General features: G+C 48.6%; 62 protein-coding genes (1 of these 62 only partly in view). 52 read left to right on the top strand and 10 right to left on the bottom strand.

From position 1 onward, the window contains the following. Positions 1-27 precede the first annotated feature (27 nt). The 3 genes from BJP58_RS09610 to BJP58_RS09600 all read left to right on the top strand — a co-directional run bounded on the left by BJP58_RS09610 (position 28) and on the right by BJP58_RS09600 (position 6,632). A complete protein-coding gene (locus BJP58_RS09610; RefSeq protein WP_194543728.1) occupies positions 28-2,343 on the top strand; it encodes a glycoside hydrolase family 95 protein in 2,316 nt (771 codons plus the stop codon). 248 nt (positions 2,344-2,591) lie between these two features. Then, positions 2,592-4,637, top strand: coding sequence for an ATP-dependent nuclease (locus tag BJP58_RS09605; protein ID WP_233355020.1), 2,046 nt, complete (start codon positions 2,592-2,594; stop codon positions 4,635-4,637). Continuing rightward, positions 4,638-6,632 carry an ATP-dependent helicase gene (locus tag BJP58_RS09600; RefSeq protein ID WP_194543727.1) on the top strand — a complete coding sequence of 665 codons (1,995 nt, stop codon included), beginning with the start codon at positions 4,638-4,640 and terminating at the stop codon, positions 6,630-6,632. Positions 6,633-6,787: 155 nt separating this feature from the next. Here the strand turns inward: BJP58_RS09600 and BJP58_RS09595 are convergent, their stop codons facing one another. Together BJP58_RS09595 and BJP58_RS09590 are read right to left on the bottom strand one after the other, a co-directional pair. Beyond that, entirely contained in the window at positions 6,788-7,681 is an 894-nt protein-coding gene (locus BJP58_RS09595; RefSeq protein WP_194543726.1) for a carbohydrate ABC transporter permease, read from the bottom strand. Between the two features lie 19 nt (positions 7,682-7,700). Beyond that, a complete protein-coding gene (locus tag BJP58_RS09590) occupies positions 7,701-8,678 on the bottom strand; it encodes an ABC transporter permease (protein ID WP_194543725.1) in 978 nt (325 codons plus the stop codon). Between the two features lie 174 nt (positions 8,679-8,852). On the opposite strand from BJP58_RS09590, the gene BJP58_RS09585 reads away from it, so the two are divergent. The 4 genes from BJP58_RS09585 (at position 8,853) to BJP58_RS09570 (ending at position 16,152) form a co-directional block, all read left to right on the top strand. Further along, positions 8,853-10,394, top strand: coding sequence for a response regulator (locus BJP58_RS09585; RefSeq protein WP_194543724.1), 1,542 nt, complete (start codon positions 8,853-8,855; stop codon positions 10,392-10,394). Then, positions 10,372-12,207, top strand: a complete 1,836-nt coding sequence (locus BJP58_RS09580; RefSeq protein ID WP_194543723.1) for a cache domain-containing sensor histidine kinase — start codon at positions 10,372-10,374, stop codon at positions 12,205-12,207. Before BJP58_RS09585 ends, BJP58_RS09580 begins: the two co-directional genes overlap by 23 nt. Before the next feature lie 122 nt (positions 12,208-12,329). Next, positions 12,330-13,943: an ABC transporter substrate-binding protein gene (locus tag BJP58_RS09575; RefSeq protein WP_194543722.1), complete on the top strand. Its 1,614-nt coding sequence runs from the start codon at positions 12,330-12,332 to the stop codon at positions 13,941-13,943. Between the two features lie 97 nt (positions 13,944-14,040). Continuing rightward, positions 14,041-16,152, top strand: coding sequence for an alpha-galactosidase (locus BJP58_RS09570; RefSeq protein ID WP_194543721.1), 2,112 nt, complete (start codon positions 14,041-14,043; stop codon positions 16,150-16,152). A 133-nt stretch (positions 16,153-16,285) separates the two neighbouring features. Here BJP58_RS09570 and BJP58_RS09565 read toward each other — a convergent pair whose 3' ends face one another. Further along, the gene (locus tag BJP58_RS09565; protein ID WP_194543720.1) at positions 16,286-16,744 is read right to left on the bottom strand and encodes a DUF3221 domain-containing protein; all 459 of its coding nucleotides are present in this window, start codon (positions 16,742-16,744) and stop codon (positions 16,286-16,288) included. Positions 16,745-16,854: 110 nt separating this feature from the next. Next, positions 16,855-17,748: an AraC family transcriptional regulator gene (locus tag BJP58_RS09560; protein WP_194543719.1), complete on the bottom strand. Its 894-nt coding sequence runs from the start codon at positions 17,746-17,748 to the stop codon at positions 16,855-16,857. Positions 17,749-17,916: 168 nt separating this feature from the next. Between BJP58_RS09560 and BJP58_RS09555 the strand changes: the two genes are divergently transcribed. Then, complete coding sequence (locus BJP58_RS09555; protein ID WP_194543718.1) at positions 17,917-21,255, top strand: tetratricopeptide repeat protein; 3,339 nt, start codon at positions 17,917-17,919, stop codon at positions 21,253-21,255. Between the two features lie 97 nt (positions 21,256-21,352). Continuing rightward, positions 21,353-22,303 (top strand): aldose epimerase family protein, encoded by a 951-nt coding sequence (locus BJP58_RS09550; protein WP_194544888.1) that lies wholly within the window; start codon positions 21,353-21,355, stop codon positions 22,301-22,303. 40 nt (positions 22,304-22,343) lie between these two features. Here the strand turns inward: BJP58_RS09550 and BJP58_RS09545 are convergent, their stop codons facing one another. Further along, on the bottom strand, positions 22,344-23,093 hold the full coding sequence (locus tag BJP58_RS09545) for an MBL fold metallo-hydrolase (RefSeq protein WP_194543717.1): 750 nt from the start codon (positions 23,091-23,093) through the stop codon (positions 22,344-22,346). Between the two features lie 321 nt (positions 23,094-23,414). Here BJP58_RS09545 and BJP58_RS09540 point away from each other — a divergent pair, with 321 nt between their 5' ends. From BJP58_RS09540 to BJP58_RS09480, 14 genes are all read left to right on the top strand, one after another. After that, positions 23,415-24,200 (top strand): ABC transporter ATP-binding protein, encoded by a 786-nt coding sequence (locus tag BJP58_RS09540; RefSeq protein ID WP_194543716.1) that lies wholly within the window; start codon positions 23,415-23,417, stop codon positions 24,198-24,200. 49 nt (positions 24,201-24,249) lie between these two features. Then, positions 24,250-25,332 (top strand): winged helix DNA-binding domain-containing protein, encoded by a 1,083-nt coding sequence (locus tag BJP58_RS09535; protein WP_233355019.1) that lies wholly within the window; start codon positions 24,250-24,252, stop codon positions 25,330-25,332. 20 nt (positions 25,333-25,352) lie between these two features. Then, complete coding sequence (locus BJP58_RS09530) at positions 25,353-25,796, top strand: DinB family protein (protein WP_194543715.1); 444 nt, start codon at positions 25,353-25,355, stop codon at positions 25,794-25,796. Between the two features lie 49 nt (positions 25,797-25,845). Continuing rightward, positions 25,846-26,184, top strand: coding sequence for a YrdB family protein (locus tag BJP58_RS09525; RefSeq protein ID WP_194543714.1), 339 nt, complete (start codon positions 25,846-25,848; stop codon positions 26,182-26,184). Continuing rightward, the gene (locus tag BJP58_RS09520; RefSeq protein ID WP_336245448.1) at positions 26,085-26,804 is read left to right on the top strand and encodes a histidine phosphatase family protein; all 720 of its coding nucleotides are present in this window, start codon (positions 26,085-26,087) and stop codon (positions 26,802-26,804) included. Before BJP58_RS09525 ends, BJP58_RS09520 begins: the two co-directional genes overlap by 100 nt. Before the next feature lie 230 nt (positions 26,805-27,034). Beyond that, positions 27,035-27,952, top strand: coding sequence for a Gfo/Idh/MocA family protein (locus BJP58_RS09515; protein ID WP_194543712.1), 918 nt, complete (start codon positions 27,035-27,037; stop codon positions 27,950-27,952). A 191-nt stretch (positions 27,953-28,143) separates the two neighbouring features. Next, positions 28,144-28,620 carry an NUDIX domain-containing protein gene (locus BJP58_RS09510; protein ID WP_194544886.1) on the top strand — a complete coding sequence of 159 codons (477 nt, stop codon included), beginning with the start codon at positions 28,144-28,146 and terminating at the stop codon, positions 28,618-28,620. 23 nt (positions 28,621-28,643) lie between these two features. Beyond that, a complete protein-coding gene (locus BJP58_RS33575) occupies positions 28,644-28,898 on the top strand; it encodes a VanZ family protein (RefSeq protein WP_233355017.1) in 255 nt (84 codons plus the stop codon). Between the two features lies 1 nt (position 28,899). Then, positions 28,900-29,064: a VanZ family protein gene (locus BJP58_RS33570; protein ID WP_233355016.1), complete on the top strand. Its 165-nt coding sequence runs from the start codon at positions 28,900-28,902 to the stop codon at positions 29,062-29,064. A 318-nt stretch (positions 29,065-29,382) separates the two neighbouring features. After that, on the top strand, positions 29,383-29,670 hold the full coding sequence (locus BJP58_RS09500) for a hypothetical protein (protein ID WP_194543711.1): 288 nt from the start codon (positions 29,383-29,385) through the stop codon (positions 29,668-29,670). A gap of 35 nt (positions 29,671-29,705) precedes the next feature. After that, on the top strand, positions 29,706-30,110 hold the full coding sequence (locus tag BJP58_RS09495; RefSeq protein ID WP_071219906.1) for an RDD family protein: 405 nt from the start codon (positions 29,706-29,708) through the stop codon (positions 30,108-30,110). A gap of 91 nt (positions 30,111-30,201) precedes the next feature. Continuing rightward, positions 30,202-30,855 carry an HAD family hydrolase gene (locus BJP58_RS09490; RefSeq protein WP_267907911.1) on the top strand — a complete coding sequence of 218 codons (654 nt, stop codon included), beginning with the start codon at positions 30,202-30,204 and terminating at the stop codon, positions 30,853-30,855. A 20-nt stretch (positions 30,856-30,875) separates the two neighbouring features. Continuing rightward, positions 30,876-31,325 (top strand): NUDIX hydrolase, encoded by a 450-nt coding sequence (locus tag BJP58_RS09485; RefSeq protein ID WP_194543709.1) that lies wholly within the window; start codon positions 30,876-30,878, stop codon positions 31,323-31,325. After that, entirely contained in the window at positions 31,322-31,603 is a 282-nt protein-coding gene (locus BJP58_RS09480; protein WP_194543708.1) for a hypothetical protein, read from the top strand. The genes BJP58_RS09485 and BJP58_RS09480 overlap by 4 nt, the downstream gene beginning before the upstream one ends. 33 nt (positions 31,604-31,636) lie before the next feature. On the opposite strand, the gene BJP58_RS09475 is transcribed toward BJP58_RS09480, so the two are convergent. Then, positions 31,637-32,236, bottom strand: coding sequence for a TetR/AcrR family transcriptional regulator (locus BJP58_RS09475; protein WP_233355015.1), 600 nt, complete (start codon positions 32,234-32,236; stop codon positions 31,637-31,639). Between the two features lie 148 nt (positions 32,237-32,384). Here BJP58_RS09475 and BJP58_RS09470 point away from each other — a divergent pair, with 148 nt between their 5' ends. The 4 genes from BJP58_RS09470 to BJP58_RS09455 all read left to right on the top strand — a co-directional run bounded on the left by BJP58_RS09470 (position 32,385) and on the right by BJP58_RS09455 (position 34,768). Then, positions 32,385-32,819, top strand: coding sequence for a DUF6526 family protein (locus BJP58_RS09470; RefSeq protein WP_194543707.1), 435 nt, complete (start codon positions 32,385-32,387; stop codon positions 32,817-32,819). Between the two features lie 33 nt (positions 32,820-32,852). Next, complete coding sequence (locus BJP58_RS09465; RefSeq protein WP_336245467.1) at positions 32,853-33,350, top strand: DUF6022 family protein; 498 nt, start codon at positions 32,853-32,855, stop codon at positions 33,348-33,350. Next, positions 33,343-33,735: a DUF6220 domain-containing protein gene (locus tag BJP58_RS09460; RefSeq protein WP_194543705.1), complete on the top strand. Its 393-nt coding sequence runs from the start codon at positions 33,343-33,345 to the stop codon at positions 33,733-33,735. The genes BJP58_RS09465 and BJP58_RS09460 overlap by 8 nt, the downstream gene beginning before the upstream one ends. Before the next feature lie 154 nt (positions 33,736-33,889). After that, positions 33,890-34,768, top strand: coding sequence for an HAD-IIB family hydrolase (locus BJP58_RS09455; RefSeq protein WP_194544884.1), 879 nt, complete (start codon positions 33,890-33,892; stop codon positions 34,766-34,768). 24 nt (positions 34,769-34,792) lie between these two features. Here BJP58_RS09455 and BJP58_RS09450 read toward each other — a convergent pair whose 3' ends face one another. Next, on the bottom strand, positions 34,793-35,662 hold the full coding sequence (locus tag BJP58_RS09450) for a LysR family transcriptional regulator (RefSeq protein WP_194543704.1): 870 nt from the start codon (positions 35,660-35,662) through the stop codon (positions 34,793-34,795). Between the two features lie 146 nt (positions 35,663-35,808). Here BJP58_RS09450 and BJP58_RS09445 point away from each other — a divergent pair, with 146 nt between their 5' ends. The 11 genes from BJP58_RS09445 to BJP58_RS09395 all read left to right on the top strand — a co-directional run bounded on the left by BJP58_RS09445 (position 35,809) and on the right by BJP58_RS09395 (position 43,696). Then, positions 35,809-36,156 (top strand): DMT family transporter, encoded by a 348-nt coding sequence (locus tag BJP58_RS09445; RefSeq protein WP_194543703.1) that lies wholly within the window; start codon positions 35,809-35,811, stop codon positions 36,154-36,156. Continuing rightward, a complete protein-coding gene (locus tag BJP58_RS09440; RefSeq protein WP_194543702.1) occupies positions 36,156-36,470 on the top strand; it encodes a DMT family transporter in 315 nt (104 codons plus the stop codon). Before BJP58_RS09445 ends, BJP58_RS09440 begins: the two co-directional genes overlap by 1 nt. Before the next feature lie 142 nt (positions 36,471-36,612). Further along, entirely contained in the window at positions 36,613-38,307 is a 1,695-nt protein-coding gene (locus tag BJP58_RS09435; protein ID WP_194543701.1) for a M3 family oligoendopeptidase, read from the top strand. A 136-nt stretch (positions 38,308-38,443) separates the two neighbouring features. After that, on the top strand, positions 38,444-39,325 hold the full coding sequence (locus BJP58_RS09430) for a GNAT family N-acetyltransferase (RefSeq protein ID WP_194543700.1): 882 nt from the start codon (positions 38,444-38,446) through the stop codon (positions 39,323-39,325). 38 nt (positions 39,326-39,363) lie between these two features. After that, the gene (locus tag BJP58_RS09425) at positions 39,364-39,930 is read left to right on the top strand and encodes an NUDIX hydrolase (protein WP_194543699.1); all 567 of its coding nucleotides are present in this window, start codon (positions 39,364-39,366) and stop codon (positions 39,928-39,930) included. Between the two features lie 42 nt (positions 39,931-39,972). Next, positions 39,973-40,983 (top strand): phosphotransferase enzyme family protein, encoded by a 1,011-nt coding sequence (locus tag BJP58_RS09420; protein ID WP_194543698.1) that lies wholly within the window; start codon positions 39,973-39,975, stop codon positions 40,981-40,983. Between the two features lie 39 nt (positions 40,984-41,022). Continuing rightward, positions 41,023-41,235, top strand: coding sequence for a hypothetical protein (locus BJP58_RS09415; protein WP_194545159.1), 213 nt, complete (start codon positions 41,023-41,025; stop codon positions 41,233-41,235). Positions 41,236-41,247: 12 nt separating this feature from the next. Next, entirely contained in the window at positions 41,248-41,940 is a 693-nt protein-coding gene (locus BJP58_RS09410; protein ID WP_194543697.1) for a cyanophycinase, read from the top strand. A gap of 130 nt (positions 41,941-42,070) precedes the next feature. Beyond that, positions 42,071-42,424, top strand: a complete 354-nt coding sequence (locus BJP58_RS09405) for a DUF952 domain-containing protein (RefSeq protein ID WP_194543696.1) — start codon at positions 42,071-42,073, stop codon at positions 42,422-42,424. A gap of 42 nt (positions 42,425-42,466) precedes the next feature. Then, positions 42,467-42,763: an antibiotic biosynthesis monooxygenase family protein gene (locus tag BJP58_RS09400; RefSeq protein WP_194543695.1), complete on the top strand. Its 297-nt coding sequence runs from the start codon at positions 42,467-42,469 to the stop codon at positions 42,761-42,763. Positions 42,764-42,784: 21 nt separating this feature from the next. Beyond that, a complete protein-coding gene (locus tag BJP58_RS09395) occupies positions 42,785-43,696 on the top strand; it encodes a phosphotransferase family protein (RefSeq protein WP_194544883.1) in 912 nt (303 codons plus the stop codon). A gap of 30 nt (positions 43,697-43,726) precedes the next feature. Here the strand turns inward: BJP58_RS09395 and BJP58_RS09390 are convergent, their stop codons facing one another. Next, complete coding sequence (locus BJP58_RS09390; protein ID WP_071219928.1) at positions 43,727-43,942, bottom strand: hypothetical protein; 216 nt, start codon at positions 43,940-43,942, stop codon at positions 43,727-43,729. Between the two features lie 71 nt (positions 43,943-44,013). Beyond that, positions 44,014-44,610, bottom strand: coding sequence for an ATP-dependent Clp endopeptidase proteolytic subunit ClpP (gene clpP, locus BJP58_RS09385; RefSeq protein ID WP_074961827.1), 597 nt, complete (start codon positions 44,608-44,610; stop codon positions 44,014-44,016). Positions 44,611-44,774: 164 nt separating this feature from the next. Between clpP and BJP58_RS09380 the strand changes: the two genes are divergently transcribed. The 6 genes from BJP58_RS09380 (at position 44,775) to BJP58_RS09355 (ending at position 50,317) form a co-directional block, all read left to right on the top strand. Next, positions 44,775-45,509 (top strand): sigma-70 family RNA polymerase sigma factor, encoded by a 735-nt coding sequence (locus tag BJP58_RS09380; protein WP_194543694.1) that lies wholly within the window; start codon positions 44,775-44,777, stop codon positions 45,507-45,509. Positions 45,510-45,724: 215 nt separating this feature from the next. Further along, positions 45,725-46,204 carry an 8-oxo-dGTP diphosphatase gene (locus BJP58_RS09375; RefSeq protein WP_194544882.1) on the top strand — a complete coding sequence of 160 codons (480 nt, stop codon included), beginning with the start codon at positions 45,725-45,727 and terminating at the stop codon, positions 46,202-46,204. Between the two features lie 17 nt (positions 46,205-46,221). Next, positions 46,222-46,935: an HAD family hydrolase gene (locus BJP58_RS09370; RefSeq protein ID WP_194543693.1), complete on the top strand. Its 714-nt coding sequence runs from the start codon at positions 46,222-46,224 to the stop codon at positions 46,933-46,935. After that, positions 46,916-47,341 (top strand): metallothiol transferase FosB, encoded by a 426-nt coding sequence (fosB, locus tag BJP58_RS09365; RefSeq protein ID WP_194543692.1) that lies wholly within the window; start codon positions 46,916-46,918, stop codon positions 47,339-47,341. The genes BJP58_RS09370 and fosB overlap by 20 nt, the downstream gene beginning before the upstream one ends. A gap of 45 nt (positions 47,342-47,386) precedes the next feature. Further along, positions 47,387-47,971 carry a CDP-diacylglycerol--glycerol-3-phosphate 3-phosphatidyltransferase gene (gene pgsA, locus BJP58_RS09360; RefSeq protein WP_194543691.1) on the top strand — a complete coding sequence of 195 codons (585 nt, stop codon included), beginning with the start codon at positions 47,387-47,389 and terminating at the stop codon, positions 47,969-47,971. A gap of 210 nt (positions 47,972-48,181) precedes the next feature. Then, positions 48,182-50,317, top strand: coding sequence for an Ig-like domain-containing protein (locus BJP58_RS09355; RefSeq protein WP_194543690.1), 2,136 nt, complete (start codon positions 48,182-48,184; stop codon positions 50,315-50,317). A 52-nt stretch (positions 50,318-50,369) separates the two neighbouring features. On the opposite strand, the gene BJP58_RS09350 is transcribed toward BJP58_RS09355, so the two are convergent. Further along, positions 50,370-51,479 (bottom strand): glycosyltransferase, encoded by a 1,110-nt coding sequence (locus BJP58_RS09350; RefSeq protein ID WP_194543689.1) that lies wholly within the window; start codon positions 51,477-51,479, stop codon positions 50,370-50,372. 192 nt (positions 51,480-51,671) lie between these two features. Between BJP58_RS09350 and BJP58_RS09345 the strand changes: the two genes are divergently transcribed. The 8 genes from BJP58_RS09345 to BJP58_RS09310 form a co-directional block, all read left to right on the top strand. Further along, entirely contained in the window at positions 51,672-52,559 is an 888-nt protein-coding gene (locus BJP58_RS09345; RefSeq protein WP_194543688.1) for a PhzF family phenazine biosynthesis protein, read from the top strand. A gap of 61 nt (positions 52,560-52,620) precedes the next feature. After that, positions 52,621-53,166, top strand: coding sequence for an STM3941 family protein (locus tag BJP58_RS09340; protein ID WP_194543687.1), 546 nt, complete (start codon positions 52,621-52,623; stop codon positions 53,164-53,166). Further along, complete coding sequence (locus BJP58_RS09335; RefSeq protein ID WP_194543686.1) at positions 53,163-54,092, top strand: phosphotransferase family protein; 930 nt, start codon at positions 53,163-53,165, stop codon at positions 54,090-54,092. Before BJP58_RS09340 ends, BJP58_RS09335 begins: the two co-directional genes overlap by 4 nt. Before the next feature lie 118 nt (positions 54,093-54,210). After that, entirely contained in the window at positions 54,211-54,822 is a 612-nt protein-coding gene (locus BJP58_RS09330) for a hypothetical protein (RefSeq protein WP_194543685.1), read from the top strand. A 59-nt stretch (positions 54,823-54,881) separates the two neighbouring features. Continuing rightward, entirely contained in the window at positions 54,882-56,096 is a 1,215-nt protein-coding gene (locus BJP58_RS09325; protein ID WP_194543684.1) for a glycosyltransferase family 4 protein, read from the top strand. 22 nt (positions 56,097-56,118) lie between these two features. Next, on the top strand, positions 56,119-56,292 hold the full coding sequence (locus BJP58_RS09320) for a hypothetical protein (protein ID WP_194543683.1): 174 nt from the start codon (positions 56,119-56,121) through the stop codon (positions 56,290-56,292). A 25-nt stretch (positions 56,293-56,317) separates the two neighbouring features. Beyond that, positions 56,318-56,887 carry a methyltransferase domain-containing protein gene (locus BJP58_RS09315; protein WP_194543682.1) on the top strand — a complete coding sequence of 190 codons (570 nt, stop codon included), beginning with the start codon at positions 56,318-56,320 and terminating at the stop codon, positions 56,885-56,887. Between the two features lie 21 nt (positions 56,888-56,908). Continuing rightward, on the top strand, positions 56,909-57,671 hold the 5' portion of the coding sequence (locus tag BJP58_RS09310) for a class I SAM-dependent methyltransferase (RefSeq protein WP_233355014.1). 371 nt of this gene lie beyond the right edge of the window; only the first 763 of its 1,134 coding nucleotides appear in the window; it begins with the start codon at positions 56,909-56,911; the stop codon falls past the right edge of the window.

Here is a 57,671-nt window from a genome sequence, read left to right as displayed (position 1 = left end):
AAAATCAAATGAAGAGGAGAAAACAACATGTCAGATATGAAGCTTTGGTATACGAAACCGGCTCAGGGCTGGTCGCAAGGACTGCCGATCGGCAATGGCCGAATGGGGAATGTGGTGGTATCCACTCCTGACAGAGAAATATGGAATATCACCGAAACCACCTATTGGTCCGGCCAGCCGGAGCCGGCTCAAGGGCGAAGCAACAGCAAAGCGGATTTGGAGCAGATGCGGAAACACTTCTTCCAGGGCGATTATCGCGAAGGCGATCGACTGGCTAAGAAGCACCTGGAGCCGGAAAAATTGAATTTTGGCACCAATCTGGGACTATGCCAAGTCGTTCTGGAGTTTGATCATAACGTGAAGCTATCCGAAGGCGGGAGACAAGATGCAGCAGCTGAGCCGCTGTTCCATCGGGAACTGGATCTGGAGGAGGCGGTGGTACGTTCTTTTTGCGTGATTGATGGAGCGGAGATGACGCGAGAGGTCTTAGCTTCCCATGACGATCAGGTCATTGTTGCGCGAATTCGCAGCAGCCATGGCTCATTAGGCGTGTCATTCTGCATTTCGATTCGAGGGGAGAATGGTCCTTTTCATGCTGTCGTTACTGGGAAGGATACGATCGAATTCAAGGGACAGGCGCTGGAAAGCGTACATAGCAATGGGGAGTGCGGGGTGTCCTGCCAAGGCCAGCTGCGCGTCGTAACGGAAGGCGGGCAGGTGAGCTGCACGGATGACACCATAAACGTATCTGGAGCGGATGAGGCTGCGATTTATTTTGCGGTGAATACGGATTACCGTCAAGAAGATGAGGGCTGGCGTGAGAAAAGCGCGTTGCAGCTGGAGCAGGCTGTGCTGCTGGGATATGATGCGCTGAGAGCCAAGCATCTGGCGGATTATCAGCCGCTGTATGCCCGTGTAAGCTTAGATCTGGGAAGCTCCGAGCATTCCAGTTTGCCTACGGACGAGCGGATCGGCAGGTTCAAGCAGGGCAACTGGGACGATCCGGCGTTGTTTGCGTTGTTTTATCAATACGGCCGGTACTTGACCATTAGCGGGTCACGACAAGACTCCATCCTGCCCATGCATTTGCAAGGCATATGGAATGACGGCGAAGCCAACAAAATGGAATGGAGCTGTGACTATCACCTGGATGTGAACACCCAGATGAACTATTTTCCGACGGAGGCCGCGAACCTGAGCGAGAGCCATGAGCCGCTCATGCGGTATATCCAGCAGCTGTCGGTGGCCGGACGCTCGGCGGCGCGCCATTATTATGATGCCGAAGGCTGGGTGGCCCATGTATTCTCCAATGCCTGGGGATTTGCGTCGCCGGGATGGGGGACCTCCTGGGGGCTGAACGTGACGGGCGGATTGTGGATTGCGACGCATATGATGGAGCACTACGCGTACAACCGCGATCAGGCTTTTCTGGAGGAGTTGGCTTATCCCGTCCTGAAGGAAACTGCGGCCTTTTTCATGGATTATATGACCGTGCATCCGAAGTATGGCTGGCTGGTGACAGGTCCGTCGAATTCGCCGGAGAACAGCTTTTTTACCGGCCATCCGGAGGATGGGCATCAGCAGCTGTCCATGGGCCCGACCATGGATCAGGTCCTGGTCCGGGATCTGCTGGCATTCTGCGTGAAGGCAGCACAGACGCTGGGCGTGGATGAGGCGCTTCAGCAGAAGTGGCAGACAGCGCTGGATCAATTGCCTCCGCTGATGATCGGCAAGAAGGGGCAGCTGCAGGAATGGCTGGAGGACTATGAGGAGGCGCAGCCGGAGCATCGCCATCTGTCGCATCTATATGCCCTGTATCCCGGCAGCCAAATCACGCCGCATTATACGCCGGAACTAGCTGCGGCAGCCCGAGTAACATTGGAGAACCGGAACAGCCGGGCCGACCTGGAGGACATCGAATTTACCGCAGCGCTGTTCGGACTCTTCTACGCCCGATTGCATGACGGGGAGCAGGCCGTGCAGCATATCGCCCACCTGATCGGGGAGCTGTCCTTCGACAATATGCTCACCTACTCCAAACCCGGCGTAGCCGGAGCCGAGGCCAACATTTTTGTCATCGACGGCAACTTCGGCGGCACCGCTGCCATTGCGGAAATGCTGCTGCAGAGCCACGAAGGCGAGATTCATCTTCTGCCCGCACTGCCGGCGATATGGCCGACAGGCAGCGTGACAGGGCTGAAGGCGAAAGGGAATATTGAGGTGGATATGAGCTGGGAAGATGGGAAGTTGGTTGAAGCGAGGGTGAAGGGGAATGAGAGTGGAAGTGTGAAGGTGTTTTATGGGGGGAGGTCTCGGGAAGGAAGAAGCGCGGAAGTTGGATGAGATAGATTAGAAGAAGACGTGAGGTTAAATAAAGAGAGTACTACAATTTGTGTATATATTGAGTTTGCTTAAAAAGACCAAGCCTCTAGTATTCCAGAGGCTTTTTTATAATAATGGAGAAATTTAGTTCTTTTGGAGGATGAATAACGAACTGTGTCGAATGAATTTAAAGATAGGATTAGACGCCTTGATAGAATTCTCAACCAAGTAGGTTACCATTCCTCTTAGTAAATATATTACATAATTTCGTGAAATTAGATTTATTAAATAATTTCTACATATTATTTATCTTTATAGGTGGTGTTTTAGTGTATATATCAAATTTGAATATTGCCGGATATAAGAACTCTAAAGAAAAATCTATAATAAAGTTAAATCAAGGGCTCAATGTATTGGTTGGAGAAAATGGATCAGGAAAAACGACAATAATTAATGCCCTAAGGCTTATTCTACGAGAGAATGAGTTTTCAAATATGAATATTGATGAAGACGATTTTTATATTTCGTTGGACAAACAGTACTCTGCTCCTGACATAAGAATAGATATTACACTTGAATCCCTGAGTTCAGATGAACAAGTAACATTTTTAACTTGGTGCGATGCAGATTATAAAGCCCAATTGCACTTAGAGGTTAGTTCAAATCCCAATAGGAAGGGGTATTATAAGAAAGAAATATGGGGTGGGGCATCGAAATCAAGCATCTTTGAAGAGGAAACTTTTGAGTGTATCGATTGTATATACCTGCCACCTCTCCGCGATGCAGAGGAAAAGTTAGTTAATGGGAAGCGGTCCAGACTGGCGCAGTTATTAAAGAAACAATATGGCGACAACAAGGATTCACTTGTACAGAATGTAAGTAAGTTTAACGAACAAATCACAAGTAATGCTGAAAAAAAATATGACGAAATTGAAACTGCGAAACTCAACATTAATACAAAGCTTGAGGAGAGCTTGGGGCAACGTCTTGGTCAGAGTATAAATCTGCAATTCGCAGAGACAACATTTAACAAAATTGTAGAAAGCATAAGAATGGTTTTCTTTCCAGGCATTAAGCAGAGCGATCCAGATAAATTCAGAGACATCGCAACTAATAGCCTGGGATACAATAACTTGTTATACATAGCCACTGTATTTGCTGAGCTTGAACTACTAAAAAATAATAACATGATAACTGTTTTACTGATAGAGGAGCCGGAAGCGCATTTACATCCTCAACTTCAGGTGAAATTTATAAAGTATCTAGAAGAGATAACCCGTAAACTTGGAAATATACAGGTTATTATTACCACACATTCTCCAGTCCTTGCTTCTTCTATACATACTGATAACTTAATTCATGTTACTCAAAATGAAGACAAAATTGTTGCAACCTCATTAAAGGATATCGATTTAGGTGAAAGCAAAAATTATATCAATCGATGGCTAGATGTTACAAAGTCTACACTGCTTTTTTCAAAAGGTGTCATTCTTGTAGAAGGCATAAGTGAGGCTATGCTGATACCTACATTTGCAAAGATAGTATTGGCGCAACATAATAAGAAAGCTTTGGATAATTCTGAAGCATTATTGCCAACCTCATTAGAAGAGGCTGGTGTATCTACAATTAACATTAACGGAATAAATTTCAAACATTTTATGAAGCTGTTTGCAAAATGTGATGGTTCCTCTAGTGAAGTGCAACTACCTATTTTTTGTTCTGGAATTACTGATAATGATCCCCCAAAGCTCAAAGTTTTTGTCTATGATGAAAATGGAAAATTAAAAAAAGATAAGGAAGGTGAACCCATAACTATATTACAAGATACATTTCCTTTACCAAGCGAATCACCAATTGGAGCTAATAGCGCAATCCAGCTAATGGATGATATTAATAAGAGCAAATGGGGGCGTTTGTATCGTTCACCTTTAAAAACGTTTGAATATGATTTAGCAATAAATGGAAACAATAACCAAATGGCAAAAGTCCTTCATGATTTATGGCCTGTTTCTGGAAAAGTAAAAAAACAATGTAGTGCAATATCTTCTAGAAGCAATCAGTACTCAGAGGATGAAGATATGTTAAAAGAGGACGCTGAATATATCTTTAAGCATATTGATGCGAACGAAGTTGGAAAAGGTATCTATTCACAGGAACTCACAGATTATTTAGAGTTACAGATAAGCATGCAATTGGAAAAAATCGATGAATCACAATCAAATATCTCAGATGTTTTTTCTAAGATAAGCGAAATAATAAACATCCCTAACTACATTAAACAAGCTATTATTTGGGCATGTGGAGGTGGTGAATAGATGAATAAGCAAGAAATGGAACAAGAGATAATAAACACTCTGTGTGGAAATAAAGAAATTAGCTCATATATTTCTTTAATTGAAAGTAAGGTAAAGGAAAAGACTGAACAACAATTGAAATATGTTCTCTCTCCGATTAATGATAACATTTTCTTAGAGGCCTGTGCTGGGAGTGGAAAAACTGAAGTTGTTGGAATGAAAACAGCTTATGAGATTAGTAAGTGGAGTTCTAAAAATAGTGGAATAGCCGTGCTTACGTTTACTAACGAAGCAACGGATACAATTAAAGAAAGAGTGGATATATTTTCTGGTTTAACCTCTTTGTATCCGCACTATATAGGAACTTTATCTGGGTTCATACATGGTTTTATTGCTCAAAGCTTTGGATATAAATATTCTAAACACAAAAATAACAAGGGGGACACCTCCTATAGGTTAATAGATAAAAATTTAACTGTATTTGAGAACCACTGGTTAAAAAAGTACAAACTCCCTTACATGAATATGAACTCAAAACGTCAAGACTTCTATGCTAACCAAGTTTATTATGATTATAAAATTAAAGATATTATTATTTATCATTCAGAAAATTATAAAATTCCGTTAAAAGAGTATTATCAATCTGCTGAAGTACAAAAATTCATTCAGGATTATAGAAAGAAGAAAAGCAATAATCAATTATTAGGATTTAACTATATAAAAGAAGAGATAGTCAAAGTTAAGCAAACTTTTTTGAAAGATGGATTCGCTAACTTCGAAGATATAAATAATATGGCATTTAGAGTTTTAAAGCAAGATAACCATATTTCTTCGCTCATATCTTCACGTTTCCCTGTTATTCTAATAGATGAATGCCAGGATTTATCTTGGATTGAGATTAATATTCTTGATCAATTAAGAGCTTGCGGCTCTACTCTCCATTTCATTGGAGATCTAAATCAATCCATTTATGAGTTCAAAAACGCCAATCCTGAAAACACAAAAGAATATTTATCTGGATTCAAAAAGTTTTTTTTAACAGATAATTTTAGAAGTTGTCATTCAATAGTGAATACATCGAATAAATTAATAGGTATCAAGTCACCAATACATGGTCGAGCGACTGAAATTTTAGGTGATAGAAGTGTTTGTTATTTAGAATATAGTGATTTGTCTTTAGTGATTCAACAATATTTGGATTTTCTAAAGGGAATTGCAATTCCTTTCAATAGGTCAGCTATATTGGTAAGACAACAAGCATTAAAACAAGATTTAGATACAAGCTCCACTGTAAGTAAACACCCGATTTTAGATGCTTTACAACTTTGGAATGAAAACACACCAAATTCAAGACTGTTAGCATTAGAACTTGCCAGTAATCATATGCAAAGATGGTTTGGAGGGGCTAAAACTAAAAAAAACTATCATTGCCCTAGTTCAATTGACTCTGTTTATAGATGGAGAATTTTTATTAAAGATTTCTTGGACGGATGTTCAGTATATCCTGATTTAATGATGTTTGAAAATAATAGTTATACTTCATGGTATAAAAATTTTAATAAACACTTTTTAAATATAATATTGAATGCTTATCAAGATTTAAAGAAGTTTGATAACGAAGTGAGAGACTTTAATGACTTACCTAAATTTATAGCCCCCCGTGGCACTGCTAAAAGTAATATCATTACCTACAACGCAAGAGATAGTTTAAATTTGTTATCAATAAACACCATACATTCGGTTAAAGGCAAGGATTTTGATAGTGTGATGGTGGTTTCAAGCCGGCGTAACTCGGGAAGCGCCCATTGGAAGAAGTGGATTGAAAAAGAACTTGAATCCGGCAGAATAGGTTATGTTGCAAACACAAGAGCAAAGTATTCTTTGGTCTGGGCGGTTCCAGAATTAAATGATGAAGATCGATTTAGGATTGAATCTTATGGTTTTAAACCTATGAGACTCGAAAACGGAGGGGAAATGGTAATCAGTAATAAGACAAGAATACCTGTTGAAGTATAAATTCAATATATGTAAAGGAAATTTCACTGACTGAATCTCAACGTAAATCTTCATTTGAGTTTATCATTGTGCTTATATAAGTCAAAAAGTATAGTAGTTGGACAATAAAAGAGCCCTTACCCTCCCGGGTAAGGGCTCTCTTCTTTTCCCACAATCTAACTCTTTATAGCTCCCATCATAATCCCCTTCACAAAATACCTTTGCACAAAAGGATACACCATAATGATCGGAAGCGTGACGACCATGGTCACCGCCATCCGGATGCTTTCGCTGGAGACCGGGATCCGCTTGGAGCCCTGCGCCAGCTGCTGGGCGTCGGACATCATGCCGGCGGTCTGGAACTGGTTGAGGATTTTGACCAGGACGGCCTGCAGGGTCTTGAGCTCCGGCTTGTAGGTATACACATAGGAGTCATACCAGGAGTTCCAGTGGCCGATGGCCAGGAACAGGCCGATCGTCGCGAGCACCGGTACGCACAGCGGCATGATGATGCGGAAGAACGTCTGCAGGTCGTTGGCGCCGTCGATTTTGGAGGATTCCTCAATCTCGCCGGGGATCTGCTCCATGAAGGTGCGCACCAGAATCATCAGGAACACGCCGATTAAGCCAGGGAAGATATAGACCCAGAAGGAGTCGATCAGCCCCAGGGATTTGATGATCATATACGTCGGGATCAGCCCGCCGCCGAAATACATCGTGAACACAAAGAAGAAGGAAAAGTATTTCCACCCGAGCAAATTGCGCTTGCTGAGCGGATAGGCGAGCAGCGTGATGAAGAAGATGGATGCCGCTGTCCCGACGACGGTTCGCAGCACGGTGATCTTGATGGCGCTCCAGATCTCCGGATTCCGGAAGATGGTCAGGTAGCTCTCGATGGTTGGCACGCGCGGCCAGAAGTACAGGTTGCCCCGCATCGTATCGGTTGCATCGTTCAAGGAGATGACCAGGATGTTCCAGAACGGATAGAAGGTCACGAGAAAGATGCCGGTCAGGAACAGGTATAAAGAGGCATCGAAGATACGCTCGGGCACGGTTTTTTTGCTTAACATGGATGTACCTCCTAATGGTTTAGAATAGGGACTGCCCGTTCAGCTTCTTCGCCGTATAGTTGACGATAACCACGATGATGAACGCCACCACGGAGCTGAACATGCCGACGGCTGCCGCATAGGAGAACATGCCGTTCTGAATACCGTAGCGGAACGAATAGGTGGACAGGACGTCGGAGTAATCCCGTGTCAGGTCATTGCCGAGCAGGAAGTGCTGGTCGAAGCCCGCGTTCAGGATGCCGCCAAGCGCCAGAATCAGCAAAATGACAATGGTTGGCTTCAGGTGGGGCAGGGTGATGTACCGGATCTGTTTAAAACGGTTGGCACCGTCCACCTTGGCCGCTTCATAAAGCTCCTGGTTGATGGACGAGATGGCCGCCAAATACATGATCGAACTGTAGCCCATATCCTTCCACGTATTGCCGAGCGCGACGATCCACCAGAAGTACTTGCCGTTCTGCAGGAATAAAACGCTTTCATCGGTAATATGGAGGAATTTCAATATGCCGTTCATCGCGCCGTCCGAGGAGAGCAGGGTCACGATGATGTTGGCCGCGATCACCCAGGATATGAAATAGGGAAGATAGGAGGCGGTTTGCACCGTCTTTTTGAACTTTACGCTCTTGATCTCATTAATCGCGATGGCGATCAGGATCGGCATCGGGAAGGAGAAGAGCAGCGTGATCAGCGTGGAGGCCAGCGTATTCCGCATGACGATCCAGAAATCGCCGTTGTTGAAGAAGTAACGGAACCACTCCAGGCCGACGAACTCGCTCGTGAACAGGGTCGACCAGAAGCCGCCGAGCGTCGGCTGGTAATTGACGAAGGACATGTATAGGCCAACCATGGGCGTATACGCAAACACAATGGCCCAGATCAGTCCGGGCAGCATCATTAGGAATAGATACTTCTGCTGCTTCAGCATGGCCCAGCGGCTTTTTCGATGAGGACTCAAGTTCAAGTCACTCCGCGTCTGTAAGGTTGTAGCAGGTTTCATATGGGGCACCTCGCATCTCAAGTTAACTCAAATTATAAGACTCGGAAAAAATGAGTGTCGATATGACAATGTAACGAAAGATGCTTGAAAATGACTTACATCGCGAATTCCCATAGTTAAAAAAACGAAATCGCTATAATATTAAGGGATAAAGCCGACACAGGGGGTATGAGCATGTATAGCATTTTTCTCGTAGATGACGAAGAGCTGGAGCTTGAGATGATCCGAGATTATATTCGTTGGGAAGAGATGGGGATATATGTAGCCGGAACAGCCCTGAACGGCAGGGATGCCCTGGAGAAGATCGAGGTGATTCAGCCCGATATCGTACTGACGGACGTCCAGATGCCCGTCATGAACGGGCTTGATATGGCGAAACGGGTGAGTGAGTTATTCGACTGGATTCAGTTCGTCTTCCTGACCGGACACGATGAATTCAATTATGTGAAGTCGGCCTTAAACGTGGGAGCCGTCGGCTATTTATTGAAGCCGCTGGATCTGAGCGAGATTGTAAGCGTTATCGATAAAGTCAAGCGGCGCTGCGAGGAAGTGCGGATGAAGAACCGCTCCATTCGCGTGACCAAATCCAATATTGTACGAGAGATGATATTCGAGCAGAACGAGGAGCGATTCCGAAACCTCACTGCCAGCTACCATAAGCTGTCCCGCCATACGGAGCCGAGAACGTATACCCTTACGCTGCTCGGCATCGATGCTCCGCACGCTGCACAGCCGGGGCTGTCCCTCGAGGATGGCATGGCGCGCCTGCAGACGTTTATGGAGGAGTGGCTTGCGGACAAGAAACTCGAGGCGGATCTGGTCATCTGCCGGGAAGGCGAGCTGGGCATCTTCATGGATGCCGCCGGCCATCTGAGCCGCTTTACGTGGGAGGATCTGCTGAAGCAGATGCAGCATACGCTGGGCTGTACGATGACCGCGGCCGTGAACGAGGAGCCGGAAGAGCTGTCCCGCATCCAGGATGTTTACAGGGAGACGCGGCAGATGCTGGAGGAGATGTTTTACGTCGGGAACGGGAGAGTCATCTATGCCAAGGACGTGCTGCGGCAGCTGGAGAGCCGGCAAATTCCTCCTTTCCAAGAAACGGCCTATTTCGAGGACATTCATCAGCTGGCGTCCGAGCAGGCCGCGCAGAAGCTGCGGGATTACTTCAACCGGCTGGTCATGCTGCGAATCCGAAAAACCGAAGTGTGCGACTTCGCCATCGGACTGGTGGAGTCTCTGCTGGAGGGGATCCACGAACCGATCACGGAGAGCCACAAGCGGGCGGAGCTTTATCATGCCATCTACCAGTGCCGAACCATTATTGAAATCGAAGCGATCATCATGGATTTTGCCGGACATGCGATTCGGACGTTGGAACACCGGTTCATGGACAAAAATGCAAGGCTGGTGCACCAGGTGCGCACGACGATCGACCAGACCTATCACCAGGCCATCACAATCAACAGCTTGTCCGATCAGGTATATCTGTCTCCCAACTACCTGCGTTCCATCTTTAAGGAGAAAACCGGCATGACGATCCATGATTACCTAACGAGAATCCGGCTGAACAAAGCCAAGGAGCTGCTGGCCGACGATTCGCTCAAGGTGCAGGACATCGCCCAAAGGGTCGGTTATGAGAGCACATCCTACTTCATTTCCTTATTCTTAAAAAGCCAAGGAGTTACGCCGAATGAATACCGCAAAAACATCTAGCCCGTCCGGCCCGTGGAGCCGGCTGGCAGGGGCTTTCCCGTTCGCGCACTTACGCGCATACACCAATTGGCGGCTCCGGCACAAGTTCTTTTTCATCTTTCTGATCGTGATCATCCTTCCGTTCTCGCTGCTGATCTATTATTCGTATTCTTCGACCCGCAGCACGATTACGGAGCATACCTATACGGCCTTGGGCGGATCGCTGGCACAGATTAACACCAACGTGGAGAAGCGGCTGGAGTATTACAATCAGCTGTCGAACATCCTCTACATGGATGCGCAGCTCCGCAATTATCTGTCTACCGATTATGAGCAAGCGTACTATTATCTGGATGCCTTCCAATATATCAACCGGACGCTGCCGTCCCTGATGACCCTGAATGCCAACATTCTGGGCATCACGATTTATACGGGGAACCATACCCTCTATTCCGACGGCCAATACGTCAAATATACGGAAGAGCTGCCCCGGGCGATGGAGGAGCTGGTGCTGGATGCCGCCGGCAATACGGTGTACTTCCATTCCGGGAATTTCAAGGCCGATGATGCACATATCACCATTGCCCGTTCGTTAAGTTATTTCAGCCTGCAGCATCCGTACGGGATATTGACCATGGATATTAACGCGAACGAATTCTACTCCCTGATCAAAATGGAGAACGACAACAAAAGCGTCTATATTGTCGACGAGTTTGGCGGCGTGATCAGCACGGGGGATCAGAACCTCCAATCGAACCAGCTGTTCGACGTGTTTCCGATTCAGGAGCGGATGACCCAGGATGCGGGCTCATTCGATATGAAGATTAACGGCCAGGAGCGTTTTTTCACGTATAAAAAGCTCAGCAACGGTTGGTCCACGGTCATCACCGTGCCCTACGACGAGCTGCTGGCCAATGCGAATCAGGCGACCAAGAATGTCATTTGGTTCTCCACGCTGGCGATTGGCATTGCCATCCTGCTGCTCTATTTTACGACCAAGGTCATGACCAAGCGCATCGAGGTGCTGCTGCAGCAGATCCGGAAGGTGGAGCGCGGGGATTTCCGGCTGTCGATTAAGCCGATGGGGCATGACGAGATCGGCCAGGTGTCCTTTGCGTTCAATAAGATGGCCGCGACCATACAATCCCTGATCCATGACGTGTACGTGAAGGAGATCGCAAGGAAGGAGTCGGAGCTGAATACGCTTCAGGCCCAGATCAACCCCCATTTTCTGTACAACACCTTGTCCTCGATCTCTTCGCTGGCGATCAAAGAAGGGGCTATGCAGGTGTACCAGATGGTCAATTATTTGGCCAAGTATTACAGGGTGTCGCTGAATAAAGGAAAGCGCATCATTCTGCTGGAGCAGGAAATCAATCTGGTGAAGAATTATGTCGCGATCCAGAAGATCCGGTTCCGGGACAAGCTTCATATGCATTACGACCTGGATGAGCAGCTGTTCGGGAACACAACGATCAAGCTGATTCTGCAGCCGTTCATCGAGAACTGCATCAATCATGCCATTGGGGACGAATCGGGAATCAACATTAACGTGAAGCTCAGGCAGGAGGGGGACGACATCTTGCTCCAGGTCATCGACGACGGCATCGGGATGAAGCCCGAACAGCTCGATCACGCGCTGAACAAATCGGATAATCTGTCGGGCTACGGCGTGAAAAACGTGGACGACCGGATCAAACTGACCTACGGGGAAGAATATGGCGTCAGCATCTTCAGCCGGCTCGGCATCGGAACCGCGGTGACCATTCGGATACCTGTAATCTCCGATAGGCATCCTGCAAATGAACGGAACCCGCAGCAGGCGTTACCCTGAATGAAAGACATTTTGCATCATGGATTGTAAGATTGCGTTATAGATCAATGAACTCCCGATTTTTACAATGATAGATATATTCGAGCTTTTGGATATGACGACCTTAGAAAGGGGTTCAGGGAATGAAGAAACTAAAATTGATGCTGGCAGCAGCCCTCGTTATGACAACGCTTTCGGCTTGCGGCGGCAACCAGAAGGCGGCATCGGGCGGAGACAGCGGTACGAATGCGGACAGCAGCGCGCCGATCACGTTAACCTGGTTTGACCAAAACACGGGGGATGCCTTTACCAATCCGGTCGCTAAAGTGATTACGGAAAAAACAGGCGTGACCGTCGAGATCCAGCAGCCTACGGGCAATCCGGTTGAGAAGCTGAATCTGATGCTGGCCAGCGGCGATCTTCCGGACGTTATTTTGATGAGTCGTGGAAGCGATATCATGAATAAGTATATTACCTCGGGCGCGGTGATCCCGCTGAATGACCTGATTGAAGAGCACGGACCGAATATCCAAAAAATGTACGGCGACACGCTTGCCAAAACGCGAAGCGAGGACGGCAACAATTATTATTTCTCCAACTGGTACGGCTTGGAGCAGTACCCGGTGTTCGGCTTCATGATGCGCATGGACATCATGAAGGAGCTGGGCGTCGGTGATAAGGTGAACAACGGCGAGCCGTTTACCACAGAGGAATTCGAGCAGCTGCTTGTCAAGTTCAAGGAGAAATATCCAACGATTGACGGCAAAGAAAGCATTCCGATGACGCTCAACGGCGAGAACGTCGGAGCCGTGACCGGCAGCTTCAAGGGCATGTACGGCATGATGCCGTATTACGAAACAAACGGGGAGCTGAAGAAGGACGTCCGCGATCCGCGCTATCTCGAAATGGTCAAATTTCTGAACTCCCTGTACCGCAAAGGCCTGCTCGATAAGGAATGGGCAACGATGAAGACCAAGCAGTTCGAGCAGAAGCTGGGCAACGGCAACGTATTCGCCACGGCGGAAGCGCTCTGGAATGTAGGAAATGCGAATGCGCTGCTCAAAACCGAGGCAGCCGATAAGGCTACCGAGGACGAGCGTCAGTTCTACCAATATAAAGTGCTGGCCCCGGGCGTGAAGCCGGAAGAGGCCACTTACGGACCGAAGAGCTCCCTGGGCTGGGACGGCGTGGCGATCAGCCGCTCCAACAAGGATCCAGTCCGGACGATGAAGCTGCTGGATTTCCTGGCCAGCGAGGAAGGCCAGTATCTGCTGATGTGGGGAGTAGAGGGCGAGCATTGGGACATGAAGGACGGCAAGCATGTGCCAAGACAAGAAGTGCTGGACGCCTTCAAGAAGAATTGGGACGAGGCTTCCCGTACGACGGGCATTCGCAAGTGGACCTGGATGATTAAGAACGGTCCCGGCGAGGACGGAACCCCGTATGACCTGATGGGCCGTTACCAGACCGATCCGGTCACGGATCTGGCGATCAAGAACCTGGCCGATACGTCGTTTGATACGGCACCGTATGACAACCTGGGTCCGGCTGGCGGAACGCCGGAAGCCATTATGGAAACGAAGGTGAACGATACCATCAATAAATATTTCCTGAAGATGGCCCTGTCGCCGTCCGAGGACCAAGTGGTGGAATCCTATAACCAGATGATGGCCGAGATCGAGGCGGCTGGCCTGGCCAAGCTGGAAAAGATTTATACGGACAACTTCAACAAACGTCAAGAGCTGTGGGGCAAATAATCTGGCCAAGGGGAGTCAAAAGATGCTTCGTCTTTTGGCTCTCCTTTTTTTCTTCAGGCAAAAACCATATCAACATGAATCGGAAGGATGATATTCTGTGACCATTCAATACCAAGAACCGTTTCGCGTGTTTGCGATACAAACCGATAACAGCTCCTATCTGTTCGGCATCAACGACAGCGGCAATCTGCAGCATCTATACTGGGGGGAGCCGGTCGGGATCGAAGATGCAGCGCCGCTGCTGCGCCCGAGATCGCACAGCTCGTTTGATGCGGAAGTCCATTCGGAGGTGGAGGAATACAGCTTCTGGGGCGGCGTCAAATACAGCGAGCCCAGCCTGAAGGTCCGCATGCCGGATGGCGTGCGCGACTTGGCGGTTCGTTATGCCGGGCATCGCACGCTGCAGACGGAAGGCAGAGAGACGCTGATCATTGTTATGAAGGACGAAGCGTACCCGCTTGAAGTGGAGCTGTCCTACCGGGCGATTCCCGAGTGCGACCTGATCGAACGTTCGGCCCGGATCGTCAACCGCGGCGAGGCGGATATCGTGCTGGAGAACGCGCAGTCCGCGGCCTGGGTCATCCCCTATCTGGCGGATTACCGCCTCACGCACGTGACGGGAAAATGGTCCGGCGAATTTCAACTGCGCAGCACTTTCCTCACCGAAGGTAAGAAGGTGCTGGAATCCCGTAGGGGTTTCACGGACAGCCATGCCAACCCGTGGTTTGCGATGGATGACGGACATGCCACGGAATCGGCGGGGCAGGTCTGGTTCGGGGCGCTGGCCTGGAGCGGGAACTGGAAGATTACGGCCGAGCGGACGGTGTTCGAACATGTTCGGGTGACCGGAGGCATCAATGATTTCGACAGCGAGTGGGTGCTGGGAGCGGGAGAAGCCTTCGATACGCCCGGATTCGTCGGGGGATACAGCAGCGGCGGCTTTGGCGGGATGAGTCGGCGGCTGCACCGCTATCAGTATTCGGATGTCCTGCCGGGCAGCCAGACGAGACCGGTCCTGTATAACTCCTGGGAGGCGACGTACTTCGATGTCAATGCCAAGGATCAAATGGCTTTGGCCGAAAGAGCCGCGCGTTTGGGCGTGGAATTGTTCGTCGTGGACGACGGGTGGTTCGGCGGTCGCAACCATGATCGGGCCGGGCTTGGCGATTGGTTCGTGAACCGGGAGAAGTTCCCGAACGGTCTCGGCGAGCTGATTGACAAGGTGCATGAGCTCGGCATGGATTTCGGCATCTGGGTAGAGCCGGAGGCCGTCAATCCGGACAGCGACCTGTACCGGGAGCACCCGGATTGGGTGTACCATTTCGAGACGCGGGAGCGCTCCGAGCTTCGCAATCAGCTGCTGCTGAACATTTCGAAGCCGGAGGTTAAGGCCTACATTCTGCAGTTTATGACGGACCTGCTGGAGAAGCATGACATCAAGTTCATTAAGTGGGACATGAACCGGACCGTAACCGAACCCGGCATGAAGGACCATCCGCTTCACCGCCAGAAGGAGATCTGGATTCGCCATGTTCAGAGCCTGTACGAGATTTGGGAGGAGCTGCGGCGCAAATTCCCGCATGTGGCGTTTGAAACCTGTGCCGGCGGCGGAGCGCGCATCGATCTTGGCATCTTCCGGTATGCCGACCAATCCTGGCCGAGCGATAACACCGATGCCTTTGACCGCCTCAGCATTCAGGAGGGCTTCTCGTACACGTATGCTCCGCGGATGATGACCTGCTGGGTAACGGAGTCGCCGACAGGGATGAATCGCAGGCAGGTATCCCTGAAATACCGCTTCCACAGCGCCATGATGGGAACGCTCGGCATCGGCTCCAACCTGAATGAGTGGAGCGATGAGCTGATTGCGGAATCGGCCGAATATGTGGCGCAGTATAAATCCATTCGCCATCTGGTTCAGTTCGGCAGCCAGTATCGCCTCGACTCGCTTCGGCATAAAGGCGTAACGGCCGTGCAGTACGGCAGCGAAGACGGCAGCGACAACGTGCTGTTTGCGTTCCTGCACAGCCAGAAGCTGGGCGAGCCGCTGCCGCGACTGCAGCTGACCGGACTGCAAGCCGATCAGTCGTATGCCATTGAGGGGGTGGCCGGCACATGGAGCGGCAGGGCACTCATGAACATCGGGATCGAGCTGCCGCTGCGTGGGGATTTTGACAGCTTGGCGTATCGGATTCAGAGACAGGAATGAGATTGAAATAGAAAAGCGTCGTATTGCCTTTCGCGATACGACGCTTTTTACGGTTGACTATTCAACGTATAAGTATGACCCATATTGGATTCTATAGTTTAGGAAGTGGGTCCATATTCTATTTGCTGTTATGCTAGCCCTCTATAGTAAATTCCATTTCCTTTTTGGAATCCGATATGCCGTCAAGAATGACGACAGTCCAAACGTTGTTTACATCGGAGTAGTGTATAGACTTAATGAAAGGTACTTCAATTTGATCAAAATGCTCCAATGTCATAACGATTACTTCTTGTTGACCGAATTTGGATAATTTAGGACGTTCGTTTGTCAGGATATCTATGTCTCTAGCTGAAGCTTGAGCTGGATAGGAGGTGTCAATACCTCCGTCAATTTCGATCGAAACTTGTTGTCCTAACTCTATCTTTCTTTTGGTTCTGATCCATATTGCGTCGTTTAAATCTGATTTTTCATCATAACGGGTTACCAAAATCCTGCCATCTTCTTTTTGAACGACGTACCCCACATATTTATTCACAGGCTCATCTTTTTCTTTGCTGTTATTGCTGCATCCACAAATAATAATGGCAAACATGACTAGACAGAGTATGAATTTGTTAATCATGATTTCCTCCCAGTCGAAAAAAAGTGTGTGGTCAATCGAACCAAAGCTTGGGTTCAGTATAAGGAAATAACCAGGAAATCCTACCCCTTCCGGGTATCTCGGTATTCGGAAGGGGATTTTCCCATGATTTTTTTGAACAGCCGCGAGAAATAGTAGGGATCCTGGAAGCCGAGACGGTGGCTGATCTCCTTGACGCTCTGGCCGGTCAGGTCCAGATGCTGGCAGGCCCGTTGGATTTTGAGCCGCAGATAGTAATCGATGGGGGAGTAGCCCGTCGCTTCCTTGAACCGGAAGGTGAAGTGCGGTATGGACAGGTTGGCGTAGGCCGCCAGCTCCTTCAGGCTCACATGCCCCTCCAGATGCTCGGTCATGAACCGAAGCGTCTGCTCCATGTCATGCTTGTTGTGCTGGTGTTGCCCCCGCTGCGGTTGGAGCCGGGCGAGGCGGATGATGGCTGCCAAGTGGCCGGCGAGCTGCGAGACATGGATGATATGGTTCAGCGTATACCCTTTTTGCAGCAGCTCGTAACTTTCCTGAAACAGCTCCACGATGCTCCTTGACTGTTCGACCGGAACGACGGCGGGTTCGGCTGCGTCGGTAAAACCCTCGAACAATAAACCTGCATGCGTCCCCTTCATATGCCACCAGTAAATGCTCCAGGGATGAAACTCCGAGGATCCATATTCATGCGCCGTTTCCGGCGGGATGACAACCGCCTGCCCCTTGAGCAGAGAATGGGTTTTGCCGCCGTTCAATCGATACCAGCCTTCCCCCTCCACGCAGTAGATCAAGATGTACGCGCCGCTGCCCTCCGGGCGTTCCCGGTAGTGATGCAGCGCACGCGGAAAGTACCCGATGTCGGTCACGTACAGCGGCTCCACAAGCGGATGGCGGGCAGCCTCTTTCATAATATGATCCGGGAGGACCATGATTTTCTGGGATTCGAATCCGTCTGGTTTTCGTATGGTATCCATAGCTTTACTATGAATCGGAACCGAATTGTTGTCAACCGGATGGAGCGCCAAATAATCAGAATATAATCCATCATCAACATGATATCGTCAATGGATCTTCGGCAGGCCGGCTTATAAGATAGAGACATAACGCAGCCTACGCGGATGCTAATGGAGGGGTGACGACTCATGACAAAACAACGGCAAGTGAGCGTACGGGAAGAGACCGTGGAGATTCCCACGTATGAAGTGGGGAAGCCGGACCTGAACCCGATGTTTTTGGAGAAACGGGTGTATCAGGGGAGCTCGGGGCGTGTCTATCCGCTGCCGGTCATCGATAAAATTTACGATGAGAAAGTATTAAAGCCCTACCGGATCATTTTCCTTGAAAATGAGTACGTGCAGATTCAGATCATGCCGCAGATTGGAGGCCGCATCTACCGGGCCATCGATAAAACCAACAACTATGATTTTGTATACCACAATCAAGTGATCAAGCCGGCTTTGGTTGGCCTTGCGGGTCCATGGATATCCGGGGGAATCGAGTTCAACTGGCCGCAGCATCACCGTCCGAACACCTATGGCGAGGTGGAGTGGAGCTTAACGGATCAGCCGGATGGCAGCAAGACGGTATGGGTCGGCGAGATCGACCGGATGTACGGCACGAAGGTGTCTACCGGCTTCACGCTGTATCCGGGCAAGGCGTATCTTGAAATTCACGCGCAAATGTACAATCGGACCTCGGAGCCGCAGACCTTTCTGTGGTGGGCGAATCCGGCCGTAGCGGTCAACGATCATACCCAGTCCGTATTTCCGCCGGATGTTCATGCGGTGTTCGACCATGGGAAGCGGGACGTGTCCAAATTCCCGATCGCAACCGGCACGTACTATAAACAGGACTATTCGGCGGGCGTCGATATTTCCATGTACCGCAACATTCCCGTTCCGACATCCTATATGGCTTATCATTCGGATTACGATTTCGTCGGCGGATATGACCATGGTTTGAAAGCGGGGATTCTGCATGTCGCCAATAAACATATATCTCCCGGCAAAAAACAGTGGACGTGGGGGCACGGCGAATTCGGCCAGGCCTGGGATCGCAACCTGACCGACGAAGACGGCCCGTACATCGAGCTCATGACCGGCGTGTATACCGATAACCAGCCCGATTTCACCTGGCTGGCGCCGTATGAGGAGAAAAGCTTCAAGCAGTACTTCATGCCCTATAAAGACATTGGGCTCGTGAAGAATGCGTCCATAGACGCCGCCGTAAATCTCGAAGTCCACGGACGCAAGGCCGTTGTACATGCTTATGCAACCTCGGTTATCGAAGAGGCGCGCATCCTGTTGACCGGAGCGGGACACACCTGCTTGGATCGAAAAGTCAAGCTGTCGCCGGCCGATACCTTCCAGGCCGAAATCGAACTCGCCCCAGGTATGAGGGAGGAAGATGTGCGGGTCACGGTATTCGCTGCGGACGGCAAAGAGCTGGTCGCTTACCAGCCCAAGCCGCGCACCTTGGAGCGAACGCCGGACCCGGCCACGGCGATCGGCAAGCCGGAGGAGCTGAAGAATACCGAAGCGCTGTTCTTGGCCGGGCAGCATCTGGAGCAGTACCGGCACGCAACCTATGAACCGGAAGCCTATTATGTGGAAGGTCTTCGGCGCGATGCGGGAGACGCAAGGCTGAACAATGCCTATGGTTTGCTCCTGCTGCGCAGAGGGTGCTTTACGCAGAGTGAGGTTTATTTTAAAAAAGCGATCGAAACCTTGACCCGCCATAACGCCCGGCCCTATGACAGCGAACCGTTCTATCATTTGGGCAAAGCCTTGAAGTGGCAGGGCCGTTTGGATGAAGCGTACGCTTATCTGTACAAATCGGTCTGGTCGGGGGCTTGGCAAGGGACGGGATATCTGGCTTTGGCCCAGATTGCCTGCGAGAAGCAGGAGTATGAGGAAGCGTTCGAGCTGATCGAACGATCCCTGGCTGCCCAGTACCGTAATTATAAAGCGCGGCATCTCAAGAGCATCATTTTAAGAAGGCAGGGGCGCTTGGCAGATGCGGCATCATGGCTTGAGGAAACGCTTAACCTGGATCCTATGGATGCGGGCGCGATGAACGAGCTGGCAGCCGTATATCAAGAACTGAAGCAAGGGGACAAGAGCCGGCATACTTACGAATCGCTTGTCCAGCTCCTGCGCGATCGTCCGCATAATTATATCGCCGTAGCTCAGGACTATGCGGATGCAGGCCAATATGGCGACGCTTTGGATGTGCTGCAGCGCATCGAACGCCTTACGGCATCTGCCGTCTATCCGATGGTTTATTACTACCAAGGCAGTGCACTCATGAAAATGAACCGGGTGGAAGAAGCATCCGCTTGCTACCGATTGGCCTCGGAGGCCGATCCGTCTTACTGTTTCCCGAATTCCCTGCATGACTATGTGACGCTAAAGCACGCGCTCAGCGTACAGCCACAGGATGCGAAAGCGTTGTACTACTTAGGGAATTTGCTGTATGACAAGAAGCGCTACGAGGAAGCCATAAGCAGCTGGGAAGCTTCGGTCGCTTTGGATGACAGCTTCGCAACGCCGCATCGGAATTTGGCCCTCGCTTACTATAACAAGAGACAGGACCACGACAAAGCAGTGGCATCCCTGCAAACCGCCTTCTCGCTGAACCCGGCGGACGCCAGGGTCTTCTACGAGCTGGACCAATTGTATAAAAAGCTCGGTCATGCTCCCGCTGATCGCCTGAAAGCGATGGAGGAGCACATGGAGCTGGTCGAGCAGCGCGACGATGTATATCTGGAATATTTGACGCTGCACAATACGCTGAATCGGTATGAGGAGGCGCTGGCATTGATTCTGAAACGCAACTTTCACCCTTGGGAAGGCGGCGAGGGCAAGGTGCCGGCCCAGTATGTGTTGGCTCGTGTAGAGCTAGCGAAGCAGCTGCTTCAGGATCTTCGCTATGAGGATGCCGTAGAGCAGCTCCTGGCTGCCAAGCAATATCCGCTCAACATCAATGAAGGGAAGCTCACGGGAGCGCAGGAGAATAACATCGATTATTACTTGGGCTGCGCATACGAGGGGCTGAGCTTGTCCGAAGAGGCGGAGGCGTGCTTCCTGAAAGCTTCGGAGGGGCTGGATGAGCCGACCAGCGCGATGTATTACAACGATCAGCCGCCGCACATGATTTTTTATCAAGGGGCCGCGCTGCGAAGGCTGGGCCGGGAGAATGAAGCCCGCAGCCGGTTTAACAAGCTGATCGATTACGGGGAGAAGCATATATTCGAGACTCAGAGCATTGATTACTTTGCCGTATCGCTGCCGGACTTCCTGGTGTTTGATGAAGATCTGAACCGAAGAAACGAAATTCATTGCCGCTACATGATGGGGCTCGGGCATCTAGGACTTGGTGACCGGCAGTCCGCGGAAACCCTGTTCCGCGAGGTGCTGCAGCTGGAGTCTCACCATCAAGGAGCTGCACTGCATTTGGCGCTTAGCAAGACGTTGATGTAAGAGATTGATACTTCATGCTCAAGGGCCGTTATGAACAGTCCTTGAGCATTTGTGCATTCCGGTGATGCGTTGACTATAACCGAGGAGGATGACGATGATGGTCTGGAGCAAAGGAATGCTGGATGGATATGAGGTTTGGACAGGGCGCACGGTGGTGATGGAGACGGCCGTGGTGCCTGAACTCGGAAGCAGGGTCATTTCGCTTCGTAATCGCAGAACAGGCCGGGAGTGGCTGGTACAGCCAGCTGGAAAGCTGGACTCGAACGGGTATGCAAGCTCCTTTGGAAAGCGGGACGGCAGCGGCTGGGACGAAATGTTTCCTACAATCAATGTCTGCCGATATCCCGTGTATCCATGGGAAGGAACGGAGCTTCCGGATCATGGCGAGGTCTGGTCCATTCCATGGGAGGCGCACAGCGAGGAAGAACAGCTTCACTGCAGCGTGCAGGGAATCCGAATTCCTTATCAGCTGCGCAAAACCTACTCCTTCCCCCGTGAAGATACCCTGCGGATCGATTATGCCGTTCATAATCCGAGTCCGTTCCCGTTCTCTTTCCTGTGGGCCGCGCATCCGTTGTTTCAAATCGATGAAGGCGCAGAGATTATCGTTCCTCACGAGCTGAGGGAGATCATCGTATCGTACTCGGCGAACGGTCGGTTGGGAGAATTCGGCGATATTCGGACATGGCCGCAGCCATGGGAGGAAAACCCCCATATTCGCTTGAATCGAACCGCCAGCAGGCTTGAAGCAACGGCGGAGAAGTTTTATTTTGCTGACGAGCTGCCGGAGGGGACAGCCTCCATTTACGATCCGGTTGCGGGGGAAGGACTCCGCATGATGTTTCCTAAAGACCAGGTGCCTTATCTAGCGATATGGGCGAACTATGGCGGCTATCAGGGACAGCATCATCTTGCGCTGGAGCCTGCGACGGGTCTGCTCGATGATCTGTCGTATGCGATGCATCGTCAAGTAGCAGCCGAAGTGCCGGCTGGCGGTACGTATTCGTGGTGGCTTGAGTTATCCTGGATCAATGGATCCAAGAAGTAGCGAAGTCTGGTTGACCGTCCGGTAGTGGACCGACAAACGCTTAAGCATAAGCCAATTCACGAATGCGCGGGTTGGGATTGTCCGTAAATAATCCGCCGTGGTAACAGATCACGTTACGGATGTCATAGTGAGTGAGCTTCTGCAGGGAGAGCTGGGCTAAAGCCGAATCCAAAGTGGTTGCCGGATCCGGCCCGATCAGTTGTCCCTCTCTGACGTTCAGCGCATCTGCGGCAATCAGGGTTTTGCTCGGTATATGATATAAGCTGGTATGGCCGGGGGTGTGGCCAGGCGTATGGATCACGATGATACCGCCGCCAAACGGCAGCTCCTCGCCGTCGCGCAGCATGCGGTTCACTGGTGCTGTTGGAGGGTTCTCCAGCGTGTGTTTAAACGCGTTCCTCCACTCCGGCGGCACGTTATCCGGCATCGAAGCCAGCGCTTGTGTAATGGCCTCGGGCGATAGTTTGACAAGCCTTGTATCGCCTTCGATATAAGGCTTTTCTATTTCGCTGGCGAACACTTCAGGGGCGTGGTTGCTGTGCTGGATCAAGGCCGGCAAACTGCCGATATGATCCAAATCCTGGTGTGTTATAATAATTTTGCTTATATCCTGAACGGAAATCCCGATGTGCGATAACTGCTCCTGAATGAGCGGGAACTGGCCGGGATAGCCGGTATCGATAAGCACCAAATTCTGATGATCCCATAGGAATGTCGGATGGATCGTTTCGATTCGTCCCATCATGGCCGCTGATATGTTCAGCATATGAATGCCTTGATCGATTAACATGGTTACATACCTCCACTATATGGGGATTTATTCTCCCGATTTCAACTTCCAGAGAAGACTGAGCAGAAGTAGATTATCAAATCAGTACAAACATGTAAATAGAAAAATATTATATCATAACACAAAAATAATTATTTGTCAATATATAATTCCTAGGCCAGAATCCTCGTTAATATATGAAATGTCCGGCCCGGATGCATAGCGTGATTCCAAGTCGTAGTCTGCTCACACGGCTGGATTTCATCTCGCTATTGAGGAATATGTAATTGCTGGTATAATCCTTGAAAGACGCAGCAGATTGAAGAAGGAGAGGGAACAGTGATGAATACGACGATTGAACTGAATAACGTAACCTGGCAACGGGAGCAGAAGACCGTTCTTACAGGCGTGGATTGGACCGTGCAGCAAGGAGAGCATTGGGCGGTTCTTGGGCTGAACGGCTCCGGAAAGACAACCATTTTGAATATGATTAACGGATACATCTGGCCAACCAGCGGTACGGTTTCGGTGCTCGGGCATCTCTTTGGCAGGGTGGATTTAAGAGAATTGCGTAAATCGATAGGCTGGGTCAGCTCCTCGCTGCAGGAAAGAATCCGACCGAGTGAGTCTACATTGGATGTCGTGATCAGCGGCAAACACGCTTCGATTGGCCTGTATCAGAAGGTGGATGAAGCAGACCGGGAGCAGGCCGAGCAGCTTATGAAGGATTTCAATTGTATTCATCTGCTGGGTCGTACATATGAAACTTGTTCGCAAGGAGAGAAACAGAAGCTGCTGATCGCTCGGGCACTTATGGCTTCGCCGAGGCTGTTGATACTGGACGAGGCCTGTAATGGACTCGATTTTCTGTCGAGGGAAGCGCTGCTGTCCAGCATTACGGCACTGGCTTCCAAGCCCGATGCGCCGACCCTGCTGTTCGTAACGCATCATATCGAAGAAATACTGCCGATCTTCTCGCACTCCTTGCTCATCCGCCGGGGCACCGTGTTCGAGAAAGGGCGTTCCCGGGACATGCTGACCAGCGACAATTTGACCTCGTTTTTTGAGACGCCGGTCGAGGTGAGTTGGCAGAATGATCGAGCCTGGATGTCCATTCCGGACTTATAATGAACGCATTAAAAGCTCGCGAGATATTCATGGCCTAGGAGAGTGACCATTGTGCCAAAATCGAATCATAGCGAATCGAAGGCTGTTCAATCAAGGGATAACAGGCATGAAGCATGAAACTCCGGAGGAAGCCGTCAGAAATCTCGGTGCTGTGCAAGCCCAGGATTATCACCAAGCGGTCTGGGGAATCGGTCTCCGTACGCAGTCCGCCAAGGTATCCGATGTGGAGCAGGCCCTGAACGATCGCAAAATCGTGTTGACCTGGCCGATGCGAGGGACGATATTCTTCGTACCGTCCGAGGACGCGAAGTGGATGGTGAAGCTGACGGAATCGCGCTTTCAAACGAATGACAAGAAGAAGCAGGCCGAACTTGAGCTTGATGAAGGTACGCTCCATCGATGCCGAACCATAATTGGCAACGCGCTGAGTGGTTGCACACCCATATCCCGTCCCAGACTGATGGAACTGCTGGAGGAAGCGGGGATCAGCACCAAGAACGGCCGCGGTTATTATATTCTTGGATATTTGGGACGGACAGGCATGATCTGTTTTGGTCCGCATGAAGGCAAACAGCAGAGTTTTGTGCTGCTTGATGAGTGGGTCCCGAATTCAAGGGAGCTGACGCTCGAAGAATCGCTGGCGGAGCTGGCGCTTCGTTATTTTACCGGTCACGGACCCGCAACGATTCAGGATTTTGCGTGGTGGGTCGGGTTAACGCTGACGGAAGCTAAACGAGGCTTTGAGGCGGTCAAATCAAATCTTCGTTTAGATTTTGTCAACGGTACGGAATACTGGAGCTCTGTTACTGCGCCGGCCGTGCCCGCTGATACGGATTCGGTGGTTCTGCTTCCAGGTTTTGATGAATATTACTTGGGTTACAAGGACCGCAGCGCGATCATAGAGACAGAGCACGATGCGAAGATCGCTCCCCATCGCAACGGGGTTTTTCAACCGATGATGGTGGCAGGAGGGGAAGTGGTTGGTACCTGGAAGCGGGAAATCAAGCGCAGCGGCATCGAAATCACGTTATGTCCGTTCTCGCCGTTGGGCGATCGAGCAGAGGCGTTTCGGGAGGCGGCTAAGCATTACACTGATTTCATGGAAATGCCGATTGGACGAGTAGAATCATGAGTTTGAAGGAGGAATAGCGTATGGAGTCCATCATGAAGCTGGAATCATTGATTACCGAAATGACAGAGATTGTAACGTCGACTGATGAGGTGGAGTTCAATCTGAAGCTTGCGCCTGATAAATGGTCCAAGAAGGAGATCCTGGGTCACCTTTGCGATTCGGCGGTCAATAACCATATCCGGTTTGTGAAAATCTTGCTATCCGATTATCCGATTGCCATTTCGGGGTACACGCAGAACGATTGGGTCCGGGTGAACGATTACCAGGATCAATATGATCAATCGGAAGTGTTGTCACTGTGGCAGCATTTGAACCGGATGATTCTGCGAGTCATGCACAAAGCCGATTCATCAGATTTTCAGAAAAAATGCGTGCTGCCCGATAAAACGGAGGTCACACTGGAGTGGTTGTTTAACGACTATGTGGATCATATGATCCATCATCTGGAGCAAATCGAGCTGTGATTACTGCATTGGAAATGGGTGTACAACAGGAAACGAAAGGTGCTCCAATATGTTCAAATTATGGAATCTTGCTATTCGATTTATTCTGGAATTGATCCTATTATTTTCGATAGGTTACTGGGGCTTCCACTACGGTTCAGGGCTCATGGCACAGGTCGGACTCGGTATTGGGCTTCCGCTGCTTGCAGCCGTCGTCTGGGGAATGACCATCTCTCCGAAGGCAAGGATCAAGCTGCCGCTGGCCGTGGTACTGCTTATCGAATTTCTTATGTTTGCAATCGCGGTGGCATGCCAGATTTACTCGGGCTTTATTACGTTTGCCATCGTTTTTGCCCTTGTGGCTCTGGTCAACCGCTTCATCGTGATAAAATGGAGAATGCAGCCGTAGCTTATTGCAGAAATAGATGGAGATGCACCCTGCGGGAGGTGGATGAAACGGCTACCATCGGCCTTATTAGACATGGGATAACGGATTGGAATGTTCAGAATAGGGCCCAGGGACGAAGCGATATTCCTCTTAATGCTGAGGGGAGGCAGCAGGCACAACGAGTAGCTGAACGCTTAAAGAGAGAGTCTTGGGAGATTATCATCTCAAGTCCCCTGATCCGTGCTCGTGCTACTGCGCAGATCATTGCTGAAGGGATCTCTGTTCTTGATATCATGGAAGATGAACGGATCTGCGAGATCGATTGCGGACATATTGAAGGAACAACAGAGGAAGATCGATTGCTGACATGGGGACACTCCTGGCGAGAAATGGACCTAGGAATGGAGCGTTATGAGGATGTCGCCGAGCGGGGAACTCAGTTTTTGGAGGAAATCATGCACGCATATGAGAACAAGAATGTTCTCGTTGTGAGTCATGGCGCCGTCATTGGATTATCGTTGCAAAAGCTGCTGCCTCAGCGTTTTGCAGCTACCTATATGGATAATGCCTCCTTAACTCTTCTAACCAAATCCAACGGTGAATGGAATTGCCCCTTATTCAACTGCACGAAGCATTTATAAGACCGTTAGAAAGACTGCCAACGTCGGGTAATCAGATGGAGGCGGTCTTTTTGTATTGGATCCACGTTCAGGTTAAAAGACGAATTAAAGTCACGTCCTTTACTCGTTCAGGATGGTATGATGATTTGAAAGAACAGCCTATGTCCGCTGCTGGATATCCTTAGTAACGCAGTGGAATGGAAAAGCCAGCGTAATCATCTAAAATGCTGAAGTTAAAGGAGAATGAACCTATGACTTTGAAGATCGGTATGATTGGGTTGGATACATCGCATGTCTCCATTTTCTCGAACATGCTGCATGACAAGACGCATCCCTATCATGTTCCCGGCGGACGGGTTACGGCGGCATTTCCCGGAGGATCTCCGGACTTCGAGCTTAGCATAAGCCGGGTGGAGGGGTATACGAAGGAACTCGCAGCATGGGGAACTGAAATATTGGATTCTCCGGAAGACGTCGCCAAACAGGTTGATGCCGTCATGCTCGAAGCGGTTGACGGAAGATCGCATCTGTTCTTGTTTCGCGCGATTGCTCCTCACTGCCAAATGGTATTTATCGATAAGCCGTTTGCTGTGAGCAGCAAGGACGCGAGGGAAATTGCCGAACTGGCGGAGCAGTTTCAGGTTACCGTTATGAGCAGCTCGTCTCTTCGATATGCGCAAGGACTTCAGGATGAATTGGCTCGTGGCGGTGTGGGTGATATCATTGGCGTGGACTGCGCCGGACCGCTCCCTCTTCAACCGACACAGCCAGGATTTTTCTGGTATGGAATCCACGCAGCGGAGATGCTTTACCGCGTTCTGGGACCCGGATGCGTAAGCGTACATGTCGCCGCGACCGAATGGCATGAGGTATTAACAGCGGTTTGGAATGACGGGAGGATCGGGACGATTCGAGGCAACCGTGCAGGCAATGATCGCTTTGGGATGACCATCCATCGCACGGACGCCAGCAGCTTTGTGGACATCATGGCGCATCCGAAACCCTATTATGCGAGTTTGCTGGAGCAGATCATGAAGATGTTCACGACAGATGTCTCAGACGTTCCTTTACCTGAGACGCTGGAGATCATTCGTTTTCTGGAGGCGGCGAATGTCTCCCGCGAAACGGGTGAAACCGTGAGACTGGATGATATCGATCGAACAGGATGATAACGGAATAGACGCGCGTTATTTCCTGAAAGGCGGAGGTTGTCGGGGAGGTCGATGTGACTCGCCTTACCTGATAACCTTTTTGACCTGCAATTATACATAATATTTCCATATTAGCCTCGTTAATTGTATGATAGACAGATCAAGAAAGTTCGGCAGCTATTCGTTAGCCGTGTGGAGAGGTGGTTATGATGACATATCATATTCGGGTGAGACCGACAGCGTTGGTTTTTCAGAATGAGCATGTTTTGTTGGTTGAGTATGTAGATGAGAACGGATTGCATTACAATTTGCCGGGGGGCGGGGCCGAGCCCGGAGAGTCTATCGCAGAGGGAGCCTTGAGAGAATTGTATGAGGAAACCACGCTGGAAGCGCAGACTGGGCCTGTTGCATTTGTGTACGAGAATGCTCCGCATAAACAGTCCAGAGATAACATATCGGGCATCCATACGTTATACGTAGTATTTGAATGTTATCCACATGAAGGATCGTCCCCCAAACTTCCGGCTGTTCCAGATCCGAATCAAACCGACGTGAAGTGGATTCCGCTCGAGCAGCTGGACGACATTATTTTGTATCCGAACATTAAGAAACACATTAAACAGTACGCGCAGGAACGACGAAATATAGACATGATCGAGGATTACGTATTGGACAAATATGTGTGAATTAAACGTAACAGGAGACCTTCATGAAATCGCATGTCAAAATGATCTCCTTGATCCTCCTCATCGGCTATACCATGTTGTTAACTTACTGGATGATTTGGGGATTCGGGAGGACCACTCAGCCGGAAATCAGTTATAATCTGGTTCCATTCACGACGATGGCAAGCTATTTTCCCATTCGCAGTTTGAGCTCATTGATCAATATCGTTGGAAATATCGCTGTATTTGTACCCTTTTGGAGTGCTTATTCCGCTTGCATTTCAAATTCGATTTCGTAAGATGCTAGCCTACTTTTTGACCGGGTTATTCGTGCTCGAAATGACGCAACTGATCACGCGGCGAGGAAGCCTGGATGTGGATGATTTTATATTAAACTCGGTAGGTGTTACCCTGGGCTATGGTTTGATTGGGGTCATCATGAAATCAAGGGGCAGACAACCGTAGCTGCAAGCATATTTCAACCATACCTAAAATAGTTTATAACAGGCAGCAGAATGACTTAACTACGACGTAGGAAAGTCATTCTGTTTATTTATGTGTGGCTGATTATATTGTGTTAACGTTACATTCTCTACTTGAGCTGGATAACAGCGATATGGGGAATTGTGGAAAAAACTATTGTTCGATCAGGAACCGAAGCTTACAATGATATGAGGTACTGGAAAATGTTGTGTGGAAAGGTGGGATCTACGATGGAGAATTCCGTGATTAGTAAGCTGACTCAGGATGCAGCCACCGATAAGAGGAAGGATTACACACTCTATGAACAATAAAACGATGGGCATTATTTTTATCTGTATCTCAGCTTTTTTGTACGGCATCCGGTACTTAACGGCCGCGATTGCGGGGATAAATACCCCCTGGACGTTTGCGGATTTGTTATCAGAAATTGGAAAATGGCCGTTGATATTCAGCATCATCAGTTTGATTCTCGGTATCTTATGCATCATCGTCCCGATCATCCGTAAATGGCTAGTGGAAGACCTGAACCAGATCAAGGATAACTGGGAAGAGCTGGACCAGCCAGACAACGCCGATAAGAATCCATAACAGAATGTTATCTAGAATTTTAAGGAGGAATCCTCATGGGCGAAAACCAAGTTGCAGGCTTTTGGATCCGGCTGGGCGCCAATCTTTTGGATGGAATCATCGTGAGCCTTCCGTTATGGATCATTGCAGGGATTATCACGGGAGATTTTGAGAATGAGCCGATTTCTAATTTGATTTATAGTTTGTATGCTTTGTTGGTCCCCGTGTATTGGAATGGTTATACCATCGGTAAGCGCATATGCGGCATTCGCATTCGCAAATTCGATTTTCTTGAGCCGCCGGGCATTGGAACGATGCTGCTCCGCAACCTTGTAGCGGGAATCGTGTATGCACTGACGTTTGGAATTGGACTTATCGTGAGCATCTTTATGGTAGCGATGCGCGAGGATAAGCGTTCCCTGCACGATTTTATCGCGGGTACGGAAGTTGTGTATGATTAGGAGATGAATGGGTTACCCAAATCTGGATTGCTGTCGGAGCGGCAATTCAAGGCATTTCCATGATTGGAGTTGATTAGATATCGCGTTTACGATAAAAGGAATTGTCTTTGATATGGATAATACGCTGCTGCGTTCCAGCATTGATTTTGGAGCAATGAAGAGGGACATCTACGCCTTTCTGTGCCATCACAGAATCTTGCCCCAAGGTCTGTCCATGGACACCCACACTACCTCAACCATCATTGCTGAAGCCATGAATACAGGGCTGCTGTCGGAAGATCTTCGTCACGAGATGTGGGATATTGCCAAGGAACATGAGATGAGAGGGATGATTGGTGCAGATCTTGAAGCGGGTGCAAGAGAGCTTGTTCAGCGATTGCACGGGCAGCTGCATCTGGCCATTGTGACAAATAATTCGGTGGAAGCAGCAATGGCTGCTCTGGAAGAGAATAAGATTGTGCATTATTTTGATCTCATTATAGGCAGAGAGGCCATGGGTTTGTTAAAGCCGGCACCCGATGGATATTTGGAGGTGCTGAAGCATTTCCCTCATACATCCCCGAAGGAATGGTTGTCTGTCGGAGATGCGTGGGTGGATGGCAAGGCCTCCGAGAGCGCCGGAATTCCATTTATCGCCTATCGCGGGGACATCGCGAGAATGAACAGCATGGATGTTTTTCCATTTGCAGAGATTCAACATATACCAGATGTCATAGGTTATCTTCAGCTGCGTACCACTAAATAAATCTCGGAGGTGCCACCTCGATGCTAAGTTTTATTACGGAGATTCCGGAGGGTATAAAGATTGGCAGTGTACACTGTGTTCCCGTGCTTGATAATGGAGATGTTGTCATGGTATGGGATCGTGACGAGAAGGTACTTACAACAATAGGAGGGCGGCTGGAACCCGGTGAGTCAATTATGGAAGGCTTGATCCGTGAAGCCTTGGAGGAAGCAGGTATCCAAATCAGTGATGAGCGGACCCTGTTTGCGGCATGGCATTGGAAGGAATTCGACGCATATCGCCTATTTTATCTAGTAGGCGTGAGACGATTCGTAGAAAGACCAGAGGGGTATGAAACAACCGGATATGTTAGGATGAATTTTGATACGGCCATCGAAATGATAAAGGCGATTGAAGGCCGCGAGGAACGGATTGAGGTCATTCGCAGAGCCGGCATTTTGTCGGGCAGGTTGGCCGAGGAAGCGGAATGAAGTGGTATTTGTCCCACTTGTCACTAAATCTGTTTGTCTGCGTCACTCTGTTCACACTATACAGTTTCATGTTTCGGCCAGAGGCAGGAAGTCCTTTTCAGGGATTGTGGTTTGCTGCGATTCTCCTGTTGTCGCCAGTGGGTATCCTGTTAGCGCTCGTCAGCAGAAATCGAGGCAAACTCACGCGAATCCATATCACAGCCATTGTAGGCCATTCCGTGCTGCTGCTATTCCTTTTTCTGTACATGACACTGGGATACCTGATCCTCGGTGTCTGAGGTACCAGAGGACAAGTCATGCCTGCCCTCCTATTATTCGTTCCCAATGCCTAGAAACAAAGTATCCAACACCCGATGCACAAACGCATTCTGTTCTTCATCGGACAAGGGCCGGCCTAAGAAGTTCAATTGAAATGCATATTGAAAGCAGCTTCCTAGCAGCATGTCCGCAGCGGATCTCGGATTAACATGTTCCGATAATCTCCCAAGTTTCTGTTCTTCAAGCAAATAGGACTCAACTGCTTCATTTGCCCGGTGGGGTCCTTCATTCCGAGCTGTGAAGCCTTCCCGGTGCTGCGCTAACAGTCCTGGTTCTGAGAAGATGGAGCTGATCAGAGGCATGGATTGATAGTAATCCGATACGCCCGCTCGAGCCACTTTTTCCAGATTACTTCGCACGGTTTCTTTGCCGATCAGTTCCCTCAGGGACGTGAGCGCCTGCATAACATTTTTTAATTGTCCGCGTAGAATGTGAAGGTACAGATCGTCTTTGCTCTTAAAATGATTATATAGTGAGCCTTCTGAGCACCCGGCGGTTTTGGCGATTTCTTTGGTTGTTGCTTTGGCCAGTCCATGTGTACGAATGACGAGTTCCGCTGCATCGGCTATTTTATTTTTTAAATCCAAAATCATCCCTCACTCTGTTGACTTTGTTATGGTTCCACTTTATTATGAGTGTGCACTCACTCATTGTCAAGACTTCACAGCTTGAATGAGGTGGGAGACATGACGCTCAATAATGAGTGTGCACTCACCCATAACCGGGAAAGGAGGTATTCCAATGAAGAATCAATCTTACAGCAACCATGAAAGACATGTACCCGCGTTTCATTTTTTCCTTGTACCGCTTAGCTTTGTTTTGGTCGTCGCAGCATTCGTTTATCTGTTTGCGTCGAGTATGCGTGGAATATCGTTATTTACATCATTACTTTTCATACTCATGTCATTCTCGGTGGTCATGACATTATTCCTTATCCGGCAGTTCGTATGTAAGGTGCAAGATCGGGTAGTTCGGGCAGAAGAGAATCTGAGACATTTTGTTATGACAGGCAGGCTTCTTAATCCAAGTTTAACGATGAATCAAATCATTGCGCTTCGTTTTGCATCGGACGATGAGTTTCTGACGCTGTGTGAGAAGGCTCTTAAGGAGGACCTATCATCTAAAGATATCAAGCTCGCCATCCAGAAATGGAGAGCGGATCATCACCGAGTATAGCTCACTAAAGCAAAAGTAAAAGGGGGATTGGCAATGGTCTTAACAGCGTGTTTAAACGAGTCCATGATGAAGGCTTTGGCTCATTACTGCCAGGGATATATGAATGATCAGTGGCTGAATGTATGGGAACAGAATCTGAACGAGCTTGAGGGCATTTTTCAAAATAAAGGAGACTACGCTTATGGTCTCTTTTGTTCCAAGCTTTTTCGTCCATTGGAAGCAGAGGTCTATGGTGCGGGCTTAACCCCCAAACCCGTAATGCCGGGTGCCTTTCCACAATCCGAGGAGCTTTGGGGACCATGGGAAGAGAGGGAGAGGCGATTTTGGAGCGTGATTCACTATGATAATGGAAGAGCATTAGGTACCTTAATCACACGTTTCTTTCACGACCATACTGCCTTTCGTATTCCTACTGTGCCTAGAGTATATGTCATTCCTCAAACCGAGCTGGCAGCAATTAAAGAGGTGATTTCTCATATGCAGCCGGAAGAATGGGGATCTATAAGTTGGGAGGATGAGAGGTATGCGTAAGTTAAACTTGGCTCAATTTTCCCGTGTTTTGTTTTTCGTGCTCGCTTTGATTTTCAGTGTTAGCGTTACGCTTCAAGTTCTTATCGCCGGAATTGCACTGTTTGTGAATTCAGGAAGTTGGACTGCCCATGTTAGCTTCGCAAGATATTTTGCTTTTATTCCTCTCATCATGGCAATCATGGCATGGATGGCAGGACTTTCAAGGCAGGTGCTTTGGAAGAGCATAGGTTTATTCGGAATGGTAATCGGGATGTTCTTAACAGCGGTATTTGCATCCCGGATCGGTTTTCTATCTGCATTCCATCCCGTCATTGCGATGATGATGTTTTGGGGCAGCGTTGACATGATCCGATCAGGCAAAGGATCTAAAATAAATGTGGATTGAAGCGAAATAAGCAATTTACCTTTACCATCTCCATCTTAGACGTTGTATAATCATGGAAGACGCCAAATTCATAATAAGGACCCAGTCTTAGATAGAGCTACTCTACGGCTGGGTTTTGTCACATACTGGACGGCGAAGGAGGCATGGCTTCTTGATGAAGAAAAAAGCGTATATTACCGACCTGGATGGAACGCTTCTACGATCAGATCAGACACTTACATCCTATACTAGGGATGTTATCGCGAATGCGCTGGAGCAGGACGTGATTATCACGTATGCCACTGCCCGCGGCTATATTAGTGCTCAAAGCGTTGTCTCGGAGATCCCCTGGAAGTACCCTTTGATTCTATATAACGGCGCTTTGATATATGACGGGATAAATCGAACGGTAATCGATGGTTACTGGCTTGAATGGGACATCTCGAATGAGATTATCGGCGTGGGAAGGAAGTTTGGTATTACTCCTTATTATTTTTCATTGGATGCGGATCATCGTGAGCGTGTTTTGCATGAGTCGCTGCGGCGAGAGGGAGAGAAGGCTTTTTATCAGAGCCGGCCCCAGGATCCGCGATTTATGGAAGTGCAGAGCCTGAACTGCCCACCGGATTACCGGACGCTGGCTCTTACATACATTGGACTTTATGAGGAATTGGAGCCGATACGGTGCGAGGTTATGGAATTATACGGTGATGTGATTCATGCTCATATGATGCCGGATTACTACATCCATAATCATTTTTTCCTGGAATTCAGTCATGCCAAGGCAAACAAACGTGACGGGCTCCAATTATGGTCTTCCCATATGGGTATTGATCTGGAGTGCACGGTTGTCTTCGGCGACCACATCAATGATGTGGGGCTGTTTGAAGCCGGAGGCACCCGGATCGCGGTACGAAACGCGCATGAAAGGATACGGCAGCTGGCTGACCATATTATTGACTCGAATGAACTTGATGGCGTCGCCCATTACATCCGGCAACAGATAGAACTGTCAGGAGTGAATACCTTTATATCCACTCTGGAAGGACAATGATGACGATACATCACGCTGTACCCATTACTTAGAATTCACACCTTTATCGAAATTAACTTTAACCAGCTCGGCAAAAGCGGAAAATGCCTTGTTCCTGAACCGGTCGTTGCGCCGGATCAGGCTTGTCGAGGTATGCCGGAAGGCTTCCGGGATCGAGAAGCTGCCCATATTCGCAAATTCTCCGCTTAAGACGGAGGTGGGGAGAAGCGTAGCGGCAAGACCTGATTGCACGATGCCTAATTGGGTCTCTAATGATGAGACTTCGATCATATTGGTCAGCGGAATCCCTTCGCTTAACAGCCATCTTTCGAGGATGCTTCGAAACGGGCATCCCGCCGGAGCAACGGCCCATTTGGTCACCGCCAGATCGGGAAAGGGCTGCTCCTTCGACTTGGTCAGCAGTTTGACCTCATCCTCTTCGATATAATCGGCAACCAGCTTTGGCGGAATGTTTCCCGTCACAAATGCCCCGTCCAGCTGATAGTTTAATACTTGGGTAATCAGCTCCGAAGAGCTGCCGGTCAAGAGCGATAGCGTGACGTCCGGGTACATGGTTTGATAGTCCGACAAGGATTTAATGAAATGTCCGCAATGCACCGTATCCACGACGCCAATGGTTAAAGAACCGCTTGGATAAGGCGTTTCTTGTACAGCACGCACCGCTTCTTCAGACAGATTGAGAATGGTACACGCATAGTCCCGGAACGTGCGCCCTTTTTCTGTTAAGGTCACTCCACTGGAGTGTCGGTTCAATAAGGGGACTCCCAGTTCATTCTCAAGCTTTTTGACACGGGCCGTAACATTGGACTGCACATATCCAAGCTGCTCCGCAGCGCGGGTGATATTCCCTTCCTCTGCAATCTTTAGAAAAACCTTCAGATCGGTAAGCTCCATCTAAACCCTCCTTTCTCTCCTTCAGTCATCACTAAAAATGATGACATCATTATTATTTATCATTATACGGTATGCCATTTTTAGATTACAATCACAACTACACCATGAATATGTTCATACAAATACAGAGTGGAAGGATGTTGGAGATGAAAAAGGCATGGTGGCTCTTACTAATAGCGGGGGCACTGGAGGTTGTATGGGTATCCGGTTTGAAGCATTCCGATACCTGGTGGCAGTGGATCATTACCATCGCTTCGATTATATTCAGCTTCAAAGTTTTTTTGGACTCTGCTGCTAAACTTCCCATCGGTACGGTCTATGTGATCTTCACCGGACTGGGGACAGCCGGTACGGTGCTAGTTGAGATCCTCCTGTTTGGCGAGCAGGCGAATCCCGTCAAGCTGCTGCTGATTGGTATGTTGGCTGCAGGGGTGCTCGGACTCAAACTGGTCACGAAGGATACGGATAACCAGGCGAAGGAGAGTGGTGCGTAATGGAATGGATCGCTCTGATCGGCGCAGGGTTATGTGAAGTGTTGGGTGTGATTGCGTTAAGAAGGGTGAGCCTGACCCGCAGCGTGGGATCCTACATCTTTTTGGCCTGTTCGCTCGGTTCGAGTTTCCTGCTGCTGACGTACGCGATGGCCTTTATTTCCATGGGAACCGCTTATGCGATTTGGACAGGAATGGGGACGGCCGGCAGTACCTTGCTGGGGATGTTTGCTTTTGGAGAACCGAAGGAAGCGCGTCGGATATTTTTCATTGCTTTAATCCTGGCTTCAGCGATCGGCCTTAAGATTATAACGTAACCCATAGGGGCGTGCAGAATTTCATAGACCTGTGAAGGATATTCTGATTCGCATATAGAATTTAGATATAGTTTGGTGTTTTGAATCCATCCGATCAGACGCCAGGATGCATTTTTTATATGGGAAAGGACAGGTGTATCTTATGAAATTCAGCGAGTATCGCTATGAACGCCCCGACGTAAAAGCTTTTGAGCAAAAGTTTAAAGAGCAGCTTAACGCTTTCACCTCCGCCAGCACGTATGAGGAACAGGATGAGGCGATGACCCGCATTAACAAACTACGCAGTGAGATGGATACCCTGAGTCAACTGGTGTATATCCGGCACTCGATTGATACGAACGACGAGTTCTATAAGGCAGAGCAGGATTTCTTTGACGAGAACGGACCGGTCATCCAGGAATACATAACGGATTATTATCGGGCTCTCGTGGATTCGAAATTCAGAGCTCAGCTGGAAGACAAATGGGGGCGTCAGCTGTTCCAATTGGCAGAGCTTTCCCTCAAAACCTTCAGTCCTGAGATCATTGAGGAACTGCAGCAGGAAAATAAATTGACGACGGAATATTCGAAGCTGATCGCTTCCGCCAAAATTCAGTTCGAAGGCGAAGAGCGTACCCTGTCGCAATTGATTCCCTTCCAGCAATCGACGGACCGCAATATGCGTAAACGTGCAATGGAGGCGTCCAGCGGCTTCATGGCTGAGAACGAAGCAAACTTCGACCGTATTTATGACGATCTGGTTAAAGTGAGAACCAAGATTGCCAAGAAACTAGGATTTAACAATTACGTAGAGCTTGGTTATGCCCGCATGGCCCGCACGGACTATAACGCGGAGATGGTGGCTAACTTCCGTAACCAGGTGCTGGAGCATATCGTTCCGGTTGCAAGCAAGCTGAAAGAACGTCAGCAGAAACGAATCGATGTGGACCAACTGCTGTACTACGATGAGAACTTCTCATTCAAATCGGGGAACGCAACACCGAAGGGTGACCCGGATTGGATCGTCAACCATGGCGCGAAGATGTATGAAGAATTATCTCCGGAAACCCATGAGTTCTTTACCTTCATGCAGGAGAACGGCCTTATGGATCTGGTTGCCAAAAAAGGCAAGCAGAGCGGCGGATACTGTACCTATATCAGCGAGTATGGCGCACCGTTTATTTTCTCCAACTTTAACGGGACTTCCGGTGATATTGATGTGCTGACGCACGAAGCCGGTCATGCGTTCCAAGTATATGAGAGCAGAGGTTTCGAGGTACCGGAGTATGGGTTCCCAACCTATGAGGCGTGCGAAATCCATTCCATGAGCATGGAATTCTTCACATGGCCGTGGATGGACCGCTTCTTCGAGGATGAGGCCGATAAATACCGCTTCGACCATCTCGCAAGCGGACTTATCTTCATCCCCTACGGCGTAACGGTTGACGAATTCCAGCACTTTGTTTATGAGAATCCGGATGCTACGCCGGCTGAACGGAAACAGGCATGGCGCGAAATTGAGCGCAAATATCTGCCGCACCGGAACTATGATGACAATGCGTATCTGGAGCAAGGCGGCTTCTGGCATAAACAGGGTCATATTTTTAGCACGCCGTTCTATTATATCGACTATACGTTGGCTCAAATCTGCGCATTCCAATTCTGGAAGAAGATGCACGAGGACAAATCCGCTGCATGGGCAGATTATCTGAACCTGTGCCGTCAAGGTGGAAGCAAGTCCTTCACCGAACTGGTGAAGGTGGCAGGTTTGATCTCCCCATTCGAGGATGGCTGTGTCACTTCCGTCATTGGCAGCATCGAAGCTTGGCTGGACAGCGTAGACGATGCAGCTCTTTAAATCGTAAATAAGCATGGCTAAGACATGCAGGAGAACATGACTGAGTAAAGACTCAGGTGTTCTTCCTGCATGTTTTTAATAGAAAGCATCTTTCATAGAACCCACTTATTGCCCATAAATTAGGAGGATTATAACTATGATTACGTATAAACCGCTAAGCGAGCTTCCGATTCGGGAAGTATCGGAGTTGTGGAATCACTCATTTGAAGGATACATGGTGAACGCCTCGATGCCGCTGGACCGCTTCATTGCCCGTATCGGAAGCGATGGTTTGTGCATGGAGAGATCACTCGCTTGTTACATGGATGGCGTACCGGCCGGCATCGTCATGAACAGCTTTCGGGAAGAAGATGGCGTTAAGATTGCACGTAACGGTGGGACAGCGATAGCTCCCGATTTCCGGGGGAAGGGAATCGGCAAAAACATGATGGAGAAAAACGAAGAGCTGTACGAAGAACAAGGCGTCCGTCGTGCCTATTTAGAGGCGATCAGCACAAATGCGCCAGCGATTCGTCTCTACGAAAGCGTTGGATATCATATCATCGACCGGCTGCTCATCATGACGAATGAACAGCTCCCGGAGCAGCAAGATGCGAAGAATACCCGTTCACCGTATACGCTGGTCAGAGGCCTGGCAGCGGAGGCTGCATCTGTAGCCTTCTATCGATCCGGTGAAGTCTGGCAGACAGACGCTTCCAGTATCAAGGACGGTGAATGCGTCATTGTGTATGAAGGAGAAGAACAGGTGGGCTTTGGTTTGTTTAAGCGGGTGTTTGATGCCTCAGGCAGTTTGGCAGCAATCACGCTGTTTCGTTGTGAGGCTGCTCCAGGACATCCGGATGCAGAAGCCGTGATGAAGACGGCGGTACTGGAGATGATACAACCCGGTTATGCCTGCAAGCGGTCCGCATTCAACATCCGGGCTTCGCATAAGGAACTGGTGAACGTGCTGCAGGAGCTTGGATATACGAGCTCGATGGAGCAGGTGCTTATGGTACATGAGTACAGCGATACATAGGTTGAATGAATTCGTACAGTTCGAAAGGAAATGCGTGCATGAGAAAAAACACGGATATGAGCCTGTACCCGGCTCTCGCGAAAGATATTCAATGGGGCGTAGTCCGAGCCAGGTTTGCCATCGGAGATGAAATCGAAGAATCGAAGGTCAGCAATGTCACGATTCTTCCGTTTGCCGGGGATCGCTGCATTATTTTTCAGGTAGCGGACGGAAGCTGGGAGCTTCCCGGAGGAACCCTGGAGCCCGGCGAGTCCTATATGGAAGGACTTAGACGGGAGGTTAGGGAGGAGCTTGGCGCAGAACTCGAGTCGTTCCGGGTCTTCGGCCAGTTCCGTTGCGAATCCAGCAGCAAGACGCCTTATCGGCCGCATATTCCCCATCCTCATTTTGTCAGATTGGTTGGATACGGGGATGTGCGCATCGTTGGGGAGCCGCTGAATCCAGAGGATGGGGAGCAGGTCATCGCGGTAGAGGCCGTTGATTTGGAGGAAGCCATGAAGCGTTTGGAGGAGACGGGCAGGCAAGATATTGCAGATCTGTACAAGCTGGCTTTTGCCATACGACAAGAAGACCGTTCGATTCAACTATCTAACGATGAACCATGAGTTGCATGAGGGAACGCGCTGAACCGAAAAGAGGTGTAGTCAGTGGAACACGTATTTCAGGAGCTGTTGCAGCATTATTTTCATGGACCTGTGCATTCGATCGAGACCGTTCCTTTCGGCATGACGAATGAATCCCGAATTGTAGCGATGAACCAAAAGAAATACGTCGCAAGAATATACAATCGTCATACGAAGAATAAAGAGAGGCTGCGGTTTGAGGTTGAACTAACAGCTTACTTGGAGCGTTGTTCCTTATCGTTTGATATTCCAGGTTTCGTCTCCAGTATGGATGATGCGAAGTACGTGGTTCTGTCGGACGGCTCCCTGGGCTCTCTGTCACGGTTTATCGAAGGGGAGGTCCCTGATCTATCCAGCATGACCGATGTGCTAAGTTACGGGCGGACAGTTGGGGAAATATCATATGCTCTTCAGCAATTCGAATCGGATTCCGTCGATGTGGTTTGTCCTGCGATTGCGTTCCATGATGTTTACAACCTCCATTCTCTATCGAATCAGACGAAAATTAATGAGTTTTTGGCATGCCCTCCTTTTGATATTGATGCTGAACAGATAGCTGTATTGCAAGGATACTATGAATCTGTGATTAACCATGCAGCTGAGCTGAATGCACTGCCTAAGCAAATGGTCCATCATGATATTTTGGTTTTTAATCTCTTGATCAATCCCCAGTCCAGGGAGATGAGCGGTGTATTGGATTTTGATTTTGCTGCTATGGACATACGGATATGGGAACTATCCATTTGTCTGAACCATCTTCTTCAGCATGAGGACCAGACCTTGACAAAGGTCGAGCTGTTTTTAGATGAATATCGAAAATATATGAGGTTAACCCGTGCAGAGATCCAGTGGATTCCCTATATCATGCAGTTATATTATGTTTCTTTATTAAGCATCTATATCGGGCAGCATTTGGCCGGAAGGAACATCGCCTCCTATTTTCACCTGATGTTGAAGCAACTTCAGATCAGAAGAGAATGGATGGAACGAAAGCAGCACGAGTTTGTTGAATTGTTGTATTCGAAATGTTTATGAATGTGTCACGTACATAACTTCTAGGATGTGAACCATGCTGTGAGATTACCTTATAAAATAGGATATGCGGTTACATTGGTATGGCTGGTATGGATTGTCTTCGGGTATGTGAATTACGATGCGATGGCAGACCGCGGCCAGCTCTCCATCGTCCTGCTGAGCGCTGTGATTGGCATTATCCTGCTTCCGATATATTTTATATCCGTGCTGTTGTTCTATGTCTATAAACGAGGTCCGAAAAAGAAGAAATAAGGGGGCGTTACCTTGAGGGATCGATATTTATTTTTGCTTGGAGGAAATTCCTTTCAAAGAGAGGCAAATAGACAATTTATAGAGCAAGCGGGCGGTTCTAACGCCAGAATTGTTTTATGCATTATGAACAGACCGGGCTGGGAGGAGTATGTTCCCCTGTTTCAGCAGATGTGGGCAGAATCAGGTATCCAGGACATGCAGGTCATCGTTCCTGGCGAGGATGGAAAGCTGGACATGGAACAGGCTGAACAGGTGTTGTCACAGGCCACGGGGATTTTTATTGGCGGGGGCAACACGGAGAAATACCATCACTATTACGCGACCGGTCGTTTTAAAGAGCTGCTGATACACGGTTACGAGAACGGCGTTCCCATTGCAGGAAATTCGGCGGGCGCCTTGATTCTTCCGGAAACCTGCCTCATATCGCCACTGGATAATGAACAAAGCGTAATGCTGTTTAAGCAAGGGGTAGGGTTGCTTTCGAATGTATTGATCAGCGTTCATTATACGGAGTGGAGCGATCAGTCCAATCTGCTGGAAGGTATGAGAACGAAGAAGGTGAAGCGCGGGATCGGCATCGATGAGCAGGCCTGTGCCGTATTTATCAATGGGCAGCTGGCTTATAGTTTGGGAGAAGCCGTCCATGAAGTCATCTTAGAGGATGATGACCTGGATCAATACATGATGATAAAGAAGACATCCTGAAGGATGTTTTCTTTTTCTTTTTTATGGCAATAGGAAGGAAGCCATCTAACAACAATAAGAAAAGAATGGTTTTTTTAGCTCAAGTGTGTCAATATAGTACGAAAAATAAGCGACTGGGGGAACGGACGGCATGATCTATCATATAATTTCTAAGGAAGCCTGGATGATAGCACGAGAGAATAGATTGTACGAGCCGCCGAGCATACAAACGGACGGATTCATCCACTGCTCCACAGAGGAGCAAGTCAGCGGAGTAGCCAATACGTTCTACACGGGCAGTACGGATCTATTCGTTTTGGGTATTCAAGAAGATCAGGTGGATGCGGAGATTGTGTACGAAGACTTATATGAGATGAACCAGTTGTACCCGCATATATATGGAGGGCTGAATCTGAACGCTGTCCAGAAGGTGTATCGTCTTGAGCCGGATGAAGAGGGGGGATTCGCGTTTCAGCCCTCTACCGAGCTTGAATATAGTGGATAGACCGTGATATGAATTTTAACTTGATACCAAGGAGGAAACGCAATGATACTCGAAGTGGCCATGCTGCAAGTGAAACCAGGGCTTACGTCAGATTTTGAACGCAATTTCCAAACCGCCTCAGGGATCATATCCCAGATGGAGGGGTATATCCATCATGAGTTGAAGCGATGCCTGGAGGATTCGCACAAATACGTTCTATTGGTGAAATGGGAGACGCTGGAGGATCACACGATAGGTTTTAGGGGATCCGCCGAATATCAGGAATGGAAAGAATTGCTGCATCACTTTTATGATCCATTCCCCGTCGTTGAACATTTTGAAGATGTGTACATAAAGTGACCGTTAAGGCAGGTGTTGGAGATGAGCCTGGAGGATCTTATAAAAGAGGTTTACGGCAGCCCGCCGCTGAAGATCGAACCCATGTCATTTGGCCATACCAATCAGGTATATAGTGTGACATTATCCGATGAGCAAATCATTCTCAGAACCAATGACAAGCCCGGCGTCCTAGAGCATACAGCGGACAATATTGCGATTCTTTCTTCATTAGGCTTGCCGGTACCGAGTGTGATCCGAACGGATGTGTCCATGGAATTGGTCCTCTTTGCTTATATGATACTGGAGCACTTCCCCGGACGGGACCTCCGATATGAGCTTGAGGGAATGACGCATGAACAAATGACTGAACTTGCCCAGCAGATCATTTCATACCAACGCAGCGTGTCAGAGCTTCCCCGAGGCACCGGATTCGGATGGGTTCCAATTGGAGAGCAGGGGCCCTTCTCAACCTGGACTCAGATCATCGATCGTGATATCCGCCAGCATATCGATCACATAATCGATGATGTTACTCCGGAGACTATCGTCCAATTGCAACACATGAAGCAGCGTTACACGCCTTATTTTGACCAAGTGGAGCCCATCTGTTTCCTTGATGATCTTACGATCAAGAATGTAATTGTGGCCCAAGGCAAGCTTCAGGGTATCGTTGATTTTGATTGGGTATGCTACGGGGATCCGCTGTACATGATTGCCCTCACCCAGACGGCGGTGGTCTCCGATATTGGAGAGCAGGGGATGCCCTACGTGGAGGCGTTATGCAGGCATTGGGGAATGGAGCAAGAACAGCGGGCGCTAATTGATTTCTATTCTGTTATTCATGCCCTGCAGTTTATCGGCTTTCATAAAAAGGAGCAGAACGAAGTCTGCAAGCAGCGAATGCTCTCATTCCTATTAGAAAAAATCAACCGCGATACAAACAGAACCGCATGAGCTTAAGGAGCCCATGCGGTTCTTGTTATCTTATCGGGAGGTTGGTGCAAATCCCACTCGAGGTTTGTCTCGTTCCTTGGTATTCACGGAAACGTAGCGGATTGCGGTTAACGGTACATACAGCATCTCATATTCGTCCTGGTACCGGATAAATTGATCGCCTACTTCCTCCAGCGTGCCGTTTCGCACATAGCTTCCATCCGTAAAATAAATGCTCACTTCCTGATTGAGCAAACTTTTCAGCATATACGTTCCACTCCTTGTGAATAAAATAGAGTATCGGGTCTAACGGATCAGGCCATTATATACGATTAGCGTCACAGTTTCGTGACGATATCGTCAATGATGCCGTATTCCTTCGCTTCTTCCGCCGACATAAAATAATCCCGCTCCATATCCTTTTCGACGCGTTCGACGGATTGACCTGTCCGCTCGGATATAATCTGTGCCAGCTTCTCACGGGTTTTCAGAATGCGTTTTGCCGTAATGGCAATATCGGTAGCCTGCCCTTGCACACCACCCAGCGGCTGATGGATCATGATCTCGCTGTTCGGCAGCGCAAGTCGTTTGCCTTTGGCCCCGGCCAGCAGCAGGATCGCGCCGTAAGAAGCGGCAAAACCGGTGCAGATGGTGTTGACTTGAGGTTTGATGATCTGCATGGTATCGTAAATGCCAAAGCCCGCGGATACCGAGCCGCCCGGACTATTGATATACATGTGGATATCCTTCTCAGGATCCTCAGCCGCCAGAAACAACAGCTGTGCGATAATGCTGTTAGCGATGGCGTCATCGATGGCTGCACCCACAAACACGATCCGATCCTTCAGCAATCGGGAATAAATATCGTAAGATCGTTCGCCCCGGTTGGTTTGTTCTACAACATAAGGAACAACATTCATGGTTTCATCCTCCATATTCGTTAGGTTTTCAGGTTTCAGCAAGTAAACGAAGAGGCAGCCGCAAAAGATACGGAGAAACCACGAAATAAATTGTTCGAAAATCAAAGTAACGAAAAGATAACTTCATTCGTTTACATATAAGATATCTGTATCGAGATTAGGAAAGGAGTTGGCTTCCGATGACGATATTTCGACCGAGCGTTACCCCTCCGGCTGATCTAAGCTTTGAGGAAATGAATGCTACCCTGCACAGATATTGTCTGTCCCTCACAAACTCCTCATGGGATTCCGATGATCTGGTGCAGGACACTTGGATCAAGGCACTGGAGCATCTGAAGCAGCGGAGCCATGTCAACCACGAAGCGCTGCTGCTGCGGATTGCCAAGAATACATGGATTGACCGGGTTCGCCGGGATCAGATCTATAGACGAATTCTGGATGAGAAGCTGGAACATGTTTTGCCTAGGGAAGAAGCGTCGAACGAGGACAGCAAACTGAACATCGAGTTCGCTTTTCAATGGCTGCTGGAACACTTGTCGCCCCTGCAGAGAACGGTGCTGGTGCTCCGTGAAGTGTACGAATATTCTGTTTCGGAAACTGCGGTGAAACTGAAAACGACGGAGGGAGCGGTGAAAGCGGCCCTTCATCGAGCTCACAAAGTGCTGCAATCGCTGGATCCGGAGGAAGAGGAACTTGAATTGGCTATGCCGGAAGACGAGGAGATGACCCTGAATCTTCAGGCATTGGCAGAGGCATACCAATCCGGGGACGTTGAAGCGGTCGTGAGGCTTATTCAATGGAATAGCAGTGAAGCATCAGCCATCGGCTGCATGGTTCCGATGCAGGTTGAAACACCGAGCGCAAGTTATATGATGTACGGCGGATATTCGTCCGACATGAGAATGGCCGCGTAAAGCGAAGATTCGAGCAGGTTGATCATACATTTATCGGGAAGGCCGGAGCAGAGGTTGCTCGGGCCTTTTTTTTGATGCAACATAACAATGAAAAAGACGACACGAATCTCCGTTCATCATATCGTCATTCAGCGCTTGGCGGATGTATAATATAAACCAAGTAGAACCGTTAGGAATGAGGGGTTAGGTTGCAGACCGAAGTGAAGTTGTACACCATGTGCATGATACAAGACGGAAGCAGCGTTCTGCTGATGAACAGACCGGATGCCAAAGGATTTCCCGGATATATTGCGCCCGGCGGCAAAGTGGATTTTCCGGAAAGCATTGTAAACGGAGCCATTCGGGAGGTGCGGGAAGAAACCGGCTTGATTGTAAAGGACATCGTCTATAAAGGCCTGGAGGAATCGTGTGAGCCGAACACAGGTCTACGGTACATGGTGTTTAATTATTTGGCCACCTCCTTTGAAGGGGAATTGCTGGAGCATCCCCCTGAAGGAGAGCTGTTATGGGTGGACCGGGATGAGGCATTAAAGCTGCCTATGCAGGATTGGTTTAAACGCCGGTTTCCGTTGTTTTTTGAAGAAGGTACGTTTGAATTAAGCGAGATTTGGGACGAGAAGACCGGGATTGTTCTGGATGAAACCATCAAGCGGTATCCGGCGAAATCACCTCAGGCGGCAGGGATCGTTGATTAACGAAGGGAGCGGTGTTCATGATGGTCAGGGCGGTGTTCTTCGATTTATTCGAGACGTTAATTACGGAATTCGCAAACGGCAAGCGGGTGTCCAAGAGGTCCTATGATTATATGAATAGACTCGGGCTATCCGAAGCGGAGTTTAAACGGGAGTGGAGCATCCGGTTTGAGCAAAGAATGAATGGTCATTTTCCCAACTATCACGCGGTGATCCGGGATATCCTTGATTCCCGGAGTTTACCTTATCATCAGGAACATGTAGAGTTTCTCTACCAGTCGAGAGTCAGCGAGAAGAAAATCCCTTTCAATACGATATCGAATGAGATCTGCAGGATGCTGGATCTTTTGCGTGAAAGGGGTCTGAAGGTGGGCTTGATCAGCAATTGCTCGGAAGAAGAGGTGATTTCTTTTGGCCAGAGCGGATTGGCGCCTTACTTCGATGACGTTATCTTCTCATATGAAGTTGGGGTAGCCAAACCGAACCCGGAAATCTATCGATTGGCTTGTGACCGGTTGTGCGTAACACCACAGGAATCTCTGTTTATCGGGGATGGCGGTTCAGATGAGCTGAGAGGCGCCAGCAATGCCGGTCTTAGGCCATATCACGCCTATTGGTACAACACGTTTATTGAGAGCGAGCATGAGAAGATCCATCAACCGCTGCAAGTGCTGGATCTTATCGAATCTTCTATTAAAAAGGAGTCGCCCAACAATGAAACTGCAGGCCATTAACCATCTCTGTTTTTCTGTTTCGGAATTGGAACGGTCCATCGCTTTTTATAGGGACGTATTTGAAGCCAAACTTCTGGTTAAAGGGAGAAAGCTGGCATATTTTGATCTGAACGGACTGTGGATTGCTTTAAATGAAGAAGATGTCGACAGGAGCACCTCGAATAGAACATATACGCATATTGCCTTTACTATGGAAGAGGAGGAGTATGAAACAACGCTGCTTCGTCTGCAAGCGCTCCAGGTGGAGATTTTGCCGGGAAGGGCAAGGGAGGAGAAGGACAAGAAGTCGATCTACTTCCTGGACCCGGATGGGCATATGTTCGAGTTTCATACGGGCTCCATGAAGGACAGGCTGGACTATTACCGCGCGGATAAAGAGCATATGACCTTTTACGATGCCGAATAGTTAGGGGAACGAACGATTCCAATTGCAGATCGAGGAGATGAACCGATGAACCTTGCCAACAAAATAACGATAGCCAGAATAATGCTGATTCCATTATTCATTCTTTTTTTTGCTGAGTATCCGCTATGGCTGACCGAGAACAGCCGCTTCTTCGGATTTATTCATGTTTATGGAACCTACATCGCGCTGGGCGTGTTCATTCTTGCTTCGGCTACGGACAAGCTGGACGGTTACATCGCGAGGAAATACAATCAAATCACGAATCTCGGAAAACTACTGGATCCGCTCGCGGATAAACTGCTTATATCGGTTGCCTTAATCATGATGGTTCAATCAGGGATGGTTGCGACGTGGATAGCCGTTGCCATCATTGCGCGGGAATTTGTGATCACAGGGCTTAGGATGGTTGCATCCGAGCAGGGAATCGCATTGTCCGCTGACAGTCTCGGCAAATTGAAAATGGTGCTTCAGGTGATAGCCATTGCAGCGGTATTGCTGGATAATTATCCGTTTCAGCTCGTCACTATGATTCAAGTGGATGAATTTCTCATGCTTGCAGCAGTCGCCTTGACGATATATTCGGGCATCCATTATCTGTTGAACAATTATAAACTCATAAAATTGAGCTGATGTAAGCAGGATGAGCGTTACCCCGGCTTGACTGATAGGGACAGCTGTCCATTTTATCACGCCGGATTTTTTTCGAGATCCGGGGCTGGGAAAATATCCTACTTTGTGCCTATTTTGGCGTCAGAAGGTAACGATTTCATCCGGGACTGTCGATATAGAGATAGACTGAAAAAAAGCCTGAGAGACAGAAGGTACAAAGGAGAGAAATAAATGAGCTTAAACAGAAAGACAACGAAGATGTTTCTTGTCGTTGTGATGATGTTGGCGATGGTTTTTCCAACCAGCGTATTCGCCGCCTCCGGGGACGTAACGTCGATTGAATTTGATACGAACGAGAGCAAAATTTACTTAACCGTTAATGAAACCTCGGAACAACTTCGAGTATTGGCTAACATTGAAGGCTCTTCTACGAAGAAGGATGTAACCAATGAGTCGACGTGGACTTCGTCCAACACGAGAATTGTAAAGGTTGACGGTGGACTTATCATTCCACTGGAGAAAGGTACAGCCCGAGTTACGGCAAAATACAAAGGCGCGATCAAGACGATTGACGTCGACGTTAAATTTGCCATTGACGAGTTTAAACTGGATCAGCCCAATAAAGTGGAGCATAAGCTTGGAACGGAAGGTCTAACCGTTAAAGCCTTGGCTGACGGAACAAACGACGTAACCACGGAAGCGAAGTGGACCACTTCCGATGACAGCGTTGTAAAAGTAAGCAAAGGCGAACTGACCCTTGTGGGTCTGGGAAGCGCAACCGTGACTGCGGAATACAAAGGACTCAAAGCTTCCTTCACGGTGAAAGTCATTGCACCTTACCAAAAGCTTGCGATCGTTCCGGGTGAAGATCTGGAGCTCTTGGTTGGCGATGCGCCTGTTGAGCTGAAAGTATTCGCTAAGCAGTCGGAGACCGATACAGGTATGGACGTGACGGATAAAATAGAGTTGAAATCGTCCAATTCTTCCGTAGCTACAATTGAGGATGGCAAGCTAAAGCCGGTTGCGTTGGGTAAATCTACGATCAGCGTGAGCTATCTGGGTTCAACGGCCAAATTGGATGTGTATGTGCGCAATCCTTATGAAGCTTTGATTCTGGATCAGACGGATTTTATCAAGAATCCGGTTCTGTTCATGAATGATTCGATTACGGTACAAGCCAAGGTTCGCAACGCGGCTTCGCAATCCATCGACGTGCCCGGGGAATGGACCTCATCCAACCCGCTGGCTGTTTCTGTTAATGGTGGCGTGATTACAGCGAGAGCTTCGGGAACCTCTACCATTAAAGTTAGTTACTTGGGAATCAGTAAAGAATTCTCGGTTAAAGTATATCCGACCGTGACCAAGTTTGAGGCAGCTGATACGGAAGTGGATGTGCTGAAAGGCGAATCCAAGTCCTTCCCTAAAGTGACGGGAACGCTTCTGGACGACGAGAAAGAGGACTTCAGCAGCGCGGTTAACTGGACTTCCAGCGATGAGAAAGTGGTAACGACCGAAGACGGCAAAATCAAAGCCATCGACGCCGGTACAGCAACGATCACCGGTAAGATCGGCTCCAGAGTAGTAGCGACGGTGCCGGTTACCGTCAATGAAAAAGTGCTGGTACTTCTGCCGGATGTAGAAGAGTATCAGCTGGTTATGGGAAGAAGCATTGCGCTGCCGAAAGTAAATGCTGTATTTGAAGATGGCACGGAGAGCGATGTGACCTCTTCCGTTGAATGGTCACTGACGGGCTCTGCGGCTGTCATTAAAGACGGTACGATCAAGGGCTTAACGAAAGGCTCGACGACACTGAAAGGCACTTACCTGAATAAAGAAGTCAAGATTCCGGTCGTGGTGGAACAGGAAGTTGTGAAGATCGTTGTAGAGCCGGAGAATATCGATCTCAACATCAAGAAATCCAAATCGATTAAAGTTACAGGCTATTACAGCAACGGCAAAACGGTTTCGCTCTCATCCAAGATGAATTGGAGTTCTTCGGACACTGCGATTGTGACGGTATCCAGAACCTCCGTTAAGGCGGTTGCCGAGGGTAAGGCAACGATTACGGGTTCATACCAAGGCAAAGAAGTTACCGTTAAGGTAAACGTGGTTCCGAAAATGAAGAAATTGATTGTCAGCGAGAAGAAACTGAACTTGAAGCCCGGTGACGTCAAAACCGTTACGGTTACGGCCGAATTCGATACCGGCGCGAAAATAAATGTTGGAGACACCGCCGTTTGGACAACCAGCAACTCCAACGTTGCCAAAGTAACGAACGGACGTATTGAAGCGATCGCGAAGGGAACCGCCCGCATTAAAGGGCAGTACAATTCAAAGACCGTATCCATTACCGTCTCTGTCAAATAGGACAACAGATTAGCAGTAGCCCGGCTTTTTAGAAGCCGGGCTGCTGTCTTTTCTATGGACTGGGCCGTTCTTGGTCATTTTGAAGCTCCTGCAGCTTGTTTTGAAAATATTCCTGGTTCGCCAGTATCGTTTCATCGCCTGGACGATAGACAAGCGCCTGCTCATTATGCTGATTGGCAAGAGCATGGGCTCCGATCCGGTCGTAACAAACGGCCAATTGCAGGTGAGGCAGCCAGGTGGAGAAGGAGGGGTTGTGAAATCCCATATAACCCGGAGGCAGCTCAAGCTCGGTCGCCAGTTTATACCAGTAAATGGCCGTATCGTAGTTGTTTTTCACGAAAAAATGGTAACCAATGCGGCAGCAGAATTCGGACCGCGGTGGCGCATAATGCAAGGATCTGATAGAGGATTCAAAAGAGGCTTGCCCATTTCCGAGCTCGTGATGGCAATCGGATAGCCTGCTGCAGGCCGTGAGTATATCCTCAATCCAGCCCTGTTCCGTATGTAAAAATTGTTCGTAATAATCAATAGCTTTCTCGAATTGGCCGTGATCCTTCAATTCATTCGCATAATAGAATAAATCTCGTGGCGTGAACGATTCGCCAGCCGTCTCACGCTTCTCGTAGATTCTAAGATTCCGGCCGGTATCGGGGTCATGCTTCGAGCTGAGATGGGTAACCGCGATATCGCTATTGATAATATTGCCGTAGACCTCTAGATACTCATGGACGGGTCCGATCCATCGGAAGCCTCTGTTTCGCTTCACAAGACGGTTGCGCCGGAGACTGAAGGTGACATTGCCAAATTCGTCCGAACTTAAATGGTAGAGCATGGTTACGGAATCGATGCCGGATGTAAGGTTTTCTTTAAGCGTTTTTAACTTGAGCTGGTCTTCTTCCAGCAGTATGTCGTCAGCATCGAGCCACAGGATATAGTCCTGGGTAGCCTTACTAAAAGCGAAATTACGCGCAGCCGAGAAATCGTCAATCCACTCAAAATCAAAGATGAGCTCTGTAAAGGATTGAGCGATTTCTTTTGTACGATCGGTAGATCCTGTATCGACAATGATGATCTCATCCACGATGTCGGCAACACAGGATAAACAGCGGTTTAACACGAGTTCCTCGTTTTTTACGATCATGCACAGGCTGATAGTGTTCAATGAAATTACCCCCATGTATGGTTTTGATTCATAACAATATGCCAGATATATATTCAAGTCAGCTTACGAAATGAACCTTATACAGGGAGCTGTTTGAAATTTGGTCTGGATTTAACATATCCCCTAATGGTAAAATCTTCACTAATTTGGATAGCAAATCATAGACGGTGCAGAAAGAAGGGGTAGAGGAACATGAAATCTATAAACGTGCTTCATTACGATGCATTCTCCGTGCAGCCTAACAAGGGGAATCCTGCTGGGGTGGTTCTGAATGCAGATGATCTGACGGAGGAGGAGATGCAATCCATCGCTCGCAGCGTTGGATTCAATGAAACCACCTTTATCTTACAATCAGAGCAAGCAGATATCAGATTGAGGTATTTTACTCCGGGCCATGAAATGAATTTATGCGGCCATGCCACCATGGCATCCATGTATGCTTTAAAAACCAGGGGACTGCTGCCGGAAAAAGAAACCGTGTGGATTGAGACCAAGGTGGGCAGTTTGCCTATAGAATATCAAAATGCCGAGGGCCTGTTAACCATGAAGATGAAGCAGGATCACCCTCAATTCATATCCTACGAGGGTGATGTAGACCGTCTAGCATCATCCATAGGTCTGAAACGTGACGATTTGGACTTAAGTATGCCCATCGTCTATGGAAGCACGGGGATTTGGACATTGTTGGTTCCGATAAAAGGGTTGCATCATTTTGACCGGATGGTGCCTGATAATGCAGTGTTCCCGGACATTTTAACCGAAAACCCCAAGGCCTCACTGCATCCTTTTTGCCTGGAAACGATGGATGCGTCTTCGTTCATGCACGCGAGACATTTCTCATCGCCGTATTCGGGTACCATTGAAGACCCGGTAACTGGAACTGCATCGGGGGTAATGGGGGCTTATTATTTGACTTACCTGAACCCTGAGTTATCCTCCGCTCGATTTAGTATTGAACAAGGCCAGGAAATGGGGAAAGACGGTAGAGTGCATGTTCATGTGAACCGTCGTAAAGAGACCATGGATGTCTATATTTCCGGTACGGCGGTGTTTGTCAAAGAATTCCAGGTTAGCTATTGATGGATGACCATCGAATGATAGAGCCATCGTCATAAGTTAATTCATACAAGGAGTGCGACTCATGCAGGAACAAGAAGAAATAAAGATTTATCCTAAGGTAACCAAAATGCTAGTGGGCTCTTTGGCGTTTGTGCTGCTAGGTAGTGGATTGGTATACGGCGGGGTGACGTCGGACAACATGGTTATCGCCATTGTCGGAATCATCTGTGCGTTGTTTTTTGGCGCGGGGCTGGTGTTTGCCGTTACCAAGCTGTTCCAATCGGCTCCGGCACTCTTGATCCATAAGGAGGGGTTCGTCGATAAATCCTCTTATGTGAGCGCAGGAGCCGTCGCGTGGGACGAAATTAAAAATATTCATATCTATCAGATCAAGAATGAGAAATTCATAGGAATTGAAGTTTATGATCCTGACCATCTGATGTCCCGGCACCCTGCCTGGAAGCGGAAGCTCATGCGTATGAATAAAGGCATGACGGGCTCTACGATTCATATTTCTGCATCGAGTATCTCCGCTAATATATACGAACTGTTCCCTTTGTTGTATCGAAGATGGAATGCGTCCAAATCGAACCCGGATCAGATGCTGAAGGAGGAGAACATGTTATGAGAACATTTAAGCCGGAAATGACTTTGGATATGGCGGTAAGCCATCTGAAGCATATTGAAGGGGAATCGGTAATGAATGTCACCCCCATCGAGATGGGCGAACTGAGCAAGGTGTTCAGTTACCGCAAGGGCGATGCCGATTATGTCATTCATTTTAAGGATAATGAGGATAGCCTTCATAAAGTGTTCAAAATCTACGATATGTACGGTGAACAATCCTTGCCCATTCCCCGTATCCACAAGGTAGGGAGAATGGAGAATATTCATTTCTCCATCTCGAACAGAGTATCCGGAACGCCGATAAGTGCTCTTGAACCGACGCAAATTCGAACGCTCATCCCCGACATTGTCCATCAATTCATGCGGATCCGTCAGGTACATGTCGCGGATTCCCATGAGGGTTACGGCTGGATTACTCCGGAAGGCAAGGCTGTCCATCGTTCATGGCTGGATTACATCACGTCTGTTTTCGATGAAGAGCAAGAAGGCTTCTACCATGGATGGAACAATCTGTATGAGAACAGCTTTCTGGAAAAAGAGTTTTTTGAAGAAATCTACCTAACGATGATCGAACGGGTTCGCTATTCGCCTCCGGAGCGATATCTTGTACATGGAGATTTCCATTTGGGTAATATGCTGGGAGAGAACGAGAACGTTACGGGGATCGTGGATTGGGAGATGGCCATGTTCGGCGACTTCATGCTGGATGTTTCCGTTCTTCATATGTGGTACCCGATGCTGGAGTTTCCAAGTAGGCTGCAGCAAGCCCTGGAGCAGCAAGGCGTAAGTATTCCATATTTTGAGGAGAGACTGTTAGGCTATCAACTGTTCAAAGCGCTGGACGGACTCCGTTTTTATGCGAAGAAGGATGATCCCCACAGCTATCAGTATATGAAAGACAAAATTATATCTCTATTAAATCGATAGATCCCTACGGGGATCTTTTTTATGAGAGAAATGTGTGAAACGGAATAGATAACTGACGAGTCCAGAATCATTGGCCAAGAATATAATGGACTAGGTTTAGTTGAAGGGTGGGAACGTCATGCAGCATACCCATCGGGTAAGGAGCCGTGTACCGGATGGCACTCTAATTAGGGGCTTGTATTCTGCTGTTTATTTGGTTGAGCATGGCAAGAAACGGCCCATTAGCGATTTGGCGACTTTCCATTCGTACGGATTTACCGCGAAAAGCATGGTGGAATTGAATGAGTCGGTACTCGAAGAAATGGAGACCGGGTCACCCGTGAATATATCCGGGGATTTCATCATGAACAGTCCTTCAACCCTTCTAGTAAAAAACAGCGGATCGGAAATCTATCTGTGGAGCGATCGGCGTCTTCATCCGATTATTTCCCACGAAATGTATCATAGGCTCCATTTTAATTATTCCAGCGTTGTCATCTTGCCGGACGAACTAATCGCTATACTCCCTCAAGGGGATATGATTCATGATGCATCCTTGCTCACGTCTTTTCTTATTAACGGCAGAGTATACAGCGCTCCGAATGGGTCGATCTACTATGGGGAGCGGCATATGCTGCGAAAAATCGGAGGACCCGCCATCTTTGCTTTCTATCGGTGGAGAGTTGAAGAGATTGTTCATTTAACTAGTGAAGAGTTCCACAACTGCCGAATAGGGGAGCCGATCCTGTAAATAATTTCGCAGTATTAGAAGCTGTTTATGACGAGTTTTTTTCGGAAAGGGTGGGGTGCTTGAAGATATTGCTCGTGACGATATTCCTGATTCCTCATGTTGGTGGACTATGGAAGTATATGCTGCAGATCAAGCAGGGGCTTGAGGCACTGGGGCATGAGGTCGACATGGTCGGTGACAGAATTGATTGCTTTTATGTGTACGGAGATGATAACCGGAAGGTGTTCAAGAGTCATTATAAACCGATGTTGGAGGCGAATCTCCCAGCAGCATCCCCTATATTCTCGGATAATTGGGTCAGGCATGCTGAATCTGAGCGGTTATGTTTGGAGCTAACGCTTTCTTATTTGGACTTGGAGCAATACGATGCCATCCATGCACAGGATGTGCTGGCTGCGGCAGCCGTCAGTCGTGTGAAGCCTGCGGGCATACCCTTGGTAACCAGCATTCATGCCTCCGTGGCACTTACTATTTTGAATATGGTCCAAAATGATCAAGGGATTAAACCTTCCAGCCCACTACTCGTCTGGAATTATTATAAATCGATTGAGAACATCGGGGGCTCATCCAGCGATCAGGTGCTTCTGGCTTCCGAATGGCTGAGGGATGTCGTGGTATCGTACTTTGGTCTGCCCGTATCCCGGATCTCATTGATTCCCTATGCGATGGATATTCCAAGCTTCGAAGACAGGTTGAAGAAAGAGCACGAACTGACTCGACCCGTGGACAAGAAAGTGATCATCTGCACCTCCAGACTCAGTCACGAAAAGGGCATTCACGTGTTGTTGGAAGCCTTGGGCAAACTCCATGCCTTTCGTCAGGACTGGGAGTGCTGGCTTGTTGGAGACGGAGATCAGCGTGCATTGTACGAATATCGCGTTGGTCAGTTGGGTATGGCGGGGGCAGTCCGTTTTTGGGGCTCGCGTGACGATGTACCTGCGTTGCTAGGGCTGGCAGATATTTTTGTTATGCCAAGTCTGATGGAGACCCTCTCCTATTCTGTGATGGAGGCGCAGATTGCCGAATTGCCGATTGTTTCTTCGGATGCGGGCGGTCTTAAGGAAGCGGTACAGCATGAGGTGAACGGCCTTCTCTTTCAGACCGGGAATGACGATATGCTTACTGCACGTCTGAATATGTTGCTGGAAGATGAAGCGTACCGTAGGCTTCTAGGTAAACAAGCGCGGAAATGGGCATTGGCTCATCGTGGTCTGGATTCCATGGTGAAGCGGGTATTGGAGGTTTATCAAAAAGAGATAAGCAAGTCCCAGTAACCTAGGAAAGGGAGGAAGGACCATGCATTTGATAGAGGTACCCGGAGACCAGTACAGTCATTTGTTTCTAGTCAATCAATTCCCTTCGTCATTCATGGTGAATCAAATGGTGTGGGAGCAAACAGTAAGCCGGCTTCCTAAGGATTATTTCATACCGGATTACCGGATTATTAATATGATGATGAATATGAAATAGAATGATCGAATAGAGGTGTATGGGAATGGGAACATCTAACTGGCAGAATTTATCTTTTTGTGTGGATCTGATCCGGTATGTATCTCCGAAGTCCGTACTGGATGTCGGCGTTGGATTTGGCCGTTGGGGAATGATCTGCCGCGAATATTTGGATGTATGGGAGGGGCGCGTATTCCGCACATATTGGGATACGCGAATCGAAGGGATTGAAATCTATCCGGTCAATATTGATTCATATCATTCCTGTTTCTACAATATCATCCATGTTGCGGATGCATTCGATCATATACAAACGGAGGTTCAGCCAGGACAATTCGATCTGATCATTCTGGGTGACGTTCTGGAGCACTTTACAAAAGAGCGGGCGCTTGTGCTGCTGCAGACCTGTATTGAAAAATCCCGCTTTGTCCTGCTAAATATCCCGATTGGAACAGACTGGCCGCAGGGAGCAGTGTACGGTAATGATTTCGAAACCCATTTGAGCACATGGACAACGGAGGAGCTGGATCTGCTTCCCGTAGTCGACAAAAGGCATTTTAGGGATTACATTAACCGTGATTTCTCCACGTATTTGTTTTCGATGCCAGGCAAGTAAAAGAGAAGGGAGGTTTACGCGATGTCACCTGAAGCACATCTGCAGACCATGGTTACGAAAGTACCGCTGGAATTGTTGTTTACGGATTTCATAGATGAAGAACATAAGACCGTATTAATTCCACACTATACGGAAGCCTGGTATGACGTCCACAAAAGATACGGGGATCTTCCCATCAATCGTTTGACGCCTCATCTGCAATTGTTCCGTTACCTCATGAATCAAGGGGAATACCCGAAATTGTATCTGGACTGGCATGCCTCCATATTTATCACCCGTGATTTGGAAGTACCTATTTCGGATAACGATCTATTGGAGCAGCGGCGCATACAATATGTCACGATGGCTGCCTTGTTCGCCAATGATAAGGAGCATTTCAACGAAGATCCGATTCTGGTCCAATATAACAGGAAAGGCGGTTATTTTCACGTGAAAGACGGCCACCATCGAGCCATCTTTCAATACTGCAGCGGAGTTAGGCAGGTCCCGGCTCGAATGAACGTTCGCGACTATGAGGAGTGGAAGCATACGGATGCTGTGAACCAGGTAACCGAGGTCTTTTCCCGCCATCTTCGAACCCTGATTTATACACCGATTTTGAATCCTCACTTCATGCATTTGAAGAGTGAACGGGATGATGTCTATCCGACCCGCATGGATCTGATTATGGAGTATCTGGGTTCCTCATCCGTACGAGGAAAAAGGGTAATCGATATCGGCTGCAACATCGGATTTTATGCCAGACACTTTACGCGTCAGGGGGCTATCGTCACAGGTTATGAGC

It is taken from the genome of Paenibacillus sp. JZ16 (assembly GCF_015326965.1).
GTDB lineage: Bacteria > Bacillota > Bacilli > Paenibacillales > Paenibacillaceae > Paenibacillus_AQ.
Note: the sequence above shows the minus strand (reverse complement) of the source record. Positions and strands in the feature narration are given on the sequence as shown.

Excerpts from the sequence above, each read along its gene's own strand:
- BJP58_RS09610 (WP_194543728.1), top strand. The coding sequence starts at position 28 with ATGTCAGATATGAAGCTTTGGTATACGAAACCGGCTCAGGGCTGGTCG.
- BJP58_RS09600 (WP_194543727.1), top strand. The coding sequence starts at position 4,638 with ATGAATAAGCAAGAAATGGAACAAGAGATAATAAACACTCTGTGTGGA.
- BJP58_RS09595 (WP_194543726.1), bottom strand. The coding sequence starts at position 7,681 with ATGTTAAGCAAAAAAACCGTGCCCGAGCGTATCTTCGATGCCTCTTTA.
- BJP58_RS09590 (WP_194543725.1), bottom strand. The coding sequence starts at position 8,678 with ATGAAACCTGCTACAACCTTACAGACGCGGAGTGACTTGAACTTGAGT.
- BJP58_RS09585 (WP_194543724.1), top strand. The coding sequence starts at position 8,853 with ATGTATAGCATTTTTCTCGTAGATGACGAAGAGCTGGAGCTTGAGATG.
- BJP58_RS09580 (WP_194543723.1), top strand. The coding sequence starts at position 10,372 with ATGAATACCGCAAAAACATCTAGCCCGTCCGGCCCGTGGAGCCGGCTG.
- BJP58_RS09575 (WP_194543722.1), top strand. The coding sequence starts at position 12,330 with ATGAAGAAACTAAAATTGATGCTGGCAGCAGCCCTCGTTATGACAACG.
- BJP58_RS09565 (WP_194543720.1), bottom strand. The coding sequence starts at position 16,744 with ATGTTTGCCATTATTATTTGTGGATGCAGCAATAACAGCAAAGAAAAA.
- BJP58_RS09560 (WP_194543719.1), bottom strand. The coding sequence starts at position 17,748 with ATGGATACCATACGAAAACCAGACGGATTCGAATCCCAGAAAATCATG.
- BJP58_RS09555 (WP_194543718.1), top strand. The coding sequence starts at position 17,917 with ATGACAAAACAACGGCAAGTGAGCGTACGGGAAGAGACCGTGGAGATT.
- BJP58_RS09550 (WP_194544888.1), top strand. The coding sequence starts at position 21,353 with ATGGTCTGGAGCAAAGGAATGCTGGATGGATATGAGGTTTGGACAGGG.
- BJP58_RS09545 (WP_194543717.1), bottom strand. The coding sequence starts at position 23,093 with ATGTTAATCGATCAAGGCATTCATATGCTGAACATATCAGCGGCCATG.
- BJP58_RS09540 (WP_194543716.1), top strand. The coding sequence starts at position 23,415 with ATGAATACGACGATTGAACTGAATAACGTAACCTGGCAACGGGAGCAG.
- BJP58_RS09530 (WP_194543715.1), top strand. The coding sequence starts at position 25,353 with ATGGAGTCCATCATGAAGCTGGAATCATTGATTACCGAAATGACAGAG.
- BJP58_RS09525 (WP_194543714.1), top strand. The coding sequence starts at position 25,846 with ATGTTCAAATTATGGAATCTTGCTATTCGATTTATTCTGGAATTGATC.
- BJP58_RS09520 (WP_336245448.1), top strand. The coding sequence starts at position 26,085 with ATGCCAGATTTACTCGGGCTTTATTACGTTTGCCATCGTTTTTGCCCT.
- BJP58_RS09515 (WP_194543712.1), top strand. The coding sequence starts at position 27,035 with ATGACTTTGAAGATCGGTATGATTGGGTTGGATACATCGCATGTCTCC.
- BJP58_RS09510 (WP_194544886.1), top strand. The coding sequence starts at position 28,144 with ATGACATATCATATTCGGGTGAGACCGACAGCGTTGGTTTTTCAGAAT.
- BJP58_RS33575 (WP_233355017.1), top strand. The coding sequence starts at position 28,644 with ATGAAATCGCATGTCAAAATGATCTCCTTGATCCTCCTCATCGGCTAT.
- BJP58_RS33570 (WP_233355016.1), top strand. The coding sequence starts at position 28,900 with ATGCTAGCCTACTTTTTGACCGGGTTATTCGTGCTCGAAATGACGCAA.
- BJP58_RS09500 (WP_194543711.1), top strand. The coding sequence starts at position 29,383 with ATGAACAATAAAACGATGGGCATTATTTTTATCTGTATCTCAGCTTTT.
- BJP58_RS09495 (WP_071219906.1), top strand. The coding sequence starts at position 29,706 with ATGGGCGAAAACCAAGTTGCAGGCTTTTGGATCCGGCTGGGCGCCAAT.
- BJP58_RS09485 (WP_194543709.1), top strand. The coding sequence starts at position 30,876 with ATGCTAAGTTTTATTACGGAGATTCCGGAGGGTATAAAGATTGGCAGT.
- BJP58_RS09480 (WP_194543708.1), top strand. The coding sequence starts at position 31,322 with ATGAAGTGGTATTTGTCCCACTTGTCACTAAATCTGTTTGTCTGCGTC.
- BJP58_RS09475 (WP_233355015.1), bottom strand. The coding sequence starts at position 32,236 with ATGATTTTGGATTTAAAAAATAAAATAGCCGATGCAGCGGAACTCGTC.
- BJP58_RS09470 (WP_194543707.1), top strand. The coding sequence starts at position 32,385 with ATGAAGAATCAATCTTACAGCAACCATGAAAGACATGTACCCGCGTTT.
- BJP58_RS09465 (WP_336245467.1), top strand. The coding sequence starts at position 32,853 with ATGGTCTTAACAGCGTGTTTAAACGAGTCCATGATGAAGGCTTTGGCT.
- BJP58_RS09460 (WP_194543705.1), top strand. The coding sequence starts at position 33,343 with ATGCGTAAGTTAAACTTGGCTCAATTTTCCCGTGTTTTGTTTTTCGTG.
- BJP58_RS09455 (WP_194544884.1), top strand. The coding sequence starts at position 33,890 with ATGAAGAAAAAAGCGTATATTACCGACCTGGATGGAACGCTTCTACGA.
- BJP58_RS09450 (WP_194543704.1), bottom strand. The coding sequence starts at position 35,662 with ATGGAGCTTACCGATCTGAAGGTTTTTCTAAAGATTGCAGAGGAAGGG.
- BJP58_RS09445 (WP_194543703.1), top strand. The coding sequence starts at position 35,809 with ATGAAAAAGGCATGGTGGCTCTTACTAATAGCGGGGGCACTGGAGGTT.
- BJP58_RS09440 (WP_194543702.1), top strand. The coding sequence starts at position 36,156 with ATGGAATGGATCGCTCTGATCGGCGCAGGGTTATGTGAAGTGTTGGGT.
- BJP58_RS09435 (WP_194543701.1), top strand. The coding sequence starts at position 36,613 with ATGAAATTCAGCGAGTATCGCTATGAACGCCCCGACGTAAAAGCTTTT.
- BJP58_RS09430 (WP_194543700.1), top strand. The coding sequence starts at position 38,444 with ATGATTACGTATAAACCGCTAAGCGAGCTTCCGATTCGGGAAGTATCG.
- BJP58_RS09425 (WP_194543699.1), top strand. The coding sequence starts at position 39,364 with ATGAGAAAAAACACGGATATGAGCCTGTACCCGGCTCTCGCGAAAGAT.
- BJP58_RS09405 (WP_194543696.1), top strand. The coding sequence starts at position 42,071 with ATGATCTATCATATAATTTCTAAGGAAGCCTGGATGATAGCACGAGAG.
- BJP58_RS09400 (WP_194543695.1), top strand. The coding sequence starts at position 42,467 with ATGATACTCGAAGTGGCCATGCTGCAAGTGAAACCAGGGCTTACGTCA.
- BJP58_RS09395 (WP_194544883.1), top strand. The coding sequence starts at position 42,785 with ATGAGCCTGGAGGATCTTATAAAAGAGGTTTACGGCAGCCCGCCGCTG.
- BJP58_RS09390 (WP_071219928.1), bottom strand. The coding sequence starts at position 43,942 with ATGCTGAAAAGTTTGCTCAATCAGGAAGTGAGCATTTATTTTACGGAT.
- clpP (WP_074961827.1), bottom strand. The coding sequence starts at position 44,610 with ATGGAGGATGAAACCATGAATGTTGTTCCTTATGTTGTAGAACAAACC.
- BJP58_RS09380 (WP_194543694.1), top strand. The coding sequence starts at position 44,775 with ATGACGATATTTCGACCGAGCGTTACCCCTCCGGCTGATCTAAGCTTT.
- BJP58_RS09375 (WP_194544882.1), top strand. The coding sequence starts at position 45,725 with ATGTGCATGATACAAGACGGAAGCAGCGTTCTGCTGATGAACAGACCG.
- BJP58_RS09370 (WP_194543693.1), top strand. The coding sequence starts at position 46,222 with ATGATGGTCAGGGCGGTGTTCTTCGATTTATTCGAGACGTTAATTACG.
- fosB (WP_194543692.1), top strand. The coding sequence starts at position 46,916 with ATGAAACTGCAGGCCATTAACCATCTCTGTTTTTCTGTTTCGGAATTG.
- pgsA (WP_194543691.1), top strand. The coding sequence starts at position 47,387 with ATGAACCTTGCCAACAAAATAACGATAGCCAGAATAATGCTGATTCCA.
- BJP58_RS09355 (WP_194543690.1), top strand. The coding sequence starts at position 48,182 with ATGAGCTTAAACAGAAAGACAACGAAGATGTTTCTTGTCGTTGTGATG.
- BJP58_RS09345 (WP_194543688.1), top strand. The coding sequence starts at position 51,672 with ATGAAATCTATAAACGTGCTTCATTACGATGCATTCTCCGTGCAGCCT.
- BJP58_RS09340 (WP_194543687.1), top strand. The coding sequence starts at position 52,621 with ATGCAGGAACAAGAAGAAATAAAGATTTATCCTAAGGTAACCAAAATG.
- BJP58_RS09335 (WP_194543686.1), top strand. The coding sequence starts at position 53,163 with ATGAGAACATTTAAGCCGGAAATGACTTTGGATATGGCGGTAAGCCAT.
- BJP58_RS09330 (WP_194543685.1), top strand. The coding sequence starts at position 54,211 with ATGCAGCATACCCATCGGGTAAGGAGCCGTGTACCGGATGGCACTCTA.
- BJP58_RS09320 (WP_194543683.1), top strand. The coding sequence starts at position 56,119 with ATGCATTTGATAGAGGTACCCGGAGACCAGTACAGTCATTTGTTTCTA.
- BJP58_RS09315 (WP_194543682.1), top strand. The coding sequence starts at position 56,318 with ATGGGAACATCTAACTGGCAGAATTTATCTTTTTGTGTGGATCTGATC.